Below are 56,693 nucleotides of genomic sequence, written 5' to 3'. Positions count from 1 at the left end.
ACGCGGCCCGCGAGGTGATGCGGGAGCACTGCGAGGGGACGGCGGCGCTGCTGCGCGGCTTCCTTCCCTGACCTTCCCGACCTTCCCTGCCCCTTCCCATGACCCTTCGCGTCAACCGATCCGTAACCTCGGCTTTACGCGCGGGGCTTGCGCATCCGTGATGGCTAGCGCAAAGGTGTGCCCACAAACCTTTGACCTCTGCCAGGAGCGACTCATGGCCGAAGACACCACCACGCGCGCGCCATCACCGGCCGACGACGCCTACCTCAACCGCCGCACGCTGCGCAGGGGCAGCGCCGGCTGGCTTCTGCTCACCGGCCTCGGCGTCGCCTATGTCGTCTCCGGGGACTTCTCCGGCTGGAACATCGGCCTGTCCAAGGGCGGCTTCGGCGGACTCGCGATAGCCACGCTGCTCATGGGCGTGATGTACGCCTGCCTGGTCTTCGCGCTCGCCGAACTCTCCGCGATCCTGCCGACAGCGGGCGGCGGCTACGGCTTCGCCCGACGCGCGCTCGGGACCTGGGGCGGGTTCCTGACCGGTACCGCGATCCTCATCGAGTACATCCTCGCGCCCGCCGCGATCTCCATCTTCATCGGCGACTACGTCGAATCGCTCGGCCTCTTCGGCCTGGAGTCCGGCTGGCCGGTCTATCTCGCCTGCTTCGCGATCTTCATCGGCATCCATCTGTGGGGTGTCGGCGAGGCGCTGCGCTTCAGCCTGGTGGTGACGGCGATCGCGGTCGCGGCACTGCTGATCTTCGCGGTCGGCGCGTTCACCGAGTTCAGCGCGGGCGGGCTCGACGACATCCCCGTGGACAAGAACGCGCTCGGCTCGGGCTCCTGGCTGCCGTTCGGGCTGCTGGGCATCTGGTCGGCGTTCCCGTTCGGCATGTGGTTCTTCCTCGGCGTCGAGGGTGTACCGCTGGCGGCGGAGGAGGCGAAGGACCCGGTGCGCTCCATGCCGCGGGCGCTCTCGATCTCCATGGGCATCCTGGTGCTGCTGGCCGTGCTGACCTTCTTCGCCTCGACCGGCGCACGCGGCTCGAACGCCATCCAGGAGGCCGGAAACCCGCTGGTGGTGGCGTTGCAGGGAGACGGCGACCCGACCGCGCTGAGCCGCTTCGTCAACTACGCGGGCCTGGCGGGCCTGGTGGCGTCCTTCTTCTCCCTCATCTACGCGGGCTCGCGCCAGCTCTTCGCGCTCTCGCGGGCCGGCTATCTGCCGCGCTTCCTCTCGCTGACCAGCCGCCGGAAGTCGCCGTATCTCGGACTGCTGATCCCGGGAGCGATCGGCTTCGCGCTGGCGGCGGCGACGGGCAACGGGGCGCGGATGCTGAACATCGCGGTCTTCGGCGCGACGATCTCGTACGCGCTGATGGCTCTCTCGCACATTGTGCTGCGGCGCCGCGAGCCCGAACTCAACCGCCCGTACCGCACGCCCGGCGGCATTCTCACCTCGTCCGTCGCCTTCGTCCTTGCGCTGTCCGCGCTGGTGGCGACGTTCCTGGTGGACAAGGACGCGGCGTTCATCGCGCTGGGCGTCTACGCCGTCGCTCTCGCCTACTTCGCGATCTACAGTCGGCACCATCTGGTCGCGCGGGCGCCGGAGGAGGAGTTCGCGGCGCTGGCGGCGGCCGAGGCGGAACTCGAACGCGACTGAGCTGAACTCGAACGAGCGACATTCGAACGAAGCTGAACGGAGTCACTGTGTCCAAGCCGCTGATCGGCGTCACGACCTATCTGGAGCCGGCCAAATGGGGCGTGTGGGAGATGCCCGCGGCGTTGCTGCCCGCCGGGTATCCGCGCCTCGTCCAGGCGACAGGCGGCCTCGCCGCGCTGCTCCCACCGGACGATCCGGCCCTGGCCGAGTCGGTCGTGTCACGGCTGGACGGGCTCGTCATCGCGGGCGGTGCGGATGTCGAGCCCGTACGGTACGGGGCCGAGCCCGATGCCCGCACCGGCCCACCGGCGCGGGACCGGGACGCGTGGGAACTCGCCCTGATCCGGGCGGCGTTGGAGTCCCGCACGCCGCTGCTGGGGATCTGCCGGGGCCTGCAGCTGCTGAACGTGGCGCTCGGCGGGACGCTGGTCCAGCACCTGGACGGGCATGTCGGGGGTGTGGGCGTCTTCGGCCGGCACACGGTGAAACCTGTGCCCGGGACGCGGTATGCGGAGATCGTGCCGGAGGAGTCGTCGGTCCCTACATACCACCACCAGTCGGTGGACCGCTTGGCGGACGCGCTGGTGGCGAGCGCGTACGCGCAGGACGGCACGGTGGAGGCGGTGGAACTGCCGGGTGCGGGGTGGGCGCTGGGGGTGCAGTGGCATCCGGAGGCGGGCGAGGACGACCGAGTGATGTCGGCGCTGGTCGCGGCGGCGTCGTCTCATTGAGCACCTCCGGCGATTGCGGAGCTGGGGCCCGGGGATAGAACCCTCGGACCCCAGCTCCGCCGGCGTTTGAGGCTCGGGTTCCGGGGCGGAGCCCCGGAACCCAACCCCGCCGGCGACTGAAGCGCAGGCCCCGGAAACCAGCCCCGCCGGCGATTGAGGCGCGGGCCCCGGAAACCAGCCCCGCCGGCGATTGAGGCGCGGGGCCCGGGGCGGAGCCCCGGTTACGGGAAGGGGCGGGGTGGGGGCAAGCCCGCCGCAGGCGATCGACGCGCGGGAATCCGGCTCAGCCCGACGCCGGGCGTCCCCTCGTCAGCGTGAGCAGATCCCGCGCCGGGCCCGTCGGCCGATGCGACGTCGGCCAGACGGCACGCAGGTCCCGGTGAAGGTCCACATCCTCCACCGGGACGGCCGTCAGGCGGCGCGCCGTCAGTTCCTCCGTGACCGCCAGTTCGCTCAGGACCGCCGGGCCCGCACCGCTCACCGCCGCCGCCTTGACCGCCGTCGTCGACGCGAGCTCCAGGAGCGGCTCCGCGAGGCCCCCGTACTCGCTGAGCGCCGAGTCGAGGACCTGGCGGGTGCCCGAACCCCGTTCGCGGAGGATCAGCGGGGTTGCCGCCAGTTCCGCCGGCGTCAGCGGTGCCCGGCGGCGGGCCCACGGGTGGCTCGGCGCGGCCACCACGACGAGCCGGTCGTGGCCGATGGGCGTCCCGTCCAGGCCCTCCGGCACGGACAGGCCCTCCACGAAGCCCAGATCCGCCTCGCCCGCGAGCAGGCGCCGGGCCACCATCGCCGAGTTTCCGGCCATCAGCGAAACCGCAGTGCCGGGGCGCTCGGCACGGAGCGCGATCAGCCAGCCCGGCAGCAGGTACTCCGCGATGGTCATCGAAGCCGCCACCCGCAGCCGCGAATCGCGCCGCCCCCGCAGCGCCTGCGCCCCCGCGTCGAACGCTTCCGCCGCCTCCACCACCCGCCGCGCCCAGTCCGTGACGAGCGCACCGGCGTCCGTGAGCCGGGAGCCGCGCGGCGACCGGTCGACCAGGGCCACGCCCAGCTGCCGTTCCATCGAGCGGATCCGGCTGCTCGCGGCCGGCTGGGTGATCCCGAGCTCGCGCGCCGCACGTCCCAGACTGCCGTGCCGGGCGACAGCGAGCAGTAGCTCCAGCGCGCCCAGATCCGGCACCCGGTGTGCGAGCGGTACCCGTCCGTCGTCCTCGTCGCTCATAAATCCAGCTTATGGGGCCATAGAGGAGTGATCCCTGGTGGGGCCCCTCACCCCGCGTGACAGTGGAGACATGGTCACCGCCGTGCAGCCCCGCCCACGCACCGCCGTCGCACTCGCGGACGTACGGCTGCCCTCGTTCCGCCACTTCGGCCCCAACTGGTACGCGACCGTCATGGGCACCGCCATCGTCGCGAACGCCGGCGTCGCCCTCCCCGTCGATGTCCCGGGGCTGCGGACGGCCTGCGCCGCGGTGTGGGTGCTCTCCGCCGTGCTGCTGGCCCTCGTCCTGGCAGCGCGCGCCACGCACTGGATCCACCACCGCGACCAGGCCCGCGCCCACTTCGTCGACCCGGCGATCGCACCTTTCTACGGCTGCCTGTCCATGGCGCTGCTGGCCGTCGGCATCGGCACGCTGACCGTGGGCCAGGACATCATCGGCGAGCGCGCGGCCGTGGCGGCCGCAGCCGTGCTCTTCGGCGTCGGCACCCTCATCGGACTCTCCGCCGCCGCCGTCGTCCCGTACCTGATGGTCGTACGCCACCTGGTGACGCCCGGCACCGCCTCGCCCGTCTGGCTGCTCCCCGTCGTCTCCCCCATGGTCTCCGCCTCGCTCGGTCCCCTGCTGGTGCCTCATCTGCCCGCCGGCCCGTGGCGGGAGGCGATGCTGTTCGGGAGCTATGCGATGTTCGGGATCAGTCTGCTGGCCACCCTCGTCATCCTGCCGATGGTCTTCGCCCGGCTCGTGCACCACGGCCCGCTGCCGCTCGCGCTCACTCCCGCCCTCTTCCTGGTCCTCGGACCGCTCGGCCAGTCGACCACCGCCGTCAACAGGCTCGCGGACGTGGCTCCGGCCGCGATCTCGGCTCCGTACGCCACCGGTCTCGGCACCTTCGCGGTGATCTACGGCGTCCCGGTGATGGGTTTCGCGCTGATGTGGCTGGCGCTCGCGGGCGCGACGGTGGTGCGGGCCGCGCGCGAAGGCATGCCGTTCACGATGACCTGGTGGGCCTTCACCTTCCCGGTCGGTACGTGTGTGACCGGCGCGGAGGCTCTGGCGGCCCACACCGGGCGGGCCCCGTTCGAGTGGCTCGCGGTCGGCCTGTTCGTGCTGCTCGTCACGGCGTGGGCCGTGACCGGGGTGCGTACCCTGCGCGGTCTGTTCAGCGGAGCACTGCTCGCAGCACCTGTACGGCGGTAGCACCGCCGCTGATCCTCTGTGCTGAGCAGAGTCCGGGCGGTGTCCGGCCGACGACATCTGACGCACTCAGTCGTCGGCCGTACAACGCAGTTACATCTGCTGGGTTGCTCGTCGCAGCGCCGCGCCGAGCACCGCGGGCGCCTCGGCCAGTGAGGGCCCGTACCAGGTCAGATGGCGGCCGCTGACAAGCCCGGCGGGCAGCCCGGGAAAGGCCTCGGGTCCGTCGTCGGCCGCGAAGCGGTACGGCTCGTCGGGCAGGACCACCAGCTGGGCGCCGCGGTCCCGCAGTTCCTCCAACGGGATACGCGGATAGCGCTCGGCGTGCCCCGCGTACACGTTCCTGACGCCGAGCCGGGCCAGCAGATCACCGGCGAAGGTGTCGCGGCCGAGCACCATCCACGGTCGCCGCCAGATCGGCACGAACGCCCGCCACTCCCCCAACGACGCGACCGCGGCCCACGCCGCCTCCGCCTCGTCGAGCCAGCGCGGCCGCGCCACCCCGCACCCGGCCACCAGCACCCGCTGCAGCTCGCGGAACGCCTGCTCCAGATCGCGTACCTCGGTGACGAGGACCTCGAGGCCCGCCGCCCGCAGTGCGGCCAGATCGGGCTCCCGGTTCTCCTCCTCGTTCGCGATCACGAGATCCGGGCGGAGCCGGACCACGGCCGCCGTATCCGGGTTCTTGGTGCCCCCGATCCGTACGACATCGAGGTCCGCGGGATGGCTGCACCAGTCCGTGGCCCCGACCAGCAGCCCGGGTGCGCTGAGGGCCACGGCCTCGGTCAGCGAGGGCACCAGCGAGACGACACGCACCGGGGCCGCCCTCAGCGCCGCTGGTCCGCGGACGCGTCGATGTGGTCGGAGACGGTGACGACCAGGATCCGGGTGTCGGGCGTGGTGGCGCGCCAGCGGTGCCGGACGCCGCCGGAGAGGAAGAGGGTGTCGCCGCGCGCGAGCCGGTAGGCGCGTCCTTCCGCCTCGACCTCCGCCGTACCTTCGGCGACGTACATCAGCTCGTCGTTGCGGTGCTGGAACTCGCGTCCCGCATCCTGCTCACCGGTGAATTCGAGGGCTTGCAGCTGATGCTGTCCGCGCACGAGGCGGCGGGTCGTGGCGTCGGGCGGGGGCCCGGTGTCGTCCGGGGCGCGTACGACATTGATGGTGCGGGCGGCGTCGGATGCGGCGATCAACCGGCCGGCCGTGGTCTCCAGCGCGTCGGCGACTCGCTGGAGCGAACGCATGCTGGGGCGGGCCCGCTCGTTCTCGATCTGGCTGAGGAAGGGCACGGAGAGACCGCTGCGCTCCGCCACGGCGGCCAGCGTGAGGTCAAGGGCCCGGCGGCGCCTGCGGACGGCCGCGCCCACCCGAAGGGGTTCAGTCTCCTTCGGGTCCTTCGCGTCCTTCGCGTCCATCGCGTCCATCGCGTCCATCGCGTCCATCAGCCGGGCTCCCCTCCCTGGTCCTGTCTCACCTTACGCAGCTTCCGACCGCCGGTGCTCAGGGAGCGGGCCGGTACCGCGGCCGACCCGGCCCGGAAAGCCCGAAGGGGTGGGCCCCGCCGACAGCGGGGCCCACCCCTTCGTACAACGCTCAACCGCTACTGCGGAGCCATCGTGTTCGCGGCCTTGCCCGACTTGGCGACCGGCGTCCACTTCTCGGCGAGGTCCGGGTTCTCCTTGAGCCAGGCGCGTACCGCGTCCTGCTCCTTGCCCTTGCCCGTCGTCTGGATCTTGGCTTCAAGGTCCGTGAGCTGCTTCTCGGTCATCTTGAAGTTCTTTAGCCACTTGCCGACCTGCGGGTTGTCGGCGGCGAAGCCCTTGCGGGCCAGGGTGTGCACACCGTCGCCCTTGCCCCAGGAGCCCTTGGGGTCCTTGAGCTTCTTCAGGTCGTAGCTGCTGTACGCCCAGTGCGGCGACCACAGCGTGGTGACGATGGGTTCCTTCTTGTCGTACGCGCGCTTCAGCTCGGCGAGCATGCCGGGCGTCGAGCCGTCGACGACCTTGTACTCGCCCTCCAGGCCGTAGTCCTTCAGGACCTTGTCCTTGAGGATGCCCATCATTCCGGCGCTCGGCTCGATGCCGACGATCCGGCCCTTGAACTGACTCGACTTGCCCTTGAGGTCCTCGAGGGAGTCGATGCCCTTCATGTACGAGGGGACGGAGAGCTCCAGCGAGGTGGGGCCGTACCAGGGGCCCAGGTCCTCGAGCTTGTTCTGGTACTTCTTCCAGTACTGGGCGTGGGTGACCGGGAGCCAGGAGTCGGTCTGGAAGTCGACCTGGCCGCCGGCCAGACCGGTGTAGAGCGCGCCGGCCTCCAGCTGCTTGGTCTCGACCTCGAAGCCGCGCTTCTCCAGCATCTCCTTCCAGAGGAAGGTGGAGGCGATGCCCTCGTCCCACGGGATGTATCCGATGGAGACCTTCTTGCCCTGGCCGACGGTGCCGGCGGCCGAGGCGTCGGCGGACTTGCCTCCGCCGAACATGCCCATGCCGCCCGCGACGAGCGCGAGGACGACGACGCCCGCGACGGCGACGGCCGGCTGCGGACGGTAGTTCCAGATCTTCACCCCGCCGGTCAGCGACTTCGCCTTGGCGAGGGCGCGACGGCCGAGCGGTGAGACCTGACGGCCCAGCGCGCCGGTCATCCGGTCGAGGTACATCGCCAGAATGACGATGGAGATGCCCGCTTCGAAGCCGAGGCCGATGTCCACATTGCCGATGGCGCGGTAGACCGCGCCGCCGAGACCGCCGCCGCCGACCATGCCGGCGATGACGACCATGGACAGACCCAGCATGATCACCTGGTTGATTCCGGCCATGATCGTGGGCAGGGCGAGCGGGAGCTGGACGCGGAGCAGGGTGTTGCGCGGCGTGGTGCCGAAGGCCTCGGCGGCCTCGACGAGCTCCTTGTCGACCTGCCGGATGCCGAGCTCGGTCATCCGTACACCGGGCGGCAGGGCGAAGACGATGGTGGCGATGATGCCGGGGACCACGCCGACGCCGAAGAAGATGATGCCGGGGATCAGATAGACCATCGCCGGCATGGTCTGCATGAAGTCCAGGACCGGCCGGGTCACGGCACTGACGGTCTTGGAGCGCGAGGCCCAGATACCGAGCGGTACGGCGATCACCAGGGTGACGATCGTGGCGACGAGCACCAGGGAGAGGGTCGACATCGCGTCGTCCCACAGCTCGATGGAGTCGATCAGCGCGAAGCCGGCGAAGGCCAGCACGCCGCCGAGCAGCCCGCGCAGCCACCAGGCGACGACCGCGAGGATGCCCGCGAAGAGCAGCGGCTGGGGCGCGGAGAGCGCCGCGTCGATGCCGTCGTACATACCGGTGACGACCGAGGTGATGGCGTCGAAGAGCCAGGAGAGATGGGACTGGAGCCAGTTGACACCGGCGTCGACCCAGTCGCCGAGATGGAGCCTAGGCACTGGCCACCTCCTTGGTCACGCCCTGCTGCGGGACCGCAGCCTGCCGCGATCCCGCGTCCTGCGGCGGAATCGCTGCCGGGGTCATCGGCTCGCCGAGGACCGCGAGCAGCCGGGCGCGCGGTACGACGCCGATCAGCTCCCCCTCGTCGTCGATGACGGCTACGGCGACGCCGCTGGTGGAGCAGGCGGTGAACAGCTCGATGATCGGCGTGTCGGCGGAGACGGTGGCGGGCGCCGCGGCGAGCACGTCCTTGGCGTTGCGCAGTTCCTTGCCGCTGTCCGTCTTCCTGCCGAACGACGTCTGCGGATCGGCCATGATCGCGCCGGCGGTCAGCACCCGCGAGCGGTCGACGTCCTGGGTGAAGGAGGCGACATAGTCGTTGGCCGGGGTGACCAGGATGTCCTCGGCTGTGCCGAGCTGGACGATCCTGCCGTCCCGCATCACCGCGATCCGGTCGCCGAGGCGCATGGCCTCGTTGAGGTCGTGGGTGATGAAGACGATGGTCTTCTTGAGCCGTTTCTGCAGCTCGAGCAGCTGGTCCTGCATATCGCGGCGGATCAGCGGGTCGAGGGCGCTGAAGGACTCGTCCATCAGCAGCAGATCGGCGTCGGTGGCGAGCGCGCGGGCCAGGCCGACGCGCTGCTGCATACCGCCGGAGAGCTCGTCGGGCCAGGAGTTCTCCCAGCCGGCGAGGCCGGCCAGCTCCAGGGCCTCGGCGGCGCGCTTGTCGCGCTCGGCGCGCGGAACACCCTGCACCTCGAGGCCGTAGCCGGCGTTCTCCAGCACGCTGCGGTGCGGGAAGAGCGCGAAGTGCTGGAACACCATGCTGATCTTGGTCGAGCGTACGGAGCGCAGCTCGCGGGGGCTCAGGGCGGTCAGGTCCTGACCGTCGAAGAGCACGCGTCCGGCGGTGGGCTCGAGCAGTCCGTTCAGCATGCGCAGCAGCGTGGACTTACCGGACCCGGACAGACCCATGACGACGAATATCTGCCCCGGCTCGACGGCGAACGATGCGTCGATCACCGCTGCGGTCGTTCCGTCGGCGCGCAGCTCGTCGCGGTCACTGCCGCTCTCGAGCTTGCGCACCGCTTCATCGGGTCGTCTGCCGAACACTTTGTACAAGTGCTCGGCTTGCAGCCTGGACACATACACCTCACGCGTTGAACCGAAAACGGCTCGCCAACCCCCGCAGGCGAGCCGTGGAGCAGGACGGGTTCCGCCCGCTTGCCCGTGGCATGTGCCGGCCGTCTTGATCCAAAGCCGTGCCGCGGGGTCCGCTCCGGGTCCCCGCCTGCCCTCGCCCTTTCGGGCCAAACCCGACAGTGACCCACCTCACGAGGGCGGTGCGAGGGGGCCGCTGTGGGTGGAGAGCGGGTGGCTGTCGGTGGGGTGCGGCATCATCAGGGTTGTGACGCGACGCCTGATGCTCCTCGACACCGCTTCCCTGTACTTCCGGGCCTATTTCGGGGTCCCCGACTCGGTACGGGCCCCCGACGGCACTCCGGTCAACGCCGTGCGCGGACTGCTCGACTTCATCGCCCGGCTGGTCCAGGACCACCGCCCCGACGACCTCGTGGCCTGCTGGGACAACGACTGGCGGCCGCACTGGCGGGTCGAGCTGATCCCTTCGTACAAGGCACACCGCGTCGCCGTCGAGACGGAGACGGGGCCGGACGAGGAAGAGACCCCGGACACCCTCTCGCCCCAGGTTCCGGTGATCGTGGATGTGCTCGACGCCCTCGGCATCGCCCGTGTCGGCGTGGACGGGTACGAGGCGGACGACATCATCGGCACGCTCACAGGGCGCGCCACCGGGCCCGTCGACATCGTCACCGGCGACCGCGACCTCTTCCAGCTGGTCGACGACGCCCGCGGCCGGCGCGTGCTGTATCCGCTGAAGGGCGTCGGGACACTGCAGGTCACGGACGAGGCGTGGCTGCGCGAGAAGTACGGCGTCGACGGACCGGGCTATGTCGATCTGGCGCTGCTGCGCGGCGACCCCAGCGACGGGCTGCCGGGTGTGCCCGGGATCGGTGAGAAGACCGCGGCCAAGCTGCTGGACTCGTTCGGCGACCTGGCCGGGATCATGGCCGCCGTCGACGATCCGCTCGCCAAGCTGACACCGTCGCAGCGCAAGCGGCTCGACGAGGCGCGGGACTATGTCGCGGTCGCGCCCAAGGTCGTACGGGTGGCTTCGGACGTATCGCTGCCCGACTTCGACCCCGCGCTGCCCTCCGAGCCGCGGGATCCGGCGTCGCTCGACGAGCTCGCGGCCCAGTGGGGCCTCGGTGGCGCGCTCAAGCGTCTGCTGTCCACACTCCAGGGCTGAGGTGTTAGCTTAGGCAAGCCTAAGCACTGCACGAGTTCAGGGGAGACCGCCGTGGCAGAACGACCGACCCGCAAGGCAAGGAAGGCCCACGAGGCGCAGGTGATGCGCGTGGAGCGGATCACGCCTCACATGGTGCGCGTCGTGCTGGGCGGTGAGGGCCTTGCCGGGTTCGCCATCGACGAGTTCACCGACCACTACATCAAGCTGCTGTTCGCGCCCGATGGAGTGACATATCCGGAGCCGTTCGACATCGACCGGATCCGCGAGGAGTTCCCGCGCGAGCAGTGGCCGGCCAACCGCACATACACGGTACGGAGCTGGGATCCGTCGCAGCGTGAGCTGACGGTCGATTTCGTGGTTCACGGCGACGAAGGCCTGGCCGGGCCGTGGGCGGCCCGGGCGCGGGTGGGCGAGACGGTGCGCTTCCTGGGGCCCGGCGGCGGCTATGCCCCGGCTGCGACGGCGGACTGGCATCTGCTGGTGGGCGACGAGAGCGCACTGCCGGCGATCGCCGCGTCACTGGAGGCGATGCCGGCGGGCGCTCGTGTCCACGCCTTCGTCGAGGTCGACGGCCCCGAGGACGAGCAGAAGGTCGACACGCCCGAGGGAGTCGAGATCAACTGGCTGCACCGCGGGGCCCGGCCGGCCGGTGAGGCACTGGTCGCGGCGGTCACCGCGCTGGAGTTCCCGGCCGGCGACGTCTGCGCGTTCGTGCACGGCGAGGCGGCGTTCGTACGGGAGCTGCGGCGCCACCTGCGGCTGGACCGGCAGATTCCGCGCGAGCATCTGTCGATCTCGGGGTACTGGCGACTGGGCCAGGACGACGAGGCGTGGCGCGCGGTGAAGCGCGAATGGAACGATCAGGTGGAACGGGAACAGGAACAGGAGAAGGCGGCCTGACGCAGGCGTCTCCTGACCCTCGGCTGCGGTTGCGGCCGGGGGCGTTTTCGTTCCTGGGGCAGGGGGCTCGGCCCGGACCTGTCCGGCGCGCGGCCGAGCGATGCCGTTCTCTGCGTGGAGCCGTCGGCCGTTCTCTACGCAGCGGGCAGAGCCGTCGGACGTTCTCTACGTGACGGGCAAAGTCGGCCGCGCGAAAGGGGGAACGGCATCGGACACCGACCCCTCGCCCCCTCAGCCCGACCCCCTCGCCCCCTCAGCCCGACCCCCTCGTCCCTCAATTCGGCCCCCTCGTCCCTTCAGTCCGGCGGCCTGTCGTCCCCGTACCGGCGTGCCGAGACGTCCACGTGGGCAAGTCGGCGCAGTGCGACCAGCACCGCGTCACCCAGCACCGTGCCGATCACCACGCTCTCCACCAGGTCGTCAAGGCCCGCCCGGCGTCCGACATACGCGATGTCCGCACGCGCCACCTGTTCCGCGGCGGACGCGTAGTCGTCCAGCACTTCGATGAAGGCTCCGTGCCCCACGCGGTCCATCGCGGCCAGCGCGGCCGCGAGCGCCTCGGCGGCCGGGGTGTCGTCGTCCACCCGCCAGCCACGCCGTGCGATCAGTTCCCGGACCTCCTCGCGCGCCCCTTCGAGCTCCGCGTCCGGCTCACCTTCGGCGTACCGCGGGACGATGGGGTCCGTGGCCGCGCCCAGCACCTTGTGCACGGACTGGCCGGGGTCGTCGACCGCCGCGAGGACCTCCGCGATCGCCGCCACCTTCAGCCCGCCCACATCGAGCAGCGCGCGGATCAGCCGCAGCCTGCGCTCGTGCGCGTCGTCGTAGCTCGCCTGGTTCGGGCTCGTCAGCTGCCCGGCGGGAAGCAGGCCTTCACGGACGTAGTACTTGATCGTCGGCACCGGGACCCCGGTTCTGCGACTCAACTCTCCGATGCGCACCGCGTGTTCACCTCTCCGCTCTTGCCAGCCACAGCCTCATCATAGATAGTTCCACTATCGGATAGCAGATAGTTCCGCTATCTATTCGAGGAATCCGACGGAGGGGATACCTATGTCTTCATGGCGTTCTTGGCACCGGCCGCTCATGGTCTTCGCCGCCTCGATGGCGGTCGTATTCGTCGTGTCCGGCGTGGGCATGGTCGTCGACGACCGGGTTCTGGTGGGCTCGCCGATCTGGTTCAAGCCCCTCAAGTTCTCGGCCTCACTGATGATCTACGCGCTGACGCTGGCCTGGATGCTCTCGCTGGCCGGCCGCGGCCGCCGGGTGGGCTGGTGGGCCGGCACCGTCGTCGCGCTGACCGGCGCGATCGAGATGGTGATCATCACCGGGCAGGTGATCCGCGGCAAGCGCAGTCACTTCAACTTCGAAACCGCCTTCGACGGGATGCTGTTCAACATCATGGGGGCGACCATCGTCACCCTCTGGATCAGCTCTCTGATCATCGTCATCCTGTTGTTCCGCTCGCCGATGGCCGACCGCGCCGCCGCCTGGGCGATGCGGCTCGGCGCGGCCATCGCACTGGTGGGCGCCGCCCTCGGAAACCTGATGACACGGGCGACTCCGGAGCAGGAGGCGGCCGGTGGCCGCAGCGTCTCCCAGGTGGTCGGCGCCCACAGCGTCGGCGTACCCGAAGGCGGTCCCGCCATGCCGCTCACCGGCTGGTCGACCACCGGCGGCGATCTCCGCATCCCGCACTTCGTCGGTATGCACGCCCTTCAACTGATCCCGCTCTTCCTGCTCGCGCTCATCGTCCTGGCTCCGCGCTTCCCCCGGCTGCGGGACGAGCGCGTACGGCTGCGGCTCGTGCTGGTCGCCTCGGGCACGTACGCCGCCGTGCTCGCCCTCGTTACCTGGCAGGCGCTGCGCGGCCAGCCGCTGATCCACCCGGACGGTGCGACGCTCGGCGCCGCGGCCCTGATCCTCGTCGCCGCCGCAGCCGGAGCGCTCGTATCGCTCCTGAGCACAACTCCCGCACCAACTCCCGCACAGGGCACCGCAGATGACACCGAGAAGGAGCTTGTGGCATGACCGGAGCGCTCTTTGAAATCACCTTCTGGCTGGCAGCCCCGTTCTGGCTGCTGATGATCTTCGCGCCCGCCTGGCCGCCGACCGCGCGGCTGGCCGCGTCGCCCTGGACCATCTCGGGTGTCCTCGTCATCTATGTCGTCATGGCGGTACCGGTCTTCCCGGAGCTCTGGACCGCGGTGAGCAGCCCGGACATCGACACCTTCCGCGAGCTGACGGTACGGGCCAACGGCGCCGGCGCCCTCTGGGCACAGGTCATCGCCTGGGATCTGCTCATCGGCCAGTGGATGTTCCTCGAGGCGCGGCGGCTGGGTATCCATCCCCTGGTGATGGGCCCGTTGCTGGTGCTGACCATCCTCCTGTCGCCGTTCGCCCTGCCCGTCTTCCTGGTGCTGCGCGCGGTGAAGGCCCGGTCCGCGACCGGAGCCACGGACCGGGCCGTACACCCGCTCTCGTACTAGAAAGCTCAACGGACTTCCGGTCAGGAAGCGGTTCGGCGTGCCGCACCCGAACCATCCGCCTGGAATCAGCTGCGAACCCTGTACCAATCCACCTGGCCATCGGCTCCGAATGCCTGATGAAATCTGTCCGTCCACTCATCCACACCGTGGAGGAAAGTGCGCGTGAAAGAAGCCGTACACATCGGCGGCCCGACCTCGGCGGGTCCCGATCTGCAGCAACTGCTCGGCCTGGTGGCCAGAGGCGACCAGGAGGCCTTCTCCCGGGTCTACGACAGTGTCTGCGGACCTGTCCTCGGGCTGGTGCGCGCCGTGCTGCGCGACCCCGCCCAGTCGGAGGAGGTGACCCAGGAGGTGCTGATCGAGGTCTGGCGTACGGCAGCCCGCTTCCAGCCGTCCCGCGGATCGGCGATGACCTGGATTCTCACGCTCGCGCACCGGCGAGCCGTGGACCGGGTCCGGTCGGCACAGTCCGCGAGCGACCGCGAGCGGCGAGCGGCGCTGCTCGAACGGACGCCGGCCTATGACGACGTCACCGAGCAGGTCGAGGCCCGCCTCGAACGTGAGCAGGTACGGCGGTGTCTGCGCAGCCTGACCGAGCTGCAGCGGCAGTCGGTGACGCTCGCGTACTACCGGGGGCTGGCCTACCGGGAAGTGGCCGAACTGCTCTCCGTGCCGCTCGGCACGGTCAAGACACGACTGCGCGACGGGCTCATCCGGCTGCGCGACTGCCTGGGGGTGAGCGCATGACCATCGCTGATCTGCACACGCTGACCGGCGCCTATGTGCTGCACGCGCTGGCGCCCGACGAGCGTGCCGAGTTCGAGCGGCATCTGGAGGTGTGTCCGGCCTGCGCGCAGGAAGTACGAGAACTGGCCGCCACCGTCGGAAAGTTGGGGCTCGCTGTGGCCGTGACGCCGCCGCCCGCGCTCAAGCAGCGGGTGATGCGGCAGGTCTCCGCGGAGCGCCAGGTTCCGCCGCGGATCTCACGCCGGGCACGCCCCGGCGGCAACCGCGGCCGGGCTCTGTCGCGCTTCGCGCTCGCGGCCTGCCTCGCCGCTGCCGCCGCCTTCGGCGGGGTGGCCGTCTGGCAGCACCAGGAGGCGCAGGACGCACGCGACCTGGCGCAGCGCTCTCAGCAGCAGGCCGAGGAGCTGGCCTCGGTGCTCGCCGCCCCGGACGCGAGGGTCAGCGCCGTGAAGCTCAAGGACGGGGCGACCGGCACAGTGGTCGTCTCACGCGACAGGAACAAGGCGGCCTTCCTCGCCTCCGACCTGCCGAAGCCGCCGCAGGGCAAGGTCTACCAACTCTGGTTCAGCGACAGCGGAAAGATGCGTTCGGCGGGGCTGATGGACCCCGCGACCACCACCAACGCCGTCCTGATGGACGGACCGGTGAACACCGCCTCGGGCATGGGCATCACCGTCGAACCGGCGGGCGGCTCCCCCCAGCCGACCTCCGCCCCCCTTGCCCTGACGAGCTTCCCCGCCTGAGGAAGGACGGCGCATGAGTGTTGCGGTCATGCTCTTCACCTCCGATCTACGGCTGCACGACCAGCCGGCGCTGCGTGCGGCACTGCGCGGCGCCGACGAGGTCGTACCGCTGTTCGTGCTGGATCCGGGCATCCGGAAAGCGGGCTTCGACGCACCCAACCGCCGCGCCTTCCTCGCCGACTGCCTGGCCTCGCTCGATGCCGGGCTGCACGAACGCGGCGGTCGGCTGGTGATCCGTACCGGCCATGTCGCCGAGCAGGTCTGCCGGGTCGTCGCCGAGACCGGGGCCCGCGCTGTGCATGTCGCCGCCGGAGTCAGCGCCTACGCCGTACGCAGGGAGGAGCAGCTGCGCAGTGCGCTGGCGGCGGTGCGCTGTGCCCTGCACGTCCATGACGCGGTGGTCACCGCGCTGCCACCGGGGCGGGTCACACCTGCCGACCGCGACCATTTCGCGGTGTTCTCGGCGTACTTCCGCAGGTGGGAGGCGGCCGGGCTGCGCGAGACCATGGCGGCGCCGCGGTCGGTGCCGGTCCCCGAGCTCGCCGGCCATCCGCTGCCGCGCCGCACCGCGGTGACCGGCGTGTCACCCGGCCTCGCCAAGGGCGGCGAGCCGGCGGGCCGACGGCGGCTGACCGCCTGGCTCGCCGACACGGACGCGGGCATCGCGGCGTACGCGGCGCGGCACGACGATCTGCCGGGCGATGCCACCTCCCGGCTCTCACCGCATCTGCACTTCGGCACGCTCTCCGCCACCGAACTCGTCCACCGGGCACGGCGCAAGGGCGGTCCTGGCGCGGACGCCTTCGTACGGCAGCTCGCCTGGCGGGACTTCCACCACCAGGTCCTGGCGGCCCGGCCCGGGGCGGCCCACGCCGACTACCGTGCGCGCGGCGACCACTGGCGCAGTGACGAGAAGGCGATCGCCGCCTGGAAGGCGGGCCGCACCGGCTGCCCGATCGTGGACGCGGCGATGCGTCAGCTGCTGCACGAGGGCTGGATGCACAACCGCGGGCGGCTGCTGGCGGCGAGCTACTTCACCAAGACTCTGTACATGGACTGGCGCATCGGCGCCCGCCACTTCCTGGATCTGCTGGTGGACGGGGACATCGCCAACAACCAGCTCAACTGGCAGTGGGTGGCGGGCACCGGGACCGACACCCGCCCCAACCGTGTCCTCAATCCGCTCGCTCAGGCGAGGCGCTTCGACCCGCAGGGCGACTACGTACGCCGCTGGGTTCCTGAGCTCGCACAGCTGGCCGGGCCCGCCGTGCACCAGCCGTGGAATCTCGACGGGCTGGACCGGGCCCGGCTCGACTATCCCGATCCGCTGGTGGAACCGGCGGAAGGGCGGGCGCGGTTCGAGCGGGCCCGCGGCCTGCACTGATCGGAGATCCCCCGGGTCCCGGGCACCCGGGGCAGGGCGGTCCTCACACCGCCCCCTCCTTCGTCAGCAGCAGTTGCTGCACATCCAGCCGTCCGGAGCGGAAGCCCGCTTCGGAGGAGGCGAGATAGAAGGTCCACATCCGGCGGAAGGTCTCGTCGAAACCGAGGGCGCCGACCGCTGCGGCTCGGTGGGCGAAGCGCTCGCGCCACAGCCGCAGCGTCTCGGCGTAGTGCGGGCCGAAGCCGTACCGCTCGGCCACCCGCAGTCCGGTGCAGCCGGTGACGACCTGCTCGATCGCCTCGGTCGAGGGCAACAGCCCGCCCGGGAAGATGTACTTCTGGATCCAGGTGCAGTTGGTTCGGGAGGCCGGAAGCCTCTCCTTCGGCGTGGTGATCGACTGAAGCGCGATCCGCCCGCCCGGCGCGAGCAGCCGGTCCAGCATCCTGAAGTACTCCGGCCAGAGCTCCTCGCCGACGGCCTCGATCGTCTCCACGCTGACGATCGCGTCGTAGCGGCCGAGCACCTTGCGGTAGTCGCGCAGCAGGACGGTCACCCGGTCCGCCAGCCCCGCCTCGTGGACGCGTCGCCGCGCAAGCGCATGCTGCTCACTCGAGAGGGTCACGGTCAGCACGCGGGCGCCGCGCTGTGCCGCCCGGATCGCCAACTCACCCCAGCCTGTGCCGATTTCGAGCAGCTGAGTGCCGGATCCGACCTGCGCCAGGTCGAGCAGCCGGTCGATCTTGCGGTGCTGGGCGGCGGGCAGCAGATTCTGTTCGGCGGGGAAACCGCGGAAGAGGGCGGAGGAGTACGACAGGGTCTCGTCGAGGAAGAGCGCGAAGAGCTCGTTCGACAGGTCGCAGTGGTGGCCGATGCCGGCGCGGGGGCCGTCGGACGTGTTGCGGTGCCCGGCCTGCCGCGTGGGCGCCCAGGCTCCGCGCAGCCGGCGGAGCGGCTCGGGGGCGAGGGTCGCGGGGTGCTCGGCGAGTACGGCCAGTACGCCCACGAGGTCACGGGCCTCCCATTCGCCCGCCATGTACGACTCGCCGAAGCCGATGAGTCCGCTCGCGCCGATACGGCGGAAGAATGCCTGCGGATTGTGCACCTCCATGAGGGGCCCGCCCCGGCCGATCGGCTCGCCGCCCGCGAGGCGGACCCGTAGTGGCAGCCTGCCGAGCGCGCGCAGGACGAGCCGTTCGGCGGCGGCGGTCCGCAGCCGGGAGGTCCGGGGCAGCCGGGCCACGTCGGGCCAGCTCCGCGCGTCGACGGAAGCGGCTCTCGATGGTGCCGAGGACACGGTCACGCTCACTTCACACCCTCCTGGGGGCACATGGCGGGAACGAGGTTGTACGGGCGGTCCGCGCAGATGGAGGCGGATGCCGTGGAACCGGATACCGGCGGATACGGCCGGGGTGGAGAGGGGTTGCGCAGGGCCGCACGGAGCAGGGGGGTCTGCGTATGCCTGCAGAGCCGGTCGTCCGCCTCGTACAGCGACACCTGGTGCGAGCGCCGCAGCACGTACGCGGCGCTCAGCCCTGCGACTCCACCGCCGAGAGCGGCCGTACGCCGCCGCTTCGCTGTCATTCCCGCTCCCTCCCGGCCGGCTCCGGCACCGCCGTCCACCGTTCATTCGGCGCGGTGGGGGCGTTGGATTGGTCGACGGGGAGATCTTTCGGCGGACGGCGCACAAGGAGTACGGGCGTGAGGAGTTGGGCCCCGCGCGGACATGGACGTGTGACACCGGTGAAACAGCCTGTCCCTAATTTCTGTCACCCGACCGGAATCAACAACCGGAATCAGCGACAGGGGCTGCCATGACCGTCACCGCACCCACCGACGTACGACCCGATCCCCCGGAGAACGACCGCGGCGGCGACACGGCCGCGCTGGCCGGCTTCGGCTACCGGCAGGAGCTGCACCGCAGCATGGGGCGGTACGCCTCCTTCGCCGCCGGGTTCTCCTTCATCTCCGTCCTCACCACGGTCTTCCAGTTCTTCGCGTTCGGCTTCTCCTTCGGTGGCGCGGCCTTCTTCTGGACCTGGCCCGCCGTGCTGGCCGGGCAGTTGCTGGTCGCGGCCTGCTTCGCCGAACTCGCCGCCCGCTACCCGCTGTCGGGCGCGATCTATCAGTGGTCGACGCGGCTCAGCACACCGTCCTTCGGCTGGTTCGCGGGCTGGATCATGGTGATCGGCCAGATCGTGGTGGTCGCCGCGGCAGCCCTGGCACTCCAGGTCGTACTCCCCGCGATCTGGTCGGGCTTCCAGCTGTTCGGCGGCGACCCGTCGCCCGTAACGCCGTCGGGCGCCGCGAACGCCGCGCTGCTCGCGGTCGTACTCCTCGCCCTGACCACCGCCGTCAACCTCCTCGACAACCGCGTCATGTCCGCCGTCAACCGCATCGGTGTGACCGCGGAGATCATCGGCGCGGTGCTGATCGTGGTGCTGCTCCTGACCCACTCCGAGCGTGGCGCGGGCGTCACCCTGCACACCGGCGGCCAGGGCGGAGCGATCGGCGCGCTGCTCGTCGGCTCCTTCACGGCGGCGTACGTCCTCATCGGTTTCGACAGCGCCGGCGAACTCAGCGAGGAGACCCGCAGCCCTCGCCGTACCGCCCCGCGCACGATCCTTCTCGCGCTGGTCTCGGCCGGTGTACTCGGCGCACTGCTGCTGCTCGGCGGGCTGCTGGCCGCGCCGAGTCTGACCGACGGGCGGCTCGCGACCGAGGGTCTGTCGTACGTCCTCACGAGCAGCCTCGGCGACGGTGTCGGCAAGGCGCTGCTCATCGATGTGGTGATCGCCATCGCGGTGGCCACGCTGGCCATCCAGACGGCGGGCGCCCGGATGCTCTTCTCGATGGCGCGCGACGGCGTGCTGCCCTTCTCTGCCCGCCTCGCGAAAGTCTCCCCGCGCACCGGAATGCCGGCCGGCCCCGCGCTGGCCGTCGGCGCGGCGGCCGCGGCGCTGGGCCTGCTCAACCTCGCCTCGCCGGAGGCCTTCCTCGCCATCGGCACGACCTGCATCGCCATGCTGTATCTGGCCTACGCGATGGTGACGGGCCCGATGCTGGTACGCAGACTGCGCGGCGAATGGGCCCGCGGCCCCGGCGCCGACGAGGTGGACGAGTCGGGCCGCCCCCTGTTCTCGCTCGGCCGCTGGGGCCTGCCGGTCAACATCGTGGCACTGGCGTACGGCCTGTTCATGACGGTGAACCTGGCCTGGCCGCGGGCGGCGGTGTACGACCCGTCGGGCGGGCACTGGTACTTCCAGTGGTTCACGGTGCTGTTCCTGCTGGGCACGCTGGGACTCGGAGCGATTGCGCGCGCGTGGCGGGCGCGCCGGTCGAAGTCGGCTCCGAAGGCCGGGCCGGCGCCGGAGGCCGGTGCCGCTGGAGGGCTGCCGGAGGCTGCGGTGTAGCCGGCGCCGTGGTCGCGCGGTGCCGCCCCGTCGCGCGCCTCAGGCTTTGCCGGCCCTGGCCCTCCTGCGCGGGAAATCGGCGTCGTCCTCGGCCGGCGGAAGCGGCCGGTGCCCTTCCGTGTGGTCGTTGACCCAGCCGCACACTCCGCATGCGTAGCGCCCGTCGAGACCGGATACGCGGGTACCGCACTGCCTGCACTCGGTCTCGGTGATCTCCGGGGCGATGAGGGCCTCGGGATCGGGTAGCGGCTCGAAGTCCGGCAGCCAGTTGTTCATCACCGCAGGCTACCCTCGGCGCCGCGCGGGGGCGGATGCGGCGTGCTGCTCGCCGCTGAGCCTCTCTACGCTGGCGGAATGAACCGCGTGGACCGCGTCAACCGCATGGACCGAGTGATCGGCACAGTCGTAGGCTCGGCGGTCGGCGACGCGCTGGGTGCGCCCTTCGAGTTCCGTGAGCCGGGCGTCTACACCACGCAATTCCCGGACGGCGTGGGCGAGATGTGCGGGGGCGGTGGCTGGGACCCCGGCGAAGCGACGGACGACACACAGATGGCGGTGCTGGTCGGCGCATCACTGCTGGAACGGAACGGACTGGATCTGCCGGACATCTTCGGCCGGTTCCAGCGCTGGGCGGCGGACGATCCCAAAGACATCGGCCTCCAGACCGAGGACGTGCTGACGAACGGCTCGCCGTGGGACCTCGCGGCACCGCTGCACTTCCAGATCACGGGCCGGGCGGCCGGGAACGGCTCCGTGATGAGGGCCTCGACTTCGGCGGTGTACTTCGCGGGCGCGGGACGCGAGGCCACGATGGCGGCCGCCCGCCGGATCGCGGCGCTGACCCACGGTGACCGCGCGGCGTGGGAGGGCACGGCGATCCTCCACGAACTGGTCCGCGCGGCCCTGGACGGAGCGGATCCGCTCACCGCCGTGCCGCCGACGCTGCAGCTGGTCGACGCGGACCACCGCGCCGGATGGGCGAAGGTACTCGCAGCTCACTGGCACCCGGACGAGGCGACGGAGTTCAACGGCGCGGTATGGCCGTGCCTGGGCTCGGCGCTCTGGGCACTGCGTACAACGGCGTCGTACGAGGAGTCCGTGGCGGCGGCGATCGACCTGGGCGGCGACACGGACACGGTGGCGGCGGTGACGGGCATGCTGGCGGGGGCGGTGTACGGGATCGGGGCCATCCCGACGAGATGGCTGGAGCCGCTGCACGTACCGCTGCCGGGGTACGGGGGCCGGGTGCTGCGACTGGCTGAACTGACGTGGCTGGCCGAGGCGTTGGAGTCGTGACGGCCGCCAGAGGGCCGGGCCTGTGCGGGGCGGCCGATGGGTCTCCGACGGCGCGAGGCCGCCGCTCGGCGGCGGTGTGGCGTGTCAGCCCCTGTGCAGCCCGCCCGCCAGGGGCCCGGGGGGCAGTCTTCGGTTTCGGGAAGGGGCGGGGTGAGGAAAACCGCGCCCTACCTCACGCCCCGGCGATCCGCAGCGCCGCATCCGCCGTCGCCCGCGCGAACACCCCCACCGCCCGCTCCGGATCCGACCTGTGCACCAGGATCACGCCCTCGATCAGCCCGAACACCAGGTCCGTACGGAGCTGGAGCTCGCCCTTGTCCAGCTCGGCCCCCGCCGCCGTCGCCCCCAGCAGCTGCCCGTACGCGTCCTTCAAATCCGCCCGCACCCGGTGGAAGCCGGCGAAGCGTTCGCCCCGCACCTCCGGCAGCAGATACAGCGCGCCCAGGTTGTGCGGCCCGCCGCACAGCAGCTCCACGTCCGAGCGGCACAGCTCCCACAGGCGCGTCTGAGCCGGGCGCGTATCGTCCGCGAGCAGGTCGCGCGCCAGGGTCAGGGAGGGCGTGACCGTCGACTCGAGGAGCTCCGCGAGCAGGTCCTCCTTGCCCCCGAAGTAGTGGTACATCGTCGCCTGGCGCATCCCCGCGCTCTCCGCGACCACCCGCGTCGTGGTCGCCGCGTAGCCGTGCGTCGTGAACAACTCGGCCGCCGCGGCCAGCAGTTCGTCGCGCGCGGACAGCCCGCTGTCCGGCCGCTGCTCCGCGCGCGGCCGCCCGACCCGTCGTCCTGTGGTGGTGCCCATGCAGCCGATCGTCGCACACCCTCGGAGCGCCAACCGCACACCCCTTCGAGCAAGGTCCCGGTGAGCGTTCCGTAACTGACCGGCAACGGACGGGCAACGGCCCAGACTCCCCCTCCGCCTAATTTCTGTCGCGCGACAGAAATGACTGCCGAGCCGGAGGAGGTACGCCGCAATGGCGACCGCGACGACATACGGGGCCCGCGACCACGCCCGTGCGCAGGACGGCGCCCGCGCCGAAGCCATGCCGGTCGTGCCCGCGACCGACTGGCCCGCGCCGCCCTGCGGGGCCGGACATCTGGTGTGGGCCGAGACCGTCGCGGGCGGCAACTACACCCACCGCGTGCTCGCCCGCGGCACTGAGCTGCGGCTCACGGACCTGCACGGAGACGCCTGCGCGCATGTGCTGCTGTACGTGGACGGGCGACCGTGGGAACGCCTCAACGCCGCCGACACCGTCAAGGTCCAGTGGAACGCCTACCTCCGCGCCGGGCAGTTGCTCCTCTCCGACCAGGGCCGCGTACTCGCCACTCTCGTCACGGACACCGGAGGCCGGCACGACGCCCTGTGCGGCACTTCCACGCTCGTACGCAACACACAGCGGTACGGGGACGGCTCACCCCAGTCCGCCTCCCCCGCCGGCCGCGAGCTCCTCAAGCTCGCCGCGCTCAAGAACGGACTGGAGCCGCGCGATCTCCCGCCCTCCCTCTCCTTCTTCCAGGGCGTGGAGGTACGGGACGACGGCGCACTGGACTTCACCGGATCGGCCGGCCCCGGAGCCTCCGTGACGCTCCGCGCGGAGCAGGATCTGACGGTGCTGATCGCGAACGTCCCGCATCCTCTGGACCCGCGCGCCGAGTACACCAGCACGGCGCTGGAGGTGCTGGCCTGGCGCGCCGCGCCCACCGCGCCCGGCGATCCGCTCCGGGAGGCCTCACCCGAGGGACGCCGCGCCTACGCCAACACCGTTGATTTCCTTGCCTCGAGGGGACTCGCATGAGCGCGACCACCGTGGTACCCGCCCGCGCCGCCTGGTCCGCCGTCGTCCGCGCCGGTGAGCAGCTGACCATCACCGATCTGCACGGCAATCAGGCCGTGGACTTCCTGGTGTACGACGCCCACGACACTGCCGTCCGCTACAGCGCAGCCGACACCGTCCACGCCCAGGGGAACATCTTCCTCACCACCGGGAGCGTGCTGATGTCGAACGAGCACACCCCGCTGATGACCGTCACCGAGGACACCTGCGGACGACACGACACGGTCGGCGGCGCCTGCTCCAAGGAGTCCAACACCCTGCGCTACGGCCACCACACCTGGTCGCAGCACGCCTGCGTCGACAACTTCCTCGCAGAGGGCGCGCGTTACGGCCTCGGCAAGCGCGATCTGGTCTCCAACATCAACTGGTACATGAACGTCCCGGTCGAGAAGGACGGCACGCTCGGCATAGTCGACGGCATCTCCGCGCCGGGGCTGCGCGTCACCCTGCACGCCGAGACCGACGTCCTGGTCCTCGTCTCCAACTGCCCTCAGATCAATAACCCGTGCAACGGATTCGAACCGACCGCCGTCAAGATGACGATCAGCGAGGCCGCCGTATGACCGCGTTCGACACACTGCTGGTCGCCAACCGGGGCGAGATCGCCGTCCGTATCATCCGCACCGCCCGCCGCGTCGGGCTGCGTACGGTCGCCGTCTTCTCCGACTCCGACCGCGCCGCACCCCATGTCCGGCTCGCCGACGAGGCGGTACGGCTCGGCCCCGCGCCCGCCAAGGAGTCGTATCTCGACGCCGATCTCATACTCAGGGCCGCGAAGGACACGGGCGCGGGCGCCATCCACCCCGGTTACGGCTTCCTCTCCGAGGACGCGGACTTCGCGCGCCGCTGCGAGGACGCCGGGCTCGTGTTCGTCGGGCCGACCTCCGGGCAGCTGGAACTCTTCGGCGCGAAGCACACCGCGCGGGCCGCCGCCGAGGCCGCGGGCGTACCGCTCGCCCCCGGCACCGGGCTGCTGCCCGACCTGGCCGCCGCGCTGGCGGCGGCGGACGGCATCGGCTACCCGGTGATGCTCAAGGCGACGGGCGGCGGTGGCGGCATCGGCATGCGGGCCGTGCACGATGCCGAGGGCCTGGCCGACGCGTGGGAGCGGGTGCACCGGGTCGCTGCGGCCTCCTTCTCCTCGGCCGGCGTCTTCCTGGAGCGCCTGGTCGAGCGCGCCCGCCATGTCGAGGTGCAGGTCTTCGGCGACGGTGAGGGCCGGGTGGTCACCTTCGGCGACCGCGACTGCTCCCTCCAGCGGCGCAACCAGAAGGTGCTGGAGGAGGCCCCGGCGCCAGGTCTGCCCGATTCCGTACGCACACAACTGACGTCCTGTGCACGGGAGTTGTGTGCCAGTGTCGGATACCGCTCGGCCGGCACGGTCGAGTTCGTGTACGACGCGGCCCGGGAGGAGGCGTACTTCCTGGAGGTCAACACCCGCCTCCAGGTGGAGCATCCGGTGACCGAGGAGATCTATGGCGTCGATCTCGTCGAGTGGATGCTGCGGCTCGCGCAGGGCGAGACGGCTGTCGTACGCGAGCCGGGCGCACCGCGCGGACACGCCGTCGAGGCCCGCGTCTACGCCGAGGACCCGAGCCGCGACCACCGCCCCGGCGCCGGCCTGCTGACCCGGGTGTCCTTCCCCACCGACATACGTGTCGACTCCTGGGTCGAGACGGGGACAGAGGTGACGACGGCGTACGACCCGATGCTGGCGAAGGTCGTGGCGTACGGCGCCGATCGTGCCGAGGCCATCGACCGGCTGGACTCCGCGCTGGCCGCGACCCGCGTCGACGGCATCGAGACGAATCTGGGCCTGGTGCGGGCCGCGCTCGCCGACGCGTCCGTACGGGCCGCCGCACACAACACCGCGACGCTGGCGACGATCAGCGACCCGACGCCGCGGATCGAGGTCATGGCGTCGGGAACCCTCACCACCGTCCAGGACTGGCCGGGCCGCACCGGCTACTGGCAGGTCGGCGTGCCGCCGTCGGGGCCGATGGACGATCGCTCGTTCCGCCTCGGCAACCGCGCGCTCGGCAACGTCGAGGGCACGCCAGGACTGGAGTGCACGCTGCAGGGCCCGACGCTGCGGTTCACGCACGCGGCGACGGTCTGCGTTGCGGGCGCGCCCGCTCCGGTGACGGTCGACGGCGAACCGGTCCGCCAGTGGGAGCCGTTCACCGTCCCCGCGGGTTCCTCACTGGCCGTCGGCACCCCCGGCGGCCAGGGTCTGCGCACCTACATCCTGTTCGCGGGCGGTCTGGACGTCCCGGACTTCCTGGGCAGCGCGGCCACGTTCACGCTGGGCCGGTTCGGCGGCCACGGCGGCCGGGCGCTGCGTACGGGCGATGTCCTGCACGGCGGCACGGCGGCGGTGTCCGGCACGGGCGTTGCCGGGGCGGTGACCGGCCCGGGCGTTGCCGGCGCGCCCGTCCCGCACGCCGAGCGCCCTGCCTTCCCGAACATCTGGCACATCGCGGTGACAGAAGGCCCGCACGCCGCACCGGAGTTCTTCACCGAGGAGGACATCCACGACTTCTACGCCGCCGAATGGAAGATCCACTTCAACTCCGCGCGCACGGGCGTGCGGCTGATCGGCCCGAAGCCGCGGTGGGCGCGGACGGACGGCGGGGAGGCGGGACTGCACCCGTCCAACATCCACGACACTCCGTACTCGGTCGGCGCGGTCGACTACACCGGAGACATGCCCGTGCTGCTGGGCCCGGACGGCCCGTCGCTCGGCGGCTTCGTCTGCCCGGCGACGATTCTGAAGGCGGAGCGCTGGAAACTCGGCCAGCTGCGGCCGGGGGACACCGTCAGGTTCGTCCCTGTGACGGTCGAGGGCGAGAAGCGCCGGATCATCGTCGACGGCGGGATCCTCGGGCGGGGCGAGTCGGTCACGTACCGCCGCAGCGGGGACGACAATCTGCTGGTCGAGTACGGGGAGATGCAGCTGGATCTCGCTCTTCGGATGCGGGTGCACGCCCTGGCCGAGGCGGTGGCGGCAGAGGGGCTGCCGGGCGTCGTGGATCTGACGCCGGGCATCCGCTCGCTCCAGATCCAGATCGACCCGGAGGCCCTCTCCCAGTCGGCCCTCCTCTCCGTCCTGACCCGCCTCGAGTCCGAACTCCCGCCCTCGGACGCCCTGGTGGTGCCGTCACGGACGGTCCACCTCCCCCTGTCCTGGGACGACCCGGCGACGCGGGAGGCGATCGCCCGCTATATGGCCGGGGTACGGGACGACGCGCCGTGGTGCCCGTGGAACATCGAGTTCATCCGCCGCGTCAACGGCCTCGATTCGGTGGACGACGTCTACCGCACGGTCTTCGACGCGGAATATCTCGTACTCGGACTGGGCGACGTCTACTTGGGCGCACCGGTCGCCACGCCGCTGGACCCGCGGCACCGGCTGGTCACGACGAAGTACAACCCGGCCCGGACATGGACGGCGGAGAACTCGGTCGGGATCGGCGGCGCGTACTTGTGCGTCTACGGCATGGAAGGGCCCGGCGGTTATCAGTTCGTGGGCCGTACGACTCAGGTGTGGTCACGCTGGCAGGAACGGCCGTGGCTGCTGCGCTTCTTCGACCGGATCAAGTGGTACGCGGTCGGGGCGGACGAACTCCTGGAACTTCGCGCGGACATGGCGGCGGGCCGCTTCACGCCCCGTATCGAGGAGGGAACGTTCTCGCTGGCGGTCTACCAGCGCTTCCTCGCCGAGAACGCGGAGTCGATCGCGTCCTTCCGCGCCCGCCAGTCGAGGGCGTTCGGGGCGGAACGCGACGCATGGGAGGCGGCGGGCGAGTTCACCCGCGCGGAGTCGCCCGCCTCGCCCGCGGTCCCTGAACTGGACGTTCCGCCGGGCGGGCAGGTCGTGGAGGCCGAATTCGCGGCCTCGGTCTGGCAGTTGAACGTGGAGCCGGGGGCTGTTGTCACGACCGGTCAGCCGCTGCTGACGCTGGAAGCGATGAAGATGGAATCCCGCGTGCACGCGCCGTGCGCGGCGCGGGTCGCGCGATTCCTGGTCACGCCCGGCACCCAGGTGGAAGCGGGCACCCCGCTGGCCATCCTGACCCCCACGAACCCCTGACCGGGGCGGGGTCCTCCCCCACCCCGCCCCTTCCCGTAACCGGGGGCTTCGCCCCCAGACCCCCAGTCCTCAATCGCCGGACGGGCTGAGAGATTCAGCCCGTCCGGCGGAAGATCAAGCCCCACGGCGATTGAGGCGCGGGGTCCGGGGCGGAGCCCCGGTGAAGGGGGGTGGGGGACAAGATTCCCAGCCCGTACTCCCCCCCCCCCCCCCCCCAAGGAGCCGCCCCCCATGCCCACCACCGCCCTCGCCCTCGCCCGCGTCCGGGACGCATACGACCGCATCGACCGCGCCCGTCGGCCCGACATCTGGATCACCCTCCGCCCCCGCGCCGACGCCGAATCGGACGCCCGTGCCGTCGACGCGCGCGTCGCCGCCGGTGAGCAACTCCCCCTCGCCGGCCGCACCGTCGCCGTCAAGGGCAACATCGACATCGACGGCCTCCCCACCACCGCCGGCTGCCCCTCCTACGCCTATGACCCGCCCGCCGACGCCCCCTCCGTCGCCAGGCTCAGAGCCGCCGGTGCCGTCGTGCTCGGCAGTACCAACATGGATCAGTTCGCCACCGGCCTCGTCGGCACCCGCTCGCCGTACGGCGCGGTTCGCAGCGCCCACGACCCGGCAAGGATCGCCGGAGGATCCAGCTCCGGATCCGCTGTCGCCGTCGCCCTCGGCATCGCGGACCTCGCGCTCGGCACGGACACCGCCGGCTCCGGCCGTGTCCCCGCCGCCTTCAACGGCATCGTCGGCATCAAGCCCACCCGAGGCCTCGTCCCCACCGACGGCGTCGTCCCCGCCTGCGCGAGCCTCGACTGCGTCAGCGTCTTCGCCCGCACACTCCCCGAGGCCGAACTCGCCCTCGCCCTCATCGCCACGCCACCCGGCCGCGCGGCCCCGCACCGCACGCCCGGCCCCTGGCGGGTCGCTGTGCCGCCGGCGGAGCAGCTCGGGGCCATGGACGAGGGCTGGGCCGAGGCATACGAAGCGGCAGCAGACCGTCTCGCGGCCGCCGGCGCCCGCCTCAGCCCCGTCGACCTCACCCCCTTCACCGAGGCGGCCGCGCTCCTCTACGACGGCGCATTCGTCGCCGAGCGCTATACCGCCACAGGCGCCTTTGTCGACAAGGAAACGAACGATCTCGATCCCACCGTCGCCGCCATCATCCGCCGCGCCCGCGACATCCCCGCCCATCGGCTCTTCGCCGACCAGACCCGGCTCGCCGTCCTCCGCGCCCGCGCCATGACCGCCCTCGCGGAAGCGGACGCGCTCCTCCTGCCCACCACCCCGGGCCACCCCACCCTCGACGACGTCGCCGCCGACCCGTTCGGCGCCAATGCCCGGCTCGGCCGGTTCACCAACTCCACCAATCTCTTCGACCTCGCCGCGGTCGCCGTCCCCGCAGGTGAAGTGGACGCCCGCCCCTTCGGCGTCATGCTGATCGGCCCGGCCGGCACGGACGACCGACTCGCCCGGATCGCCGCACTGCTCACTCCGCCCGTTCGCCTCGCCGTCGTCGGAGTCCACCTCACCGGCCAGCCCCTCAACCCCCAACTCCTCACCCTCGGCGCCCGGTTGATCCGTACCACCACCACAGCCCCCGCCTACCGGCTCTTCGCCCTGCGTACCGACCCCCCCAAGCCGGGCCTTGTCCATGTGGACAGCGGCGGCCGGCATATCGAGGCCGAGATCTGGGAGCTGCCTCCGGAGGGCCTCGGCACGCTCACCGCCGCCCTCCCCCGCCCCATGGCGATCGGCCGCCTGGAACTGGCCGACGGCACCACCGCCCCCGGTTTCCTCTGCGAACCCGCCGCCCTCGACGACGCCGTCGACATCACGGAGCACGGCGGCTGGCGAGCGTACAGAAACAGTTGACTCGGCCCCAACACGCCTGTTCCACTGGGCAGATGCGCCCTCGGCTGCGGTTGGTCACCCGCGACCACATCGACTTCGGTCGTGTGTGGTCCGCCTCGTGTTGCCTCTGACGGTTCCACACCGGCTCCAGGCCACTGACCACGTCACCGCACCACGAGATATGAGGCCGCACCATGCCCGTCGAGTTTCTCGGCATCGCCGCAACCAATGAAGGCTCCGAAGTCACGCCCCGTTCCGGGCCGTCCTTCGACAAGGAGTACACGCTCAAGCTCGCCCGCGCCCACGAGGACCACGGCTGGGACCGCGTCCTGTTCGCGTACGGCTCCGGCTCACCCGACCCCTCCCCGGCTGCCGCGTACATTGCGGCCCGCACCGAGAAGCTCCAGATTCTCGTCGCGCACCGCCCCAACGTCTCGTACCCGACCTTCGCCGCGAAGACCTTCGCCACGCTGGACCGGATCAGCGACGGCCGGCTCGCCGTCCACTTCATCACCGGCGGCAACGACCACGAGCAGCAGCGCGAGGGCGACTTCCTCACCAAGGACGAGCGCTACGCCCGTACCCGCGAAGCCATCCAGATCATCAAGAAGGCCTGGACGAGCCATGAGCCCTTCGACCACGAGGGCACGCACTACCGCTTCAGCGACTTCGTGAGCGACACCTTCCCCGTACAACAGCCGCATCCGCGCGTCTCGTTCGGCGGTTCCTCGCCCGCGGCCTACGAGGCCGGTGGCGCCGAGGCCGATATCTACTGCCTCTGGGGCGAGCCCCTCGCCGAGACCGCTCAGCAGATCGAGTCGGTGAAGGCGGCCGCGAAGGCGGCGGGCCGCACCGACGTCCCCAAGATCCAGGTGGCGTTCCGGCCGATCATCGCGCCCACCGAGGAACTCGCCTGGGAGAAGGCGTACCGGACCCTCGACCGGATCAAGGCACGCAAGGCGGGCGCGCCGCTCAGCCGCCGCCACCCGCTCGAGGACCCGGAGAACACGGGCTCACAGCGCCTTCTGGCCGTCGCCGCGCAGAGCGAGCGGCACGACCGCGCGCTGTGGACGCCGACCGCGGCCGAAACGGGCGGGGCGGGCAACTCCACCGCGCTCGTCGGCACGCCCGAGACCGTCGCCCGGGCACTGCTCGACTACTACGACCTCGGCGTGGAGATTCTCTCCGCCCGTGGCTACGACCTGCTGGACGACGCGATCGACTTGGGCCGCCAGGTGATCCCGATCGTGCGTGAGGAAGTCGCCAAGCGCGACGCCGCGAAGGCGATTGACGCCGCCGCGTGACGACGGCGGGGCCCCGGCACCTTGCGTGGACAGCCCTCTGGACCCGGCGGATGATGGGAAAAGAGGGATCCATAGGGACGGAAGGTGGGAATCGCTATGGCTGAACACCCGGACTGTGCCCTGATACGCCGGGGTTACGCAGCGTTCGGATCAGGTGACATGGAGACGCTGGGCTCCTTGATGACGGCGGATGTCGTCCACCACGTACCCGGAAGCAGCCCGATATCCGGGCACCACAAGGGCCGGGACGCCGTTCTCCAGCTCTACCGCAGGTTCGGCGAGGAGACCAACGGCACCATGCTGATCGAGCTCGAAGCCGTGCTCGCCGACGGGCGCGGCCATGTGATGTCCTTCCACACATCCCGGGCCGACCGGGGTGACCACGGCCTCGAAATGCGCGAAGGACTGTTCTTCACGATCGTCGGCGGAAAGATCTCCGACATCGACCAGTGCCTCGAAGACATCGACGAGTCCGACAGGTTCTGGAACTGACCGGAAACGCTGTGGCCCCGTTCACCAGCGGCCGGTGGTGAACGGGGCCGTCGTGCGTCGTCCCGCTCAGCCCACCGAGCTGTACGCCACCACACCCCGCAGCAGCGCGTCGACCGCCCTGCGCGCGTTCTTGGCGACCGTGCTGCCCTCGCGCGGCGCGGCTGCCGCGATCTGGCCGAGGACGTCGATGACCTGCTTGCTCCAGCGGACGAAGTCGCCGGCAGGCATCTCCGCCTCGCGCAGCACCTCGTCCAGGCTCCGGTCGGAGGCCCACTGGTACGCGGCCCAGGCGAAGCCGAGATCGGGTTCGCGCTGTCCGACACCCTCCGCCTGGTTGATCTTGAACTCTTCCTCCAGGGCGTCGAGCCGGCCCCAGATGTGCACCATCTCGCCGAGTGCGACCTTCGCCTTGCCCGCCGGGACCTTGGGCGCCACCGCGTCGTCCGACTGCCGCGCCTCGTACACCAACGCCGAGGCGCACGCGGCCAGTTCGGCCGGACTGAGTCCCTCCCACACACCGTCACGCAGGCATTCGCTCGCCAGCAGATCCAGCTCGCCGTACAGCCGGGCGAGCCGCCTGCCGTGCTCGGTGACCTCGTCCGCACGCAGATAGTCCAGCTCGGTCAGCAGCGCCACGATCCGGTCGAAGGTACGGGCGATGGTGTTCGTACGCCCCTCGATGCGCCGCTCCAGCTGCTGGGTGTCGCGCTGCAGCCGGTGGTACCGCTCAGCCCACCGCGCATGGTCCTCGCGCTCGTCGCAACCGTGGCAGGGGTGCGCGCGCAGCTCCGCACGGAGCCGGGTGATCTCACGGTCGTCGGCTGCCGCGGCCCGCTGCTTGCGGTGCCGCTCGGGAACGATGTGGCCGGCCTTCGTCCGCAGCGCGGACGCCAGATCGCGCCGCGACTGGGGCGAGCGCGGATTGAAGGACTTCGGGATCCGCATCCGCTCCAGCGCCTCGACCGGCACCGGGAAGTCCATCGACGCCAGCCGCTTGACCTGCCGCTCGGCGGTCAGGACCAGCGGCCGCGGGCCGTCGTGCTGCTCGAAGCCGCGGTGGCCGTTACTGCGTCCGGCCGGGATGCCCGGGTCGAGCACCAGCGCGAGGCCCGCGAACTTGCCCGTCGGGACATGGATGACATCACCGGGCTTCAGCTTCTCCAGCGAGGAGGCCGCGGCGGCCCGCCGCTGTGCGACGCCCTGCTTGGCCAGCTCCGTCTCGCGGTCCTTGAGCTCACGGCGCAGCCGTGCGTACTCCTCGAAGTCCCCCAAGTGGCAGGTCATGCCCTCGCGGTAGCCCTCGAGCCCCTCTTCGTTCTTCTGCACCTGGCGACTTATGCCGACGACCGACTTGTCCGCCTGGAACTGCGCGAACGACGTCTCGAGCAGCTCGCGCGAGCGGTGGCGCCCGAACTGCTGCACCAGATTGACGGCCATGTTGTACGAGGGCTTGAAGCTGGAGCGCAGGGGGTATGTGCGGGTGCCCGCGAGACCGGCGAGCGCGGCCGGGTCCATGCCCCGCTGCCACAGCACCACCGCATGGCCCTCGACATCGATGCCGCGCCGTCCGGCCCGGCCGGTGAGCTGGGTGTACTCACCAGGGGTGATGTCGGCGTGCTGCTCGCCGTTCCACTTGACGAGCTTCTCCAACACCACTGAGCGGGCAGGCATGTTGATGCCGAGCGCCAGTGTCTCGGTGGCGAAGACGGCCTTGACCAGACCGCGTACGAAGAGCTCTTCGACGACCTCCTTGAAGGTCGGCAGCATGCCGGCGTGGTGCGCGGCGATGCCCCGCTCCAGACCTTCCAACCACTCGTAGTAACCCAGGACATGCAGATCCTCGCCGGGGATGGCGGCGGTCCGCTCCTCGACGATCTCGCGCACCTTGAGCCGCGCTTCCTCGTCGTTGAGCCGCAGCCCCGCGTACATGCACTGCTGTACGGCAGCTTCGCAGCCCGCCCGGCTGAAGATGAAGGTGATCGCGGGCAGCAGCCCTTCCGCGTCGAGCCGCTCGATGACCTCGGGCCGTCCCGGCGTCCAGATCCGGGTGCGCTGACGCCGCTCACGCTCACGGTCCGCCTCACGGACCATCTTGCCGCGTCGGCGGTCGCGGGGGTTGTACGTGCGCTGGTTCTCCATCCGCGCCAGGCGTACGAGATCGGGGTTGACCTCGCGCCGGGTCACACCGCGGCCGCCGTGGTCGGTCTCCTCCTCGAAGAGGTCGTACATCCGGCGGCCGGCCATGACGTGCTGCCACAGCGGCACGGGCCGGTGCTCGGAGACGATCACCTCGGTGTCGCCACGGACGGTGTCCAGCCAGTCGCCGAACTCCTCGGCGTTCGACACGGTGGCCGACAGGGACACCAGGGTCACCGACTCGGGGAGGTGAATGATCACTTCCTCCCAGACGGCACCGCGGAAGCGGTCGGAGAGGTAGTGGACCTCGTCCATGACCACATAACCGAGGCCGAGCAGGGACTGCGAGCCCGCGTACAGCATGTTGCGCAGTACCTCGGTGGTCATCACGACGACCGGTGCCTCGGAGTTGACGCTGTTGTCGCCGGTGAGCAGGCCGACCTTGTCCGCGCCGTAGCGCCTGGCGAGGTCGGTGTACTTCTGGTTGGACAGTGCCTTGATGGGTGTGGTGTAGAAGCATTTGCGGCCCTGCTGAAGAGCCAGGTGGACGGCGAACTCGCCGACGATGGTCTTGCCGGAGCCGGTGGGCGCCGCGACGAGCACGCCCTTGCCCGCTTCCAGGGCCTGACAGGCTTCGATCTGGAAGGGGTCCAGGTCGAATTCGTACAGCGCTCGGAAGGGGGCCAGCGCAGTGGCCTCCTCAGCGGCGCGGATACGGGCAGCGGCGTAGCGCTCAGCGGGAGAGAGGTCCTCGGTCATCTTGCTCACGAGCCTACCCGTCACCTCTGACAGTGAGCGCGATCTTTAATTGACCGGGGCAAGTACCGGTACGGGCACCCGCACGGCGCCCGGAACGCACGAGCGGCCGGTTGCGCGGCGTGCGCGCCCCGGCCGCGTCCCGCGGTGGTACTGGCGAAAAAGATGATCCCGCCGGTCATCCGGCGGACCCGGCAAGGTCAGGTGATGTCGTCGTAACCGTTGATCCGGTTCGAACGCCCACCGTCCGCTTCGCCGCCGCTCTGCTCCGGTACGGAGCGCGCGGCCAGGACGGGCTCGACGTCACTGACGGCCGCGGGGGTCAGATCGAGGTCGGAGGCCTCGTCGTCGTCCAGCTCGGCGTCCGGGTCGTTGCGCCGCCGCCGCTTGTCGTTCAGCAGCGAGAAGCCGACGGCCATGAAGTAGAGGATGCTGATCGGCCCGGCCAGCGCGATCATGCCGATCGGGTCCGTCGTCGGGGTGATCACGGCACCGAAGACGAAGACACCCATGATGACGCCGCGCCACCACCGGGCCATGCGCCGACCGCTGAGGATGCCCGTGAGGTTGAGCATCACCAGCACGAGCGGCAGCTCGAAGGCGAGCCCGAAGACGAGCACCATCCGCAGCGTGAAGTCGAGGACATCGCCCAGCGACAGGATGTTCGCCGAGCCGTCCGGCGTCAGGCTGATCAGGACCTTCACGCTGACGGGGAGGATGAGGTACGCGAGGTAGGCACCGGCGGCGAACAGCGGTACCGCCGCGCCGACGAAGGCGTACGTGTACCTCTTCTCGCTCTTGTGCAGTCCAGGTGCCACGAAAGCCCAGAGCTGGTAGAGCCAGACCGGGCTCGCGACAACGAGGCCGGTGGTCAAGCTCAGCTGGATCGTCGTGCTGAAAGGCGCAATCAGCGTATTGAAGGAGACGATCGCGCAGTTTCCGCCGTTACTCGTCACGCCCGGCGGACATTTGGGCACCGACTTCGTCAGGAACTGCATGAGCTGCTCGCTGTACATCAGGGCCACAATCGTGACCGCCATGATGGCGAGCATTCCCTTCGCGAGCCGGTTGCGAAGCTCTCGCAGGTGCTCCACGAGAGGCATCCGCCCCTCGGGGTCCTTCTCCTGCTTGCGGGCAGACTTGAGCAACCCACGTCCTCATCTCGTGCGGCAGGCCATCACCGTTGTTTCGGTGCCTGCGGCGGCCCAGGGTCAGCGCTTGGTGGTGTCGGTCGGCTCGGTCACGGGACGTGAGCTGGTCACATCACCGGGCGCGGCCTGGATGGTGCGCGGCGCGGGCTGGTCCTGGGCGGCGCCCGGCTGCGGCGGGTCGGCCGGGGCGCTCTGCGTGTCGTCCGACTTCATGGCCTTGGCCTCACTCTTGAGGATTCGGGCCGACTTGCCCAGCGAACGGGCCATGTCCGGAAGCTTCTTGGCGCCGAACAGCAGGACGATGACGACAAGGATGAGAATGATCTCGGTGGGGCCGAGCCTACCCATAGCTGTTTACCTTCTTCACCGAGGCGACAGGGAGTCTGATTGCCCGACTGCCGGACAAATGTCTGGCCACCGCGCTACCAGCGATCGTAACCCGCAGGAGTAAACACAGGGCAATGCCTGCGCATACGCACGATTGCAGCCCGTGCCCCCACTGTCCGGGCCGCCACCAGCAGCGTACCGCTCGCGGTTCCGGCGCAGCAGAGTGCACCCGGGCTATCGCAAGGCGTCACCGGTGCGGGCCAGACCGGTCGCCGCGTTCTCCAGATCCTCCGCGGCCCGGTTGATCCGCTCCGTGGTGCGGGCCACCTCGATGCCCAGCCGCTGGGCCTCGAGAAAGACGCGGATACCGAGGATGCCGAGTACAGCGATCCCGAGGAAGCCGAGGGCGATGGCGAGCATGGGCCAGAGCATGGGCAGCACCTAGACCGTTCTAGACGGTGGAGTAGAGGCGCAGGGTCCGTACGCCGCCGCCGGTGAGGAGCTCGACGATGCGCTCCCCGGCCGGCTTGCGGACGGCCATGTCGCACTCGGGGCAGGTGAAGGAGTAGAAGGTGGTGCGGCGGCTGGCTCCGATGGCGAGCCGCAGCGCCCCTGCGGAGAGCTCGAAACGAGCGCGGCACTCGGGGCACGCGGCCTTGTAGAGGACCGGCCCCACCGTCGCCGGAATTCCAAACATCACAGACATGCCGCGCGAATCCCCTTATTCCTGAGCGTCATGGGCAGCGAGTTATTCCTGAGCGTCATAGGCGGCGAGCGCCTCACGCGCCGCCAGCCGGGCACTGTCCGTCAGGTCCTGCGGCGAGACGATCCGCCCGTCCCGCCCCAGCCGCAGCGCCAGGCGCCGCAGCGAAGCGGGAGCAGGCGTACGCAAAGTGATGCGCAGACCACCCTCCGGCAGCTCCTCCGCGCTGTCGTGCGGGTAGTACTCGGCGACCCAGCGCCCGCCGGGGCCGACCTCGACCACGACCTCCGGATCGTCCGCCGACGGCTGCACCAGCCCTTCGGACAGATCCCGCAGCTCGATCTCGGGCGGTGCGGCCGGGGCGTCGAGCAGCTTGATCTCGGCCACCCGGTCGAGGCGGAAGGTCCTGCGCGCCTCGGAGAGACGGCACCATGCCTCCATATACGTATGACCCACCGCGAAGAGCCGGATCGGGTCCACCTCGCGCTCGGTGAGCTCGTCGCGCGCGGGCGAGTAGTACTTCAGCCACAGCCGCCGCCGCTCCGAGATCGCCCGGTCCACATCGGCGAAGACACCGCCCTCGGACTGGAAGGTGACTGAGAGCCGGGAGCTCGCGCCGGCCGCCTCGCCCGCCGCGGTCTCCAGTTTGGCGGTGGCCCGCAGCAGCGCCTCGCGGTCGCCCTCGCGCAGCCCGGGCAGGGTGGCGACGGCGCGCGCGGCCACCAGCAGGGCGGTCGCCTCGTCGGCAGCGAGCCGCAGCGGCTCAGCTGTACTCGTGCCGGAGGCATCCGGATTGCGCCACCAGATGCGGTCACCGTCAGTGTCGATGTCGAGCAGATCGCCGCCGCGGAAGCTGGTCCCGCACATCGGCAGTACGTCGAGGTCGGAGATCAGCTCGTCCTCGGTGATCCCGAAGGCGCGGGCGACGTCCCCCACGCGCGCGCCGGGGCGCTCGCGAAGATAGGTCACCAGCGAGAGCATTCGCCGGGTCTGGTCAATGGCGTTGGCGGCCATGGTTGTACGAGTCCCCCTCAGCCCTTGGCCACGGCACGGAGCCGGTCGACCACATCGGCCCGCAGATCCGCGGGCTCCAGTACGACGACGTCCGGGCCGAATTCCACGAGCCAGGCATCGAGCCCGTGCCCGTACGGAATCTCCAACTCGTCCCAGCCCTCGCCCAGTTCCCGGATGGACTGTGCTCTTGAGCGCAGCGGATAGCCGCAGCCGGTGCGCAGCCGGATCACCGCGGAGCGGGTCGCGGTCTCACCCGCCCAGCTCTCGACGGTCTCACGGACGGTCACGACGTCGGGCACGGGCGCGGTGAACGAGCCGACGCGGGAGCGGACCCGGCCGGTGATACGGGAGAGCCGGAAGACCCGCTCGGCGCCCCGGTCCCGGTCCCAGCCGGCGAGATACCAGTGACCGCGCCAGAACTCGAGCGTCCATGGTTCGACCTGGCGCTGCTCGGGGCGGGCGGCATTGGCCTTGCGGTAGTCGAAGACGACGGGCCGGCGGTCGCGGCAGGCGAGCATCAGCGGTTCGAAGGCGGCCTCATGGACCGGGATGCGGGGCTCGAGCGCGCTGTGATGGGCCTCGTACGAATCCCCGGCCTCGGGCATACCGGCCGCGCGCAGCTTCTGCAGGGCGCCGCTGGCCGCTCCGGCCAGCCGCGCCTGCTGCCAGACCTTGGCGGCGAGGCCGAGGGCAGCGGCCTCCTCGGCGTCCAGCGTGATGGCGGGCAGCCGGTTGGAGTCGCGGCGGGCGAGATAGCCGGTGTCGCCGTCGAGGTTCTCCACCGTCTCGATGACCAGGCCGAGTTCGCGCAGATCGTCCTTGTCGCGCTCGAACATCCGGTTGAAGGAGTCGTCGGAGCCGGCCTCCAGATAGGCCTCGATGGACCCGCGCAGCTCGCGCTTGCTGAGCGGACGCCGGGTCCCCAGCAGGCACAGCGCCAGATTCATCAGCCGCTCGGCCTTGGCAATGGCCATCGACGCCCTTCGCCCCCATCTACGTAGCACTTCTGAGCGTTGACCGTACCGCTCCGGGCTGCCGGGGCAAAAGCCGAGGGCCCACGCCGGACGGCATGGGCCCTCGTTACGCTACGAAGCGATCGGACTCAGACAGCAACCAGATCGCAGACGAAGATCAGCGTCTCGCCGGGAGCGATAGCGCCGCCACCGGCGCCGCGCTCGCCGTAGGCAAGGTGCGCGGGGATGATCAGCTGGCGACGGCCGCCGACCTTCATACCCAGCACGCCCTGGTCCCAGCCGGAGATGACCTGGCCGCCACCGAGCTGGAACTGCAGCGGGGTGCCGCGGTTCCAGGACGCGTCGAACTCCTCGCCGGTGGAGAAGGCCACGCCCACGTAGTGGACGGAGACGGTGTCGCCGGCCTTGGCCACCGGTCCGTCACCCTCCCAGATGTCCTTGATCTCCAGGTCGGCCGGCGGCTCGCCACCCGGGAAATCGATCTCGGGCTTCTCGATGCTCACTGAACTGCTCCTCTAAATGATGAACGGGGCAACCTGGACAGTCTTACACCTTTGTCAGAAGGTCCACGGCGAAGACGAGCGTCGAGTTCTTCGGGACGCCCTGCTTCTCCTCGGCCCCGAATGCCTGGTCCGGCGGGATGACCAGCAGCAGGCGGCTGCCGACCTTCTTGCCGACGAGACCGTCCTTGAGTCCCTTGAGCGTCACCTGCGCCAGCGGGAAGGTCTGGGGCTTGCCCCGCTGGTACGTGCTGTCGAACTTCTTGGCGCCGTTCCAGAGATAGGCCTCGTAGTTCACGATGACGGTGTCCTTCGCCGTGACCACCGGGCCCGTGCCCTCGAGCACGTAGTTGGAGACGAGCTTCTTCGGCGGGTCGGACTCCTTGGGGAAGGTGACCGAAGGGGCCTTGCCGTCGGTGTTGATGCCCACCTTCGGCAGGTCGATGTTGTCCTGTGCGACCTCGGTGCCCTTGGCGGACACCGGAATGGTGGTCGCCTTCAGAATGTCGACGACGAAGACCAGAGTGGAGTTGGCCGGGATCTGGTCGCCCTTGGCCTGATCCCCGTAACCGAGTGCCGGCGGGATCGCCATCTCGACACGGCTGCCGACCTTCTGGCCCTCGAGGCCCTTCTCCCAGCCGGGGATGACATCGCCGGCACCGAGCGTGAGGTCGAGCGGTTCCTTGCGGTCGAAGCTGTTGTCGAACGGCTTGTCAGAAACCCAGGTCTGCCCGAGGTAATTGACCTGAAGGGCATCGCCCTTCTTGGTCGTCGCGCCGTTGCCCTTGCTGATGACCTCGACCTTCAGCTCCTTGGGCGGATCACCTTCGCCCTTCGCCAGGGTCGGCTTCTGACCGAACTTGGCGCCGGCGGTGATCGCAGGCAGTCCGTTTTTGGACGAGGTGGAGTCGGAGCCCTTGTCGTCACTGCCGCAGGCCACTGTCGACAACAGCAGCAAGGGGACGACGAGAAGGCCGGCAAGTCGGCGCACGTGTTCCTCAGATCTCAGACGGCACAGTAGTTGCCCGACACTCTAGGGCGTGCCAAGGGCCCCGTACGAGGACGTACGGGGCCCGAGTCGCGTTCCACCGGGTGGCGGCTACATACCGGCGATGAGCTTCTCCACCCGGTCATCGACCGACCGGAACGGGTCCTTGCACAACACGGTGCGCTGCGCCTGGTCGTTGAGCTTGAGGTGCACCCAGTCGACGGTGAAGTCCCGCCGCTGCTCCTGAGCCCGGCGGATGAAGTCGCCGCGCAGCCGCGCCCTGGTGGTCTGCGGGGGCACCGACTTGCCCTCGAAGATCTTCAGGTCGTTGCAGATCCGGGCGGCCTGGCCCTTCCGCTCGAGGAGGTAGTACAGCCCCCGGCGGCGGTGGATGTCGTGGTACGCGAGGTCTATCTGGGCGACTCGCGGATGCGACATGGTCATATTGTGCTTGGCCCGGTACCGCTCGATGAGCTTGTACTTCATCACCCAGTCGATCTCGGTGCCGATCCGGTCGAGGTCCTCCGAATCGATCGCGTCCAGCGTGCGGCCCCAGAGTTCCAGGACCTGCTCGACGGTGCCGGTGCGGATCCCGCGCCGCTCGACGAAGTCCACGGCTTTCTCGTAGTACTCGCGCTGCACTTCGAGGGCCGAGGCCTCACGGCCGCTGGCCAGGCGTACCTTGCGCTGTCCGGTGATGTCATGGCTGACCTCGCGGATCGCCCGGATCGGGTTCTCCAGGGTCAGATCGCGCATGACCGTGCCCGCCTCGATCATGCGCAGTACGAGGTCGGTCGCGCCGACCTTCAGCAGCATGGTCGTCTCGGACATGTTCGAGTCGCCGACGATGACATGCAGACGGCGGTAGCGCTCCGCGTCGGCGTGCGGTTCGTCGCGGGTGTTGATGATCGGGCGCGAGCGGGTGGTGGCGGAGCTGACGCCCTCCCAGATGTGCTCGGCGCGCTGGCTGACGCAGTACACCGCGCCCCGTGGGGTCTGCAGTACCTTGCCCGCGCCGCACAGCAGCTGACGGGTGACCAGGAACGGAATGAGGATGTCCGCGAGCCGGGAGAACTCTCCGTGGCGGGCGACGAGATAGTTCTCGTGGCAGCCGTAGGAGTTTCCCGCCGAGTCGGTGTTGTTCTTGAAGAGATAGACGTCGCCCGCGATTCCCTCCTCGTGCAGGCGGCGTTCGGCGTCGACGAGCAGGCCTTCGAGAATGCGCTCGCCCGCCTTGTCGTGCGTGACCAGTTCGGTCACGTTGTCGCATTCGGGAGTTGCGTATTCCGGATGCGAACCCACGTCGAGGTAGAGGCGGGCGCCGTTCCGCAGGAAGACATTGCTGCTGCGGCCCCATGAGACAACACGGCGGAAGAGGTAGCGCGCCACTTCGTCAGGTGACAGTCGGCGCTGTCCCCTGAACGTGCACGTGACGCCGTACTCGTTCTCCAGCCCGAAAATGCGGCGGTCCATGTCTGAACATTACGCCTCAAGGCCTGTGCTGAAACCGGGTTCGGCAGCACCGTTTCGATCATTTTCCGATGAGCTCGCGATGTCCTTGGTACGGCCGGGAACTGCGAGTACCCGCTGAGTGGCCATCAGAACCATGAGTGCGGCGATCCCTCCGGCTCCGGCGACGGCGAAGCTCCAGCTCGTCCCGCCCAGCTCGACCGCCGGGCCCGCGACAGCCGTTCCGACCGCCGCGCCGACGCCGAAGGTCGTGACGAGCCAGGAGAAGGCCTCGGTCACCGTGCCGCTCGGAGCGTGCCGGTCGACGACGATGAAGGCGCAGGCGATCGCGGGCGCCAGGAAGACTCCGGCGACGGCGGAGAGCGCGGTCATGGCGACCACGCCGGGGGTGAGCGCGAGCGGCAGATAGCCGAGCGCGAGCAGGGCGACGATGACGCGCAGGCGGCGCTCGGGTGCTCCGGCCCACTGCCGGGCGCCGTAGACCACACCGCCGAGGAGTGCGCCGAGGCCGAGGGCGGCCATCAGCCAGCCGTACACCGCCTGGCGGCCGTGGCCGTCGGCGTACGCGACACCGGCGACGGTGATGGAGCCGAGCGCGAGGCCGACGAAGAAGAAGGCGCCAAGGAGAGCGAGCAGCCCGGGTGAGCGCAGTGCGCCGAGCCAGTGGGCCTCGCGGGGTGCGGAACGCCAGGTGCGGGACGGTTCGGCGAGGACGACGGAGAGCGCACCGAGCACGCCCACGGCGTTGATGACGAGCAGGGCGGCGGCGGGCGACCAGAGCGAGACGAGCAGGGTGACCAGCAGCGGGCCGACGGTGAACATGACTTCCTGGGCCACGGCGTCCATGGCGTAGGCCCGGTGCACCTGGTCCTCACGGCCGAGGACGCTGGGCCACAGGGCCCGCAGTCCGCCTTCGAGGGGCGGGGTGAAGAGGCCTGCGACAACCACGGCGGCGTACGCGGCGGGCAGTGAGCCGGTGCCGACGGCGGCGAGGAGGGTCATGCCGAGGGCGGAGAGAACGGCGGCGGGCAGCTGGACCCGGGGCTGTCCGTACAGGTCCACGGCGCGGCCGAGCAGCGGCTGGCCCATCGCGGTCGCCAGTCCGTACACGGCGGTGAGCGCCCCGGCGAGGGTGTAGCTGCCGCCTTCGGCGCGGGTGAACAGGACGATGGCGATGTGGGCGGTGGCGTTGGGCAGCCTGCCGACGAGCGTGCCGGCGAGCAGCCGTGCCGCGTGCGGCGCCTTGAGGATGTCTGCGTAGCCGGTGGCTCCCAGGGCCATGTTCCGCCCCTCTCTCCCGGCTCGACCCGAGGTTTTACGTATAACGTGGTCGGTCATACGTACCATGTCGGCAGTCCGCGGGTCCACCGCGGGCGCATAACGGAACGAGCGGCGGGCGGCGAGCGCCGAGCGGCGGAGGACGGCACCGATGGCACACGGGTCCCAGGACGAGCCCGCGGCACCCGCCCCCGGGACCGACGGCCTCGTGGCAGGCGGGCGGCAGCCCGCCGGACCGGGCGAAAGGGGGCCGGGCGAAAGGGGACCGGGCGAAAAGGGGCCGGGCGGCGCCCTCGCGGCCGAGAGGCCCGGCTCACCCCGGCCGGCGGACCGCCCCGCCCGCGGCACGTCGGACCAAGTGCCGCCCACCGGCACCGCGGCGGACCGGGCGCCCTCCGCCGGACCCCGCGCCTCCGACGCGCCCGACGCGCCCGACGCGCCCGTAGGCGGAACGGCCCCGGCCGCCGCCACCGCCGCCGCGGAAGCCCGACCAGGATGGTCGGGCGACCGCCCCACTCGCGGCGCGGTGGACGAGGAACCGCCCACCACCGGCGGAGCGACGAGCCGAACCGGACCGGCCGCCGCCCACACGGCCGCGGGTCCTGACCCCGCCCGGCCGGGCGAACCGCCCACCCACGCCACGGCGGAAAGCGAGCCGCCCACCGGCCACCGCAGCGAGAGCAGCCCCCGGCCCACCAGCCGGGATGTCGCCCGGGCCGCCGGGGTTTCGCAGGCCACCGTGTCGCTCGTCCTCGGTGACAAGTGGCGCGGCAGGGTGTCCGAGCGGACCGCCGGGCTGGTGCGGGATGCCGCGCGCGAGCTCGGGTACCGGCCGAATCTCGCCGCCCGCAATCTGCGGCTCGGGCGGACCAGGACCGCGCTGCTCGTCGTCCCGGCCCTCACCAATGAGTTCTTCGCCCGCGTCTACACGGGCGCGGCCACCGTCGCCGCCGAGCACGGCTTCGGTGTGGTGCTCTACCCCTCCCCCGAAGGCATTGGCCCCGCCAAGGACCCCTTCGCCTCCGCCCGTGCCGCTCTCGACGGGGTGATCGCCTCCTCCATGGCCGCCGAGGCGCTGACCGCCATCCGCGGTACGGACCTCCCGCTGGTGATGCTCGACAGCGACCCGGCGGACCCCGGCGCCGTGGCCCACGTCAACCTCGATATCGCCGACGGCATGCGGCAGATGACGGACCATCTCCTCGGACTCGGCCACCGTCGCTTCGTCCATCTCGCCTCGGCCGTGGCCTCCTGGACCTTCGATGTACGGGCCCGGGCTCTCCACGAGCATCTGCGTGAGGTCCCCGACGCCGTCGTACGGACTGTCCCCGCGCCGCTCGACGTGGGCAGCGCACGCGCGGCCGTGGAGCGGGCGCTCATGGGCCCGGGACCGCGGCCCACCGCCATCCTCTGCGACGACGACATCCTGGCCGCCGGAGCCTGCAAGGCGGTACGCCGGCTGGGCCTGCGGGTGCCCGAGGACATCTCCGTCACCGGATTCGACGATCTCGCGCTCGCCACGGCCGTGGAGCCCGAGCTCACCACGGTGCGCCTGCCCGCGGAACGGGTCGGCGAGCGCGGCATGTCCGCGCTGCTCGCCGTCCTCGACGGCCGCCCGCCCGAGGAGGGCGATCTCCCGGTGAATCTGGTCGTACGGGACTCGTCGGCCGCCCCCTCCTCTTGATCCCGTCCGTGCGGACCGGTCTTGAGCCCACGAGACCCGCCATGGAACCATCACGATCATGATGAGTACGGCGGCGAATCCGATCGACGCGACGCTGATCGGAACGGTTCCCGCGACAGGCTGGATCGAGCCGCTCTCCGAGGGACGTCTTTCCGTCAGGACGGACGACCGGCTCGAGATACACGACCGGGAGGCGTTCCTCGCCGGCACGCCGTCCCCCACGCAGTCGCTGCGCCTCCCGGCGCACTCCGCGGCGACCCCGCTGCCCGACGGCGGCCTCGTCGTCGCCGAGGGCACCCGAATCCGCGCCCTGGACCCCGACGGCAGCACCCGCTGGGAACTGCCCCACGCGCCCTGGCACGGCGGCCAGTGGAACCCCGGGCCACCGGGCGCCCCGGCCGCGAGCCCGGACGGCGGGCTCGTCAGTGTCGTGGTTCCGACGCTCGCCGACGGCGACACCCCAGCGGCGCTGGTCTACGACGATCCGCCCCGCCACCGGTACGCCCGCGACGCCCTGCTCCTCATCGACACCGCGTCCGGCCAGGTCAGAGCGCGGCGGCCGATCGGTGCGGTCGCCTCGGACGTGACGCAGCGGTGGCATCCGGACGGTTCGCTGCTCGCCCTCTCCTGCTGGACGGCCTGGTACAGCTGGTCGACCTGGTGGATCGAGCCGCGCCGGGACGGGCTGCACATCCGCGGCGGCACGACCATGCGCGAGGTGATCGACTTCCTGCCCGATACCTCGCGTGTGCTCACGCTGCGGCGCGCCGAGGCGATCGCCCACAATGACGACCGCGACGAGCTCGCGTCACACGATGTGAGCGCCGATGACCCGGCCGGACTGCTCGACCTCGGCGAACTGGCCGTCGACCCCGACAACGACGAGTTCACCGGTGCGTATCTGCTCGATACCGCGCATGTCCTGGTCACCGGCCGGGTGTACCTTCCCGGGCGCCCGGCAGCGGTCCGCCACTGGCTCTGTGACACGGCGACACTGCTGCCGCTCGGCCGGGTCCGCTACCCCGTGCCGGTCGGTGCTGAGGCGACCCCGCTCGGTGACGGGAGCTGGCTCACCCGGGACCGCGAACGCCTCCACCACTGGGCGCTCCCCTGAGCCTGCGATACGGCTGCGCCCCGGAACCGCACAAGGCGGGCCGGGGCGCAGCCGTGTAAAGCCGTGTCTGCGGTTGTCAGTAGTCGTCTTCGGTCGTCGTCAGCGGTCCGGGCTACTCGCCGCCGCCCTCTTCCGTCTCCTCGGTGTCCGACGGGGCATCCGTCGGGGTCGACGCGGCGCCGTCGGCCTCGAGCAGCCGCGACAGCTGCCGCCCGACGATGCGCTTGAACTTCCGCTGCTGCGGTCGTGTGCGGTCCAGGACCGCCACCTCCAGCCGCTCCGCGGGGATCTCCCGGTCGTTGCCGTTGGTCTGGTTGGACAGGGCCTGGACGGCCAGCTTCAGGGCCTCCGCCAGCGACATTCCGTCACGGTGCCGCTGGTCGAGGTAAGTGCTGATCTGTTCGGAATTGCCGCCGACCGCGACCGAGCCGTGCTCGTCCACGATCGATCCGTCGTGGGGCAGCCGGTAGATCTGGTCGCCCTCAGGTGTGGCGCCGACCTCGGCGACGACCAGCTCCACCTCGTACGGCTTCTCGGCCGCACTGGAGAAGATCGTGCCCAGGGTCTGGGCGTAGACGTTGGCGAGCCCACGGGCCGTCACATCGTCGCGGTCGTAGGTGTATCCGCGCAGATCGGCGTAGCGCACGCCGCCGATCCGCAGGTTCTCGTACTCGTTGTACTTGCCGGCCGCGGCGAAGCCGATCCGGTCGTAGATCTCACTGAATTTGTGCAGGGCACGGGACGGGTTCTCACCGACGAAGACAATGCCGTCGGTGTACTGCAGCACGACGAGGCTGCGACCACGGGCGATGCCCTTCCGGGCGTATTCCGCCCGGTCGGCCATGGCCTGCTGGGGTGAGACATAGAACGGCGTCGACACCGGCTATCCGTCCCTTTCTGTCAGTGGCATATCGGTTCAGAAGAAGGGGGCATCAGAGCAGCGAGGCTCGCGGGCCGTCGGGCCGTTCGAGGCGCCGCTCCAGGATCGAGCGGGCGACCTCGGAGGACTCGGCCTCGGTGAGCTTGCGGAAGCCCTCGTCGGTGATGACGGTGACGATGGGGTAGATCCGCCGGGCCACGTCGGGCCCGCCGGTCGCCGAGTCGTCGTCGGCCGCGTCGTACAGCGCCTGGATGACCAGAGTGACGGCCTGCTGCTCGGTCATGTCGTCGTGGTACAGCTTCTTCATCGCCCCGCGGGCGAAGATCGAACCGGAGCCGGTGGCCGCGTAGCCGTGCTCCTCGGAGCGGCCGCCCGTCACGTCGTACGAGAAGATGCGGCCCTTCTCCCGGTCGACGTCGTAGCCCGCGAAGAGCGGCACGACGGCCAGGCCCTGCATGGCCATGCCGAGGTTGCCCCGGATCATGGTGGAGAGCCGGTTGGCCTTGCCCTCCAGGGAGAGCTGAGCGCCTTCGACCTTCTCGAAGTGCTCCAGCTCGAGCTGGAAGAGCTTGACCATCTCCACCGCCAGGCCGGCGGTGCCGGCGATGCCCACGGCCGAGTACTCGTCGGCCGGGAAGACCTTTTCGATATCGCGCTGGGCGATCATGTTGCCCATGGTCGCCCGACGGTCACCGGCGAGCACCACACCGCCGGGAAACGTCGTCGCGACGATGGTCGTGCCGTGCGGTGCCTCGATGGCGCCCTGCACGGGCGGCAGGACGCGCTTGCCGGGCAGCATCTCCGGGGAGTGCTGGCCCAGAAAGTCCATGAACGAGGACGAGCCGGGCGTCAGGAAGGCTGCCGGCAGACGCCCGGTGCTACGAGGGTTGGCTTCCACGCGTTTCCTTCCGGATTGGCGGCGGCCCGCCATGTCGGGCGCGGGCCGATCTTACAAACTGTGCACGGACATTACCCGCGCCGTCGCCGGTCATCCGCCCCGGTGCCACCGGCTTTCGCCGACGGCACCGAGACGGACAACAGGTGCTACTCCCCGCCCTTTTGGACAAAGGAACGCACGAAGTCCTCGGCGTTCTCCTCGAGGACGTCGTCAATCTCGTCCAGTACGGAGTCGACGTCGTCCGACAGCTTCTCCTGGCGCTCCTTGAGGTCCTCCGAAGCCTGCGCTTCCTGCGTCTGCTCCTCGGTCTCCTCCGTGGAACGCGTGGCCTTCTGCTGTCCGCCGCCGGTGTCCTTGGTCGCCATATCCCTCACCCCGCTCGGTTTGCCCTGACGTGAGTTCGTTCGGTCAAGATCAGACCCTACAAGCAGGGTCCGACATCGGCCCCGCACTTGCCTCAACGTCCGGGGACCACCTCGATGATTCCCGGACTGGAGCCATTTCAGCCCCCGGACAGCACCCGGACCAGGTCTTCCGCGGTCCGGCACCGGTCCAGGAGCTCCTTGACGTGGTTGCGTGTACCGCGCAGCGGTTCCAGCGTCGGCACCCGCTGCAGCGAGTCCCGGCCAGGCAGATCGAAGATCACCGAGTCCCAGGAGGCCGCGGCGACATCGTCGGCGTACTGCTCCAGGCAGCGACCGCGGAAGTACGCACGGGTGTCCTCGGGCGGCTTCGTCCGGGCCCGCGCGACGTCCGGCTCGTCCAGGAGCCGTTTCATCTTCCCGCGGGCCGCCAGCCGGTTGTACAGGCCCTTCTCGGGGCGTACGTCGGCGTACTGGAGGTCCACCAGGTGCAGCCGCGCCGCGTCCCACTCGAGGTTGTCACGCCGCCGGTAGCCCTCCATGAGCTCCTTCTTGGCGATCCAGTCCAGCTCGCCGGACAGGCTCATCGGGTCGTTCTCGAGCCGGTTGAGCGTGTCCTCCCAGCGGATCAGGACGTCCTTGGTCTGTTCGTCGGCGTCCACGCCGAAGCGCTCCTCGACGTACTTCCGCGCCAGCTCGAAGTACTCCATCTGGAGCTGGACTGCGGTGAGTGTCCGGCCGCTGCGCAGCGTGACCAGCCGCTTCAGGGTCGGGTCGTGGGAGACCTGGTGCAGGGTGCGTACCGGCTGGTCGACGGCCAGGTCCACGGCGATGAAGCCGTCCTCGATCATGGACAGGACCAGGGCCGTGGTGCCCAGCTTCAGATAGGTCGAGATCTCCGACAGGTTGGCGTCGCCGATGATCACATGGAGCCTGCGGTATTTCTCGGCGTCGGAGTGCGGCTCGTCGCGGGTGTTGATGATGGGCCGCTTGAGGGTGGTCTCGAGCCCGACCTCGACCTCGAAGTAGTCGGCGCGCTGGCTGATCTGAAAGCCGTGTTCATGGCCGTCCTGGCCGATTCCGACCCGTCCGGCGCCGGTGACGACCTGGCGGGAGACGAAGAACGGCGTCAGGTGGCGCACGATGTCCGAGAAGGCGGTCTCCCGCTTCATCAGATAGTTCTCGTGGGTCCCGTAGGAAGCGCCTTTGTTGTCGGTGTTGTTTTTGTAGAGGTGGATCGGCTGGGCGCCGGGGAGCTGGGCCGCGCGCTCGGCGGCCTCCGCCATGATGCGTTCGCCGGCCTTGTCCCAGAGCACGGCGTCGCGCGGGTTGGTCACCTCGGGCGAGCTGTATTCCGGGTGGGCATGGTCGACGTAGAGCCGCGCACCGTTGGTGAGGATGACATTGGCGAGGCCGATGTCCTCATCGGTGAGCTGGCTGGAGTCGGCGGCCTCCCGGGCGAGGTCGAAGCCGCGGGCGTCCCGCAGCGGATTCTCCTCCTCGAAGTCCCAGCGTGCGCGCCGCGCCCTGTGCATCGCCGCCGCGTAAGCGTTGACGATCTGGGACGAGGTGAGCATGGCATTGGCGTTCGGGTGGCCAGGGACGGAGATTCCGTACTCCGTCTCGATGCCCATTACTCGCCGTACGGTCATGCGGCCCTCCTTGCCCGGCGGCGCTCCCCTCCGGGAACGGCGCTCAAGTACCGCTGTCTCTCCGGTGCGTGTGCGGTGCCCGTCCCCGCACTGCGCGACTCGGCGGTACCGAAGAGCCTAGAACGCCTCTGCGCTGGTGGGGAGATCAATTGAGTCATTGCTCCGGTATGGCCGGACCTGTCGGGAAAGCAACCGGCTGCGGATGCCCGGCCGGGCATCCGCAGCCGGTTTGCGTTCTACAGGTACTGCCCGGTGTTCGCCACCGTGTCGATGGAACGCCCTGTGTCCGCGCCCTGCTTTCCGGTGACAAGGGTGCGGATGAAGACAATCCGCTCGCCCTTCTTTCCGGAGATCCGGGCCCAGTCGTCCGGGTTGGTGGTGTTCGGCAGGTCCTCGTTCTCCTTGAACTCGTCCACGCAAGCCTGGAGGAGATGGGAGACCCGGAGGCCCTTCTGGTTTTGGTCGAGGAAGGCCTTGATGGCCATCTTCTTGGCCCGGTCGACAATGTTCTGGATCATCGCACCGGAGTTGAAGTCCTTGAAGTACAGGACTTCCTTGTCGCCATTGGCGTACGTGACCTCGAGGAAGCGGTTCTCCTCGGACTCCGCGTACATCTGCTCGACGACCGACTGGATCATCGCGTGTGCCGCAGCGTCCTTGGAGCCGTTGTGCTCGGAGAGGTCGTCCGAGTGCAGCGGCAGCGAAGCCGTCAGGTACTTGGCGAAGATGTCCTTCGCGGCCTCCGCGTCCGGACGCTCGATCTTGATCTTCACATCGAGCCGGCCGGGCCGCAGGATCGCGGGGTCGATCATGTCCTCGCGGTTGGAGGCGCCGATGACGATGACGTTCTCCAGGCCCTCCACACCGTCGATCTCGGCGAGCAGCTGCGGGACGATGGTGTTCTCCACGTCCGAGCTGACACCGGACCCACGGGTGCGGAAGAGGGATTCCATCTCGTCGAAGAAGACGATGACGGGGGTGCCCTCACTCGCCTTCTCCCGGGCACGCTGGAAGACGAGGCGGATGTGCCGCTCGGTCTCACCGACGTACTTGTTGAGGAGCTCGGGGCCCTTGATGTTGAGGAAGTAGCTCTTCCCCGCGGGCTGGCCGGTCACCTCGGCGACCTTCTTGGCAAGGGAGTTGGCGACCGCCTTCGCGATCAGCGTCTTGCCGCATCCGGGCGGGCCGTAGAGCAGGATGCCCTTCGGCGGCCGCAGTTCGTGCTCCTTGAAGAGGTCCGGATAGAGGTAGGGGAGCTCGACCGCGTCGCGGATCATCTCGATCTGGCCGCCCAGACCGCCGATCTTGTCGTAGTCGACGTCCGGGACCTCTTCGAGGACGAGTTCCTCGACCTCGCTCTTGGGAACGACCTCGTAGACGTAGCCGGAGCGGGGCTCGAGGAGCAGGGCGTCGCCGGGGCGGATGGTGATGTCCAGCAGCGGCTCCGCGAGCCGCACCACCCTTTCCTCGTCGGTGTGCCCGACCACCAGGGCGCGCTCGCCGTCCTCGAGGATCTCCTTGAGGGTGACGATGTCCCCGGCACGCTCGTACTCCATGGCCTCGACCACGTTGAGCGCCTCGTTGAGCATGACTTCCTGGCCGCGCCGGAGCTCGTCGAGCTCGACGCTGGGGCTCACATTCACCCGGAGCTTGCGGCCCCCGGTGAAGATGTCACATGTGCCGTCCTCATTCGCCTGCAGGAAGACACCGAAGCCGGCCGGCGGCTGTGCGAGCCGGTCGACCTCCTCCTTGAGAGCCACGATCTGGTCCCGGGCCTCGCGGAGCGTGTTGGCGAGCCGCTCGTTCTGTGCGGACACGCCGGCCAGGTTGGTCTGCAACTCGACGATCCGCTCTTCGAGAATCCTCGTATGACGCGGAGAGTCGGCGAGCTTGCGGCGCAGGACGGCGATTTCCTGCTCGAGATAGGCAACCTGGCCGGCTGGGTCTTCAGACCCCCGCCCCGGCCGGATGCCGCGGTTGATGTCGTCGTCGTGGGCTGCCACGGTCCTCACCTCCTCCAAGGGGAGCTGGACGCTTCCTGACCCTACCTGCGTGGGTGATGATTGAAACCCCTAGATCACAAAGACGGTAGGGGTGTGTCCGATCTTCACCCTTGCGCTCTCCCTTACGCCAGGGGAATACCCACCCAACAACATCGGAAAGCGGGCGGAGGTATCGTCGAAGCGTTCAACACCCGTCAGGGCTGGCACGACTTGCTTCACATTGCTACACCCGACGAAGGAAACGGCAGGAGATATGACCGTGCAGGACGAGGCCCCCACTCAAGGCGTCGGGGAGGCTCTGGAGGTCTGGATCGACCAGGACCTCTGCACAGGGGACGGGATCTGCGCCCAGTACGCCCCGGAGGTCTTCGAGCTCGACATCGACGGGCTCGCCTACGTGAAGAGCACCGACGACGAACTGCTCCAGAACCCGGGCGCCACAACGCCCGTACCCCTGCCGTTGCTGAGGGATGTCGTGGACTCCGCGAAGGAGTGCCCGGGCGACTGTATCCACGTACGTCGCGTTTCGGACAGGGTCGAGGTCTACGGACCCGACGCAGAGTGACGGATCACACACCGCGCGCTTCGGCAGGGGCGGTGCGTACGAACTTCCCGCCCTTCCACTGCCACTTGACCTTCTCCTGCTTGTCCGGGCAGCAGCTCGGGACATCGGGCGAGGAGTAGCCGAGCAGCGTCGCCGTGACCGCTCCGTCACGTACGGCGAAGTCGCCGACGCTCTGCTTCTGCACGGGCTCGAGCAGCGTCGCGACGACGCGCGGGCCCGTCCCGTTGCCCCGGGTGAGTACGAAGATGGCGCTCGGCGGGGTGCCGGAGCCTGCGTCACAGCGGGCCACCGCCACGGTCTCGGGGCTGCCGTCGCCGTCGAGATCGCCCGAGGCCCTCTTGGTCACCACACTTTTGGCGCCGCCGCACTCCAGCGGAAGCCGCACTCCCGCGGGGTCGGGCGCCGGGGCCGCGGCGGTGCTGATCTGCGGCTGTGAGCCCGGCTGGGACGCGGTGGCGGCCTTGGGCTGCAGCAGTCCGGCGGCCGCGACGACCGCTGCCATCGCCGTCGCGGTGGCGAGCCAGTGCACCGGGCGGGCGTCGGTGTGCGCGAGGTCCGGGACGGCGGAGGTCTGCACGCGGGATGTCTCCTGGGAAGGCGGTACCGGCGGGGAGTCAGCGACGGGAGGAAGTCTGCATCGTGCCATACGTCACAGCGGGTGCGGAACAGTGGGGTCCGTAACTCTCACGTAAAGACACCCGACGTACACACGGTGTGGAGATGGTCAACGCGATGACGCCGCCGCCGAGTTCTCCGTGGTGTCACGGGAACTCGGCGGCGGCGTCGGTGCGTTGTGCGGGAGTCAGCCCTTGTTGGGGCCTTCGTAGTCATCGCCGTACGCACCCTTGGCGGGGCGACGGCGGCGCATCGGGGGCTCCACACCGTCGGCGAGACGGCGGGCGGTGACGAGGAAGCCGGTGTGGCCGATCATCCGGTGGTCCGGGCGGACGGCCAGTCCTTCGACGTGCCAGTTGCGGATCATCGACTCCCAGGGCTGCGGCTCGGCGAAGCATCCGATCTCACGGATGGACTCGACGGTGCGCGCGAGCTGGGTGGTGGTCGCGACGTAGCAGCAGAGGATGCCGCCGGGGACGAGCGCCTTGGAGACGGCCTCCAGGCACTCCCAGGGGGCGAGCATGTCCAGGATGACGCGGTCGACGTCGGCGTCGGTCAGGTTGTCCTGAAGGTCGCCGACGGTGAGCTGCCAGGCAGGGTGCGGGCCGCCGAAGTAGCGCTCCACATTCTGCTGGGCGATCTCGGCGAAGTCCTCGCGGCGCTCGTAGGAGTGCAGCATGCCGTGGTCGCCGATGGCGCGCAGCAGGAAGGCACTGAGCGAGCCGGAGCCCACCCCCGCCTCGACGACGCGAGCGCCGGCGAAGATGTCGGCGAAGGCCAGGATCTGCCCCGCGTCCTTGGGGTAGACCACGGCGGCGCCGCGGGGCATGGACAGGACATAGTCGGGGAGCAGGGGGCGCAGCGCGAGGTAGGCGACGTTTCCCGTGGTACGGACAACACTGCCCTCGGGAGCCCCGATCAGCTCGTCGTGCGGGAAGGAACCCTTGTGGGTGTGGAAATTCTTCCCGGCCTCGAGCGTGAACGTGTAGTGGCGTCCCTTGGGGTCGGTGAGCTGGACCTGGTCCCCGACCTTGAAGGGCCCGCGTCGGCGGGCGGCACCGGTCGGTTCGGACATGTGAACAGCCTACCGGGCCGGGCCGGGCCCCGATGACCACGTGAAGCCTGCCGGACAGCCTCACCCTGGCGAGCCCGGGCGCGGTTCCTCGCCCCTGCCCCACCCCGGCCGCCCGGCGAGCGAGCCGAGCCCGCCGCGCCCGTGGGCCTGGCCCGCCCCGAGCACTCCCTGAGCGCTCACCTCTGCGGCGAGTGAGCCGAAGGGGCGCGCGGGTGTCGAAAGGGAGAGCGCGCGGAGGCCGCGAGGAACGAGTGGTCGAGCACGGTGGACCGTCGACAGACGCTAAAGGCGCCCCGGAGGCGAACCGAGCCTCCAAGAAGAAGCCGAGTGGTCGAGCACGGTGGACCGTCGACAGACGCAAAAAGCGCCCCGGAGGCGAACCGAGCCTCTAAGAAGACGCAGGCCGGGCCATGGCGGCGACGAAGGCGCGCTCGACATCTGCCGTGGACAGGACGCCGTAGATCTCGCCCGTCTCCTCGACCACCAGGTACTCCGTCGCCGGCGAGGCCCTGAGCCTGTCGAGGAGCGCCTCGCCGGCCAGTTCGGCCGAGACCTTCATGCCCTCGGTGAGTTCCTGTGCGAGGCCGCTGACGGCAACCCAGGGGCGGCGGTGTTCGGGGACACCGACGATGGCTGTCTCGCGGACCAGGGCCTTCGGGTCGCCGTGTCCGTCGACGACGACCAGGGCGCGGGCGCCGGCCTCGTTGGCGCGGCGCAGGGCCTCGGAGAGCGGGGTGTCGGACTCGACGGGAACGGCGCGCCTGGTGAGCGTACGGGCCTCGAGCTCCGGGAGGTGTTCACGCAGCCGCGCCATCCGCAGGCTGTTGCCGGCCCCGGTCCAGATGATCGCGGCGAGGATCGCGGCGAGCAGCGCGTCGGTGACGGTCTCCATGCCGCCGATGTCCTCGGTGGCATTGCCGAGCGCTCCGGTGTGGGTGAGGAGCGGCAGGCCGATGAGGACGGTCACGGCCAGCGCCCGGCCGACCCAGGCGGCGGCGATCGTGCCCGACATCGGCTTGCCGGTGATCTTCCAGACGACGGCGCGCAGCATCCGGCCGCCGTCCAGGGGCAGGCCGGGCAGCAGGTTGAACGCGGCGACGATGAGGTTGGAGATCATCAGGCCGGCGAGCAGCACGCCGGGGACGGTGCCCGGCTCGACGGCCTTCACCCCCAGATAGAAGACGCCGGACAGGACGAGGGAGAGCAGCGGCCCGACGAAGGCGAGGATGAACTCCCGGCCCGGGGTCTCGGAGTCCTTCTCGATCTCCGAGACGCCGCCGAAGAACTGGAGCTGGATGCGGCGCACCGGCAGTTTGAAGCGCAGCGCGGCGATCGTGTGCGCCAGTTCGTGGACGAGTACGGAAGCGTAGAAAGCGACCGCGAAGAAGAGGGAGACGAGATAGCGGATGCCGCCGAGTTCGGGGAGCACCCGGTCGAGCTGGCCGCCGAACACCCAGGTGATGAGGGCGGCGACGATGAACCAGCTGGGGGCGACGTAGACAGGCACCCCGAAAGGACGGCCCATGAGGATTCCGCCGCCGGGGCCGTCGGAGCGCCGCGGCTTGCCTCCGCCGGGGTTCGCTCCCCCCGTTCCGGACTGCGGCCGCTCGCGATCACCGCTCGTGTCGTCCTCGTTCACGGGTTCCCTTCGTTGCGGAGTACGTCGCTCGCTCGGTCATCTCGGTCATCTCGATCATGCATCTCGATCATGCAGTGCGCAGCGTCTGACGTCGATGGTATTCCGCTCGCTGTCAGTGGCGGGCCGTAGGGTCTGAGTCATGAGTACGAGCCAGCAGCCCACATCGCTGTCGCCGTCGCGGGCGAGCGACTTCATGCAGTGCCCCCTGCTGTACCGGTTTCGGGTGATCGACAGGCTGCCGGAGAAGCCCAGTGAGGCAGCTACCCGCGGCACGTTGGTCCACGCCGTGCTGGAGCGGCTCTTCGACGCCCCGGCGGCCGAGCGTACGGCTCCGCGCGCCAAGGCACTGATCCCGGGCCAGTGGGACCGGCTGCTCGAGACAAAGCCGGAGCTCGGTGAGCTGTTCGCCGAGGATGCCGACGGCGTGCGGCTGGCGGGCTGGCTGGGCGAGGCGGAACGGCTGGTCGAGCGGTGGTTCTCGCTGGAGGACCCGACCCGGCTCGAGCCCGCCGAGCGGGAGATGTTCGTCGAGACGGAGCTGGAGTCGGGGCTGCGGCTGCGCGGCGTCATCGACCGGGTCGATGTCGCGCCCACCGGCGAGGTGCGGATCGTCGACTACAAGACGGGCAAGGCCCCGCGTCCTGAGTACAGCGAGGGCGCGCTGTTCCAGATGAAGTTCTACGCCCTGGTGATCTGGAGGCTGAAGGACGTGGTGCCGCGTCGGCTGCAGCTCGTATATCTGGGCAGCGGCGATGTGCTGACGTACGACCCGGTCCCGGCGGACCTGGAGCGTATGGAGCGCAAGCTGCTGGCGCTCTGGGACGCGATCAAGCAGGCGACCGAGTCGGGCGACTGGCGGCCGCGGCCGACCAAGCTGTGCGGTTGGTGCGACCACCAGGAAGTCTGTCCGGAATTCGGCGGCACTCCCCCGGTTTATCCGCTGAGCATTTCCCCGACCGTATCGGCGGAGGATGGCCAGGGCAGAATGGGCCCGGTCTAAACGAAGGAGTACCCGTGGCTATCCGCGTCCTACTGGTCGACGACCAACCGCTGCTGCGTACCGGCTTCCGGATGATTCTGGAGGCGGAGCAGGACATCGCGGTCGTCGGCGAGGCCGGGGACGGCCTCCAGGCTCTGGACCAGGTGCGGGCGCTGCAGCCCGATGTGGTGCTGATGGACATCCGGATGCCGCGGATGGACGGGGTCGAGGCGACCCGGCAGATCACCGGGCCCGGCCGGGACGGTCCGGCCAAGGTGCTGGTGCTGACCACTTTCGACCTCGACGAGTATGTGGTGGAGGCGCTGCGCGCCGGCGCGAGCGGCTTCCTGCTGAAGGACGCGCCCGCCGATGAGCTGGTGCAGGCGATCCGGGTGGTCGCGGCGGGCGAGGCGATGCTGGCGCCGAGCATCACCCGCAGGCTGCTCGACAAGTACGCAGACCATCTGCCGTCCGGCGACGAGCCGGTCCCCAACACGCTGAACACGCTGACCGAGCGTGAGGTGGAGGTGCTCAAGCTCGTCGCGCGGGGCCTGTCCAACGCCGAGATCGCCGCGGACCTCTTCGTCAGCGAGACCACCGTCAAGACACATGTGGGCCATGTCCTGACGAAGCTGAGCCTGCGCGACCGCGTACAGGCCGCGGTGTACGCGTACGAGAGCGGTCTGGTGCGTCCCGGCGCGCAGTAGGTCACCGGGGGAAGAGCAAGCGGCGGGGGGGGGGGGGGGCGCGGCCCCCCGGGGGGGGGGGGGGGGTTTAAAAAAAAAAAGTCACCCACCAAGAGCGACGAGTGG

At 70.1% G+C, this 56,693-nt stretch carries 52 protein-coding genes and 1 pseudogene (1 of these 53 running past the window's edge); 24 read left to right on the top strand and 29 right to left on the bottom strand.

Annotation, left to right across the window (positions count from 1 at the left end; genetic code table 11):
- From ACFWDI_RS22660 to ACFWDI_RS22650, 3 genes are all read left to right on the top strand, one after another.
- Positions 1–71, top strand: the end of a protein-coding gene (locus ACFWDI_RS22660) for a FadR/GntR family transcriptional regulator (protein ID WP_385306480.1). The gene continues 649 nt to the left of window position 1, outside the view; the window shows 71 of its 720 coding nt (coding positions 650–720); its start codon lies off the left edge, out of view; its stop codon occupies positions 69–71.
- A gap of 143 nt (positions 72–214) precedes the next feature.
- Positions 215–1,660 (top strand): ethanolamine permease, encoded by a 1,446-nt coding sequence (eat, locus tag ACFWDI_RS22655; protein WP_385306347.1) that lies wholly within the window; start codon positions 215–217, stop codon positions 1,658–1,660.
- 47 nt (positions 1,661–1,707) lie between these two features.
- Positions 1,708–2,391 carry a gamma-glutamyl-gamma-aminobutyrate hydrolase family protein gene (locus ACFWDI_RS22650; RefSeq protein WP_385306346.1) on the top strand — a complete coding sequence of 228 codons (684 nt, stop codon included), beginning with the start codon at positions 1,708–1,710 and terminating at the stop codon, positions 2,389–2,391.
- A 283-nt stretch (positions 2,392–2,674) separates the two neighbouring features.
- Here ACFWDI_RS22650 and ACFWDI_RS22645 read toward each other — a convergent pair whose 3' ends face one another.
- Positions 2,675–3,613 (bottom strand): LysR family transcriptional regulator, encoded by a 939-nt coding sequence (locus tag ACFWDI_RS22645; protein WP_385306344.1) that lies wholly within the window; start codon positions 3,611–3,613, stop codon positions 2,675–2,677.
- Positions 3,614–3,683: 70 nt separating this feature from the next.
- Between ACFWDI_RS22645 and ACFWDI_RS22640 the strand changes: the two genes are divergently transcribed.
- On the top strand, positions 3,684–4,811 hold the full coding sequence (locus tag ACFWDI_RS22640; RefSeq protein ID WP_385306479.1) for a TDT family transporter: 1,128 nt from the start codon (positions 3,684–3,686) through the stop codon (positions 4,809–4,811).
- 90 nt (positions 4,812–4,901) lie between these two features.
- Here ACFWDI_RS22640 and ACFWDI_RS22635 read toward each other — a convergent pair whose 3' ends face one another.
- The 4 genes from ACFWDI_RS22635 to ACFWDI_RS22620 form a co-directional block, all read right to left on the bottom strand.
- Positions 4,902–5,624 (bottom strand): helical backbone metal receptor, encoded by a 723-nt coding sequence (locus ACFWDI_RS22635; RefSeq protein ID WP_385306343.1) that lies wholly within the window; start codon positions 5,622–5,624, stop codon positions 4,902–4,904.
- A gap of 11 nt (positions 5,625–5,635) precedes the next feature.
- Positions 5,636–6,223: a helix-turn-helix domain-containing protein gene (locus ACFWDI_RS22630; protein WP_385306477.1), complete on the bottom strand. Its 588-nt coding sequence runs from the start codon at positions 6,221–6,223 to the stop codon at positions 5,636–5,638.
- 185 nt (positions 6,224–6,408) lie between these two features.
- Positions 6,409–8,244, bottom strand: a complete 1,836-nt coding sequence (locus ACFWDI_RS22625; RefSeq protein ID WP_385306341.1) for an ABC transporter permease/substrate binding protein — start codon at positions 8,242–8,244, stop codon at positions 6,409–6,411.
- Positions 8,237–9,391, bottom strand: coding sequence for a glycine betaine/L-proline ABC transporter ATP-binding protein (locus tag ACFWDI_RS22620; protein WP_385306339.1), 1,155 nt, complete (start codon positions 9,389–9,391; stop codon positions 8,237–8,239). Before ACFWDI_RS22620 ends, ACFWDI_RS22625 begins: the two co-directional genes overlap by 8 nt.
- A gap of 277 nt (positions 9,392–9,668) precedes the next feature.
- On the opposite strand from ACFWDI_RS22620, the gene ACFWDI_RS22615 reads away from it, so the two are divergent.
- Positions 9,669–10,574, top strand: a complete 906-nt coding sequence (locus ACFWDI_RS22615; RefSeq protein ID WP_385306475.1) for a 5'-3' exonuclease H3TH domain-containing protein — start codon at positions 9,669–9,671, stop codon at positions 10,572–10,574.
- A 51-nt stretch (positions 10,575–10,625) separates the two neighbouring features.
- Positions 10,626–11,474: a siderophore-interacting protein gene (locus ACFWDI_RS22610; protein WP_385306338.1), complete on the top strand. Its 849-nt coding sequence runs from the start codon at positions 10,626–10,628 to the stop codon at positions 11,472–11,474.
- Between the two features lie 296 nt (positions 11,475–11,770).
- On the opposite strand, the gene ACFWDI_RS22605 is transcribed toward ACFWDI_RS22610, so the two are convergent.
- Positions 11,771–12,415, bottom strand: a complete 645-nt coding sequence (locus ACFWDI_RS22605; protein WP_385306336.1) for a MerR family transcriptional regulator — start codon at positions 12,413–12,415, stop codon at positions 11,771–11,773.
- A gap of 112 nt (positions 12,416–12,527) precedes the next feature.
- On the opposite strand from ACFWDI_RS22605, the gene ACFWDI_RS22600 reads away from it, so the two are divergent.
- From ACFWDI_RS22600 to ACFWDI_RS22580, 5 genes are all read left to right on the top strand, one after another.
- Positions 12,528–13,505, top strand: coding sequence for a hypothetical protein (locus ACFWDI_RS22600; RefSeq protein ID WP_385306334.1), 978 nt, complete (start codon positions 12,528–12,530; stop codon positions 13,503–13,505).
- On the top strand, positions 13,502–13,963 hold the full coding sequence (locus tag ACFWDI_RS22595; RefSeq protein WP_385306332.1) for an ABA4-like family protein: 462 nt from the start codon (positions 13,502–13,504) through the stop codon (positions 13,961–13,963). The genes ACFWDI_RS22600 and ACFWDI_RS22595 overlap by 4 nt, the downstream gene beginning before the upstream one ends.
- 162 nt (positions 13,964–14,125) lie before the next feature.
- Positions 14,126–14,710 carry a sigma-70 family RNA polymerase sigma factor gene (locus ACFWDI_RS22590; protein ID WP_327322410.1) on the top strand — a complete coding sequence of 195 codons (585 nt, stop codon included), beginning with the start codon at positions 14,126–14,128 and terminating at the stop codon, positions 14,708–14,710.
- Positions 14,707–15,453, top strand: coding sequence for an anti-sigma factor domain-containing protein (locus ACFWDI_RS22585; RefSeq protein WP_385306331.1), 747 nt, complete (start codon positions 14,707–14,709; stop codon positions 15,451–15,453). The genes ACFWDI_RS22590 and ACFWDI_RS22585 overlap by 4 nt, the downstream gene beginning before the upstream one ends.
- A gap of 13 nt (positions 15,454–15,466) precedes the next feature.
- Positions 15,467–16,837 (top strand): cryptochrome/photolyase family protein, encoded by a 1,371-nt coding sequence (locus ACFWDI_RS22580; RefSeq protein WP_385306329.1) that lies wholly within the window; start codon positions 15,467–15,469, stop codon positions 16,835–16,837.
- Positions 16,838–16,880: 43 nt separating this feature from the next.
- Here the strand turns inward: ACFWDI_RS22580 and ACFWDI_RS22575 are convergent, their stop codons facing one another.
- A complete protein-coding gene (locus ACFWDI_RS22575; protein WP_385306327.1) occupies positions 16,881–18,143 on the bottom strand; it encodes a class I SAM-dependent methyltransferase in 1,263 nt (420 codons plus the stop codon).
- Positions 18,140–18,418: an NAD(P)-binding protein gene (locus ACFWDI_RS22570; RefSeq protein WP_385306325.1), complete on the bottom strand. Its 279-nt coding sequence runs from the start codon at positions 18,416–18,418 to the stop codon at positions 18,140–18,142. Before ACFWDI_RS22570 ends, ACFWDI_RS22575 begins: the two co-directional genes overlap by 4 nt.
- Before the next feature lie 230 nt (positions 18,419–18,648).
- Here ACFWDI_RS22570 and ACFWDI_RS22565 point away from each other — a divergent pair, with 230 nt between their 5' ends.
- A complete protein-coding gene (locus tag ACFWDI_RS22565) occupies positions 18,649–20,247 on the top strand; it encodes an amino acid permease (protein WP_385306324.1) in 1,599 nt (532 codons plus the stop codon).
- Positions 20,248–20,286: 39 nt separating this feature from the next.
- On the opposite strand, the gene ACFWDI_RS22560 is transcribed toward ACFWDI_RS22565, so the two are convergent.
- Positions 20,287–20,523, bottom strand: a complete 237-nt coding sequence (locus ACFWDI_RS22560; protein WP_385306322.1) for a hypothetical protein — start codon at positions 20,521–20,523, stop codon at positions 20,287–20,289.
- Between the two features lie 78 nt (positions 20,524–20,601).
- On the opposite strand from ACFWDI_RS22560, the gene ACFWDI_RS22555 reads away from it, so the two are divergent.
- The gene (locus ACFWDI_RS22555; protein WP_385306320.1) at positions 20,602–21,543 is read left to right on the top strand and encodes an ADP-ribosylglycohydrolase family protein; all 942 of its coding nucleotides are present in this window, start codon (positions 20,602–20,604) and stop codon (positions 21,541–21,543) included.
- Between the two features lie 172 nt (positions 21,544–21,715).
- Here ACFWDI_RS22555 and ACFWDI_RS22550 read toward each other — a convergent pair whose 3' ends face one another.
- Positions 21,716–22,342 carry a TetR/AcrR family transcriptional regulator gene (locus ACFWDI_RS22550; protein WP_385306318.1) on the bottom strand — a complete coding sequence of 209 codons (627 nt, stop codon included), beginning with the start codon at positions 22,340–22,342 and terminating at the stop codon, positions 21,716–21,718.
- A gap of 172 nt (positions 22,343–22,514) precedes the next feature.
- Between ACFWDI_RS22550 and ACFWDI_RS22545 the strand changes: the two genes are divergently transcribed.
- The 6 genes from ACFWDI_RS22545 (at position 22,515) to ACFWDI_RS22520 (ending at position 31,118) form a co-directional block, all read left to right on the top strand.
- Positions 22,515–23,339 carry an urea amidolyase associated protein UAAP1 gene (locus ACFWDI_RS22545; RefSeq protein WP_385306317.1) on the top strand — a complete coding sequence of 275 codons (825 nt, stop codon included), beginning with the start codon at positions 22,515–22,517 and terminating at the stop codon, positions 23,337–23,339.
- Positions 23,336–23,941, top strand: coding sequence for an urea amidolyase associated protein UAAP2 (locus tag ACFWDI_RS22540; RefSeq protein WP_385306315.1), 606 nt, complete (start codon positions 23,336–23,338; stop codon positions 23,939–23,941). Before ACFWDI_RS22545 ends, ACFWDI_RS22540 begins: the two co-directional genes overlap by 4 nt.
- Complete coding sequence (locus ACFWDI_RS22535; protein WP_385306313.1) at positions 23,938–27,471, top strand: 5-oxoprolinase/urea amidolyase family protein; 3,534 nt, start codon at positions 23,938–23,940, stop codon at positions 27,469–27,471. The genes ACFWDI_RS22540 and ACFWDI_RS22535 overlap by 4 nt, the downstream gene beginning before the upstream one ends.
- Before the next feature lie 231 nt (positions 27,472–27,702).
- Positions 27,703–29,343, top strand: a complete 1,641-nt coding sequence (gene atzF / locus ACFWDI_RS22530) for an allophanate hydrolase (protein ID WP_385306311.1) — start codon at positions 27,703–27,705, stop codon at positions 29,341–29,343.
- A gap of 173 nt (positions 29,344–29,516) precedes the next feature.
- A complete protein-coding gene (locus ACFWDI_RS22525) occupies positions 29,517–30,626 on the top strand; it encodes an LLM class flavin-dependent oxidoreductase (RefSeq protein WP_385306309.1) in 1,110 nt (369 codons plus the stop codon).
- A gap of 96 nt (positions 30,627–30,722) precedes the next feature.
- Positions 30,723–31,118 carry a nuclear transport factor 2 family protein gene (locus ACFWDI_RS22520; protein ID WP_385306308.1) on the top strand — a complete coding sequence of 132 codons (396 nt, stop codon included), beginning with the start codon at positions 30,723–30,725 and terminating at the stop codon, positions 31,116–31,118.
- A gap of 66 nt (positions 31,119–31,184) precedes the next feature.
- On the opposite strand, the gene ACFWDI_RS22515 is transcribed toward ACFWDI_RS22520, so the two are convergent.
- The 11 genes from ACFWDI_RS22515 to ACFWDI_RS22465 form a co-directional block, all read right to left on the bottom strand.
- Positions 31,185–34,013: a DEAD/DEAH box helicase gene (locus ACFWDI_RS22515; RefSeq protein WP_385306473.1), complete on the bottom strand. Its 2,829-nt coding sequence runs from the start codon at positions 34,011–34,013 to the stop codon at positions 31,185–31,187.
- Between the two features lie 197 nt (positions 34,014–34,210).
- A complete protein-coding gene (tatC, locus tag ACFWDI_RS22510) occupies positions 34,211–35,113 on the bottom strand; it encodes a twin-arginine translocase subunit TatC (RefSeq protein WP_385306471.1) in 903 nt (300 codons plus the stop codon).
- Positions 35,114–35,221: 108 nt separating this feature from the next.
- Complete coding sequence (gene tatA / locus ACFWDI_RS22505; protein ID WP_362679032.1) at positions 35,222–35,509, bottom strand: Sec-independent protein translocase subunit TatA; 288 nt, start codon at positions 35,507–35,509, stop codon at positions 35,222–35,224.
- A gap of 213 nt (positions 35,510–35,722) precedes the next feature.
- Complete coding sequence (locus ACFWDI_RS22500; RefSeq protein ID WP_385306307.1) at positions 35,723–35,920, bottom strand: hypothetical protein; 198 nt, start codon at positions 35,918–35,920, stop codon at positions 35,723–35,725.
- Positions 35,921–35,939: 19 nt separating this feature from the next.
- A complete protein-coding gene (locus tag ACFWDI_RS22495) occupies positions 35,940–36,194 on the bottom strand; it encodes a hypothetical protein (RefSeq protein ID WP_385306305.1) in 255 nt (84 codons plus the stop codon).
- Between the two features lie 42 nt (positions 36,195–36,236).
- Positions 36,237–37,205: a WYL domain-containing protein gene (locus ACFWDI_RS22490; RefSeq protein ID WP_327322428.1), complete on the bottom strand. Its 969-nt coding sequence runs from the start codon at positions 37,203–37,205 to the stop codon at positions 36,237–36,239.
- A 17-nt stretch (positions 37,206–37,222) separates the two neighbouring features.
- Positions 37,223–38,179: a WYL domain-containing protein gene (locus ACFWDI_RS22485; protein WP_362679024.1), complete on the bottom strand. Its 957-nt coding sequence runs from the start codon at positions 38,177–38,179 to the stop codon at positions 37,223–37,225.
- A 128-nt stretch (positions 38,180–38,307) separates the two neighbouring features.
- Entirely contained in the window at positions 38,308–38,682 is a 375-nt protein-coding gene (locus tag ACFWDI_RS22480; RefSeq protein ID WP_385306303.1) for an FKBP-type peptidyl-prolyl cis-trans isomerase, read from the bottom strand.
- Positions 38,683–38,725: 43 nt separating this feature from the next.
- A complete protein-coding gene (locus tag ACFWDI_RS22475; protein ID WP_385306302.1) occupies positions 38,726–39,670 on the bottom strand; it encodes an FKBP-type peptidyl-prolyl cis-trans isomerase in 945 nt (314 codons plus the stop codon).
- A 108-nt stretch (positions 39,671–39,778) separates the two neighbouring features.
- Positions 39,779–41,140, bottom strand: a complete 1,362-nt coding sequence (gene pafA / locus ACFWDI_RS22470; protein ID WP_327322432.1) for a Pup--protein ligase — start codon at positions 41,138–41,140, stop codon at positions 39,779–39,781.
- 9 nt (positions 41,141–41,149) lie between these two features.
- Positions 41,150–42,418, bottom strand: coding sequence for an MFS transporter (locus ACFWDI_RS22465; protein WP_385306300.1), 1,269 nt, complete (start codon positions 42,416–42,418; stop codon positions 41,150–41,152).
- Between the two features lie 682 nt (positions 42,419–43,100).
- Here ACFWDI_RS22465 and ACFWDI_RS22460 point away from each other — a divergent pair.
- Both ACFWDI_RS22460 and ACFWDI_RS22455 read left to right on the top strand, forming a co-directional pair.
- A pseudogene (locus ACFWDI_RS22460) lies at positions 43,101–44,099 on the top strand (LacI family DNA-binding transcriptional regulator); the annotation flags it as partial.
- A 58-nt stretch (positions 44,100–44,157) separates the two neighbouring features.
- Complete coding sequence (locus ACFWDI_RS22455) at positions 44,158–45,213, top strand: hypothetical protein (RefSeq protein ID WP_385306299.1); 1,056 nt, start codon at positions 44,158–44,160, stop codon at positions 45,211–45,213.
- Positions 45,214–45,325: 112 nt separating this feature from the next.
- Here the strand turns inward: ACFWDI_RS22455 and prcA are convergent, their stop codons facing one another.
- From prcA to arc, 5 genes are all read right to left on the bottom strand, one after another.
- Positions 45,326–46,093, bottom strand: coding sequence for a proteasome subunit alpha (prcA, locus tag ACFWDI_RS22450; RefSeq protein ID WP_362679009.1), 768 nt, complete (start codon positions 46,091–46,093; stop codon positions 45,326–45,328).
- Between the two features lie 52 nt (positions 46,094–46,145).
- Complete coding sequence (gene prcB / locus ACFWDI_RS22445) at positions 46,146–46,991, bottom strand: proteasome subunit beta (protein WP_385306298.1); 846 nt, start codon at positions 46,989–46,991, stop codon at positions 46,146–46,148.
- 146 nt (positions 46,992–47,137) lie between these two features.
- Positions 47,138–47,356: a ubiquitin-like protein Pup gene (locus ACFWDI_RS22440; protein WP_326648749.1), complete on the bottom strand. Its 219-nt coding sequence runs from the start codon at positions 47,354–47,356 to the stop codon at positions 47,138–47,140.
- Between the two features lie 137 nt (positions 47,357–47,493).
- On the bottom strand, positions 47,494–49,005 hold the full coding sequence (gene dop / locus ACFWDI_RS22435; RefSeq protein ID WP_385306297.1) for a depupylase/deamidase Dop: 1,512 nt from the start codon (positions 49,003–49,005) through the stop codon (positions 47,494–47,496).
- Between the two features lie 236 nt (positions 49,006–49,241).
- Complete coding sequence (gene arc / locus ACFWDI_RS22430; RefSeq protein ID WP_362679000.1) at positions 49,242–51,008, bottom strand: proteasome ATPase; 1,767 nt, start codon at positions 51,006–51,008, stop codon at positions 49,242–49,244.
- Positions 51,009–51,261: 253 nt separating this feature from the next.
- Here arc and ACFWDI_RS22425 point away from each other — a divergent pair, with 253 nt between their 5' ends.
- Complete coding sequence (locus ACFWDI_RS22425) at positions 51,262–51,573, top strand: ferredoxin (RefSeq protein ID WP_385306296.1); 312 nt, start codon at positions 51,262–51,264, stop codon at positions 51,571–51,573.
- Between the two features lie 4 nt (positions 51,574–51,577).
- On the opposite strand, the gene ACFWDI_RS22420 is transcribed toward ACFWDI_RS22425, so the two are convergent.
- The 3 genes from ACFWDI_RS22420 to ACFWDI_RS22410 all read right to left on the bottom strand — a co-directional run bounded on the left by ACFWDI_RS22420 (position 51,578) and on the right by ACFWDI_RS22410 (position 54,902).
- Positions 51,578–52,150: a hypothetical protein gene (locus tag ACFWDI_RS22420; RefSeq protein WP_385306295.1), complete on the bottom strand. Its 573-nt coding sequence runs from the start codon at positions 52,148–52,150 to the stop codon at positions 51,578–51,580.
- 225 nt (positions 52,151–52,375) lie between these two features.
- Positions 52,376–53,263, bottom strand: a complete 888-nt coding sequence (locus ACFWDI_RS22415; RefSeq protein WP_326648753.1) for a tRNA (adenine-N1)-methyltransferase — start codon at positions 53,261–53,263, stop codon at positions 52,376–52,378.
- A 388-nt stretch (positions 53,264–53,651) separates the two neighbouring features.
- Positions 53,652–54,902, bottom strand: a complete 1,251-nt coding sequence (locus ACFWDI_RS22410; protein WP_385306293.1) for a site-2 protease family protein — start codon at positions 54,900–54,902, stop codon at positions 53,652–53,654.
- A gap of 139 nt (positions 54,903–55,041) precedes the next feature.
- Here ACFWDI_RS22410 and ACFWDI_RS22405 point away from each other — a divergent pair, with 139 nt between their 5' ends.
- Together ACFWDI_RS22405 and ACFWDI_RS22400 are read left to right on the top strand one after the other, a co-directional pair.
- Positions 55,042–55,902, top strand: coding sequence for a RecB family exonuclease (locus ACFWDI_RS22405; RefSeq protein WP_385306292.1), 861 nt, complete (start codon positions 55,042–55,044; stop codon positions 55,900–55,902).
- 14 nt (positions 55,903–55,916) lie between these two features.
- Positions 55,917–56,588 carry a response regulator gene (locus ACFWDI_RS22400; RefSeq protein WP_385306290.1) on the top strand — a complete coding sequence of 224 codons (672 nt, stop codon included), beginning with the start codon at positions 55,917–55,919 and terminating at the stop codon, positions 56,586–56,588.
- Positions 56,589–56,693: the final 105 nt, after the last annotated feature.

This window comes from Streptomyces sp. NPDC060064 (assembly GCF_042736455.1).
In the GTDB taxonomy this organism is placed as follows: Bacteria; Actinomycetota; Actinomycetes; order Streptomycetales; family Streptomycetaceae; genus Streptomyces.
Note: the sequence above shows the minus strand (reverse complement) of the source record. Positions and strands in the feature narration are given on the sequence as shown.

Bases quoted from the DNA above. Each gene is read 5' to 3' on its own strand.
- ACFWDI_RS22645 (WP_385306344.1), bottom strand. From the start codon at position 3,613: ATGAGCGACGAGGACGACGGACGGGTACCGCTCGCACACCGGGTGCCG.
- ACFWDI_RS22555 (WP_385306320.1), top strand. From the start codon at position 20,602: ATGAACCGCGTGGACCGCGTCAACCGCATGGACCGAGTGATCGGCACA.
- ACFWDI_RS22600 (WP_385306334.1), top strand. From the start codon at position 12,528: ATGTCTTCATGGCGTTCTTGGCACCGGCCGCTCATGGTCTTCGCCGCC.
- ACFWDI_RS22565 (WP_385306324.1), top strand. From the start codon at position 18,649: ATGACCGTCACCGCACCCACCGACGTACGACCCGATCCCCCGGAGAAC.
- ACFWDI_RS22535 (WP_385306313.1), top strand. From the start codon at position 23,938: ATGACCGCGTTCGACACACTGCTGGTCGCCAACCGGGGCGAGATCGCC.
- ACFWDI_RS22545 (WP_385306317.1), top strand. From the start codon at position 22,515: ATGGCGACCGCGACGACATACGGGGCCCGCGACCACGCCCGTGCGCAG.
- tatA (WP_362679032.1), bottom strand. From the start codon at position 35,509: ATGGGTAGGCTCGGCCCCACCGAGATCATTCTCATCCTTGTCGTCATC.
- ACFWDI_RS22500 (WP_385306307.1), bottom strand. From the start codon at position 35,920: ATGCTCTGGCCCATGCTCGCCATCGCCCTCGGCTTCCTCGGGATCGCT.
- ACFWDI_RS22415 (WP_326648753.1), bottom strand. From the start codon at position 53,263: ATGTCCGAACCGACCGGTGCCGCCCGCCGACGCGGGCCCTTCAAGGTC.
- ACFWDI_RS22595 (WP_385306332.1), top strand. From the start codon at position 13,502: ATGACCGGAGCGCTCTTTGAAATCACCTTCTGGCTGGCAGCCCCGTTC.
- dop (WP_385306297.1), bottom strand. From the start codon at position 49,005: ATGACCGTACGGCGAGTAATGGGCATCGAGACGGAGTACGGAATCTCC.
- ACFWDI_RS22465 (WP_385306300.1), bottom strand. From the start codon at position 42,418: ATGGCCCTGGGAGCCACCGGCTACGCAGACATCCTCAAGGCGCCGCAC.
- tatC (WP_385306471.1), bottom strand. From the start codon at position 35,113: ATGCCTCTCGTGGAGCACCTGCGAGAGCTTCGCAACCGGCTCGCGAAG.
- ACFWDI_RS22515 (WP_385306473.1), bottom strand. From the start codon at position 34,013: ATGACCGAGGACCTCTCTCCCGCTGAGCGCTACGCCGCTGCCCGTATC.
- ACFWDI_RS22560 (WP_385306322.1), bottom strand. From the start codon at position 20,523: ATGAACAACTGGCTGCCGGACTTCGAGCCGCTACCCGATCCCGAGGCC.
- ACFWDI_RS22455 (WP_385306299.1), top strand. From the start codon at position 44,158: ATGATGAGTACGGCGGCGAATCCGATCGACGCGACGCTGATCGGAACG.
- atzF (WP_385306311.1), top strand. From the start codon at position 27,703: ATGCCCACCACCGCCCTCGCCCTCGCCCGCGTCCGGGACGCATACGAC.
- pafA (WP_327322432.1), bottom strand. From the start codon at position 41,140: ATGGACCGCCGCATTTTCGGGCTGGAGAACGAGTACGGCGTCACGTGC.
- ACFWDI_RS22580 (WP_385306329.1), top strand. From the start codon at position 15,467: ATGAGTGTTGCGGTCATGCTCTTCACCTCCGATCTACGGCTGCACGAC.
- eat (WP_385306347.1), top strand. From the start codon at position 215: ATGGCCGAAGACACCACCACGCGCGCGCCATCACCGGCCGACGACGCC.
- ACFWDI_RS22585 (WP_385306331.1), top strand. From the start codon at position 14,707: ATGACCATCGCTGATCTGCACACGCTGACCGGCGCCTATGTGCTGCAC.
- ACFWDI_RS22520 (WP_385306308.1), top strand. From the start codon at position 30,723: ATGGCTGAACACCCGGACTGTGCCCTGATACGCCGGGGTTACGCAGCG.
- ACFWDI_RS22570 (WP_385306325.1), bottom strand. From the start codon at position 18,418: ATGACAGCGAAGCGGCGGCGTACGGCCGCTCTCGGCGGTGGAGTCGCA.
- ACFWDI_RS22425 (WP_385306296.1), top strand. From the start codon at position 51,262: ATGACCGTGCAGGACGAGGCCCCCACTCAAGGCGTCGGGGAGGCTCTG.
- ACFWDI_RS22490 (WP_327322428.1), bottom strand. From the start codon at position 37,205: ATGGCCGCCAACGCCATTGACCAGACCCGGCGAATGCTCTCGCTGGTG.
- ACFWDI_RS22405 (WP_385306292.1), top strand. From the start codon at position 55,042: ATGAGTACGAGCCAGCAGCCCACATCGCTGTCGCCGTCGCGGGCGAGC.
- ACFWDI_RS22525 (WP_385306309.1), top strand. From the start codon at position 29,517: ATGCCCGTCGAGTTTCTCGGCATCGCCGCAACCAATGAAGGCTCCGAA.
- ACFWDI_RS22630 (WP_385306477.1), bottom strand. From the start codon at position 6,223: ATGGACGCGAAGGACGCGAAGGACCCGAAGGAGACTGAACCCCTTCGG.
- ACFWDI_RS22485 (WP_362679024.1), bottom strand. From the start codon at position 38,179: ATGGCCATTGCCAAGGCCGAGCGGCTGATGAATCTGGCGCTGTGCCTG.
- ACFWDI_RS22550 (WP_385306318.1), bottom strand. From the start codon at position 22,342: ATGGGCACCACCACAGGACGACGGGTCGGGCGGCCGCGCGCGGAGCAG.
- ACFWDI_RS22440 (WP_326648749.1), bottom strand. From the start codon at position 47,356: ATGGCGACCAAGGACACCGGCGGCGGACAGCAGAAGGCCACGCGTTCC.
- ACFWDI_RS22640 (WP_385306479.1), top strand. From the start codon at position 3,684: ATGGTCACCGCCGTGCAGCCCCGCCCACGCACCGCCGTCGCACTCGCG.
- ACFWDI_RS22540 (WP_385306315.1), top strand. From the start codon at position 23,336: ATGAGCGCGACCACCGTGGTACCCGCCCGCGCCGCCTGGTCCGCCGTC.
- ACFWDI_RS22495 (WP_385306305.1), bottom strand. From the start codon at position 36,194: ATGTCTGTGATGTTTGGAATTCCGGCGACGGTGGGGCCGGTCCTCTAC.
- ACFWDI_RS22615 (WP_385306475.1), top strand. From the start codon at position 9,669: ATGCTCCTCGACACCGCTTCCCTGTACTTCCGGGCCTATTTCGGGGTC.